The 57,027-nt window shown below is 55.8% G+C and carries 52 protein-coding genes, 1 riboswitch and 2 other annotated features (1 of these 55 cut by a window edge); of the genes, 15 read left to right on the forward strand and 37 right to left on the reverse strand.

The features are described 5' to 3' along the window. On the reverse strand, positions 1-42 hold the 5' end (the start) of the coding sequence (ezrA, locus tag ETC05_RS05460) for a septation ring formation regulator EzrA (protein ID WP_171660535.1). 1,662 nt of this gene lie to the left of the window's left edge; only the first 42 of its 1,704 coding nucleotides appear in the window; the start codon lies at positions 40-42; its stop codon lies beyond the left edge, outside the window. Positions 43-228: 186 nt separating this feature from the next. On the opposite strand from ezrA, the gene hisJ reads away from it, so the two are divergent. Both hisJ and ETC05_RS05470 read left to right on the forward strand, forming a co-directional pair. Further along, positions 229-1,053, forward strand: a complete 825-nt coding sequence (gene hisJ, locus ETC05_RS05465; protein ID WP_031407627.1) for a histidinol-phosphatase HisJ — start codon at positions 229-231, stop codon at positions 1,051-1,053. Positions 1,054-1,147: 94 nt separating this feature from the next. Further along, positions 1,148-1,624: a GAF domain-containing protein gene (locus ETC05_RS05470; protein WP_031407626.1), complete on the forward strand. Its 477-nt coding sequence runs from the start codon at positions 1,148-1,150 to the stop codon at positions 1,622-1,624. A 54-nt stretch (positions 1,625-1,678) separates the two neighbouring features. On the opposite strand, the gene ETC05_RS05475 is transcribed toward ETC05_RS05470, so the two are convergent. Then, a complete protein-coding gene (locus ETC05_RS05475) occupies positions 1,679-3,514 on the reverse strand; it encodes a sensor domain-containing diguanylate cyclase (protein WP_031407625.1) in 1,836 nt (611 codons plus the stop codon). Between the two features lie 335 nt (positions 3,515-3,849). Between ETC05_RS05475 and rpsD the strand changes: the two genes are divergently transcribed. Beyond that, a complete protein-coding gene (gene rpsD, locus ETC05_RS05480) occupies positions 3,850-4,452 on the forward strand; it encodes a 30S ribosomal protein S4 (RefSeq protein ID WP_031407624.1) in 603 nt (200 codons plus the stop codon). 46 nt (positions 4,453-4,498) lie between these two features. Here the strand turns inward: rpsD and tyrS are convergent, their stop codons facing one another. Beyond that, positions 4,499-5,758: a tyrosine--tRNA ligase gene (gene tyrS / locus ETC05_RS05485; RefSeq protein ID WP_171660536.1), complete on the reverse strand. Its 1,260-nt coding sequence runs from the start codon at positions 5,756-5,758 to the stop codon at positions 4,499-4,501. Positions 5,759-5,809: 51 nt separating this feature from the next. Continuing rightward, positions 5,810-6,037: a binding site (T-box leader), on the reverse strand. Between the two features lie 155 nt (positions 6,038-6,192). On the opposite strand from tyrS, the gene ETC05_RS05490 reads away from it, so the two are divergent. Next, positions 6,193-8,955: a transglycosylase domain-containing protein gene (locus ETC05_RS05490; protein WP_171660537.1), complete on the forward strand. Its 2,763-nt coding sequence runs from the start codon at positions 6,193-6,195 to the stop codon at positions 8,953-8,955. A 329-nt stretch (positions 8,956-9,284) separates the two neighbouring features. Here the strand turns inward: ETC05_RS05490 and acsA are convergent, their stop codons facing one another. Further along, a complete protein-coding gene (acsA, locus tag ETC05_RS05495; RefSeq protein WP_171660538.1) occupies positions 9,285-11,000 on the reverse strand; it encodes an acetate--CoA ligase in 1,716 nt (571 codons plus the stop codon). Between the two features lie 174 nt (positions 11,001-11,174). Here acsA and ETC05_RS05500 point away from each other — a divergent pair, with 174 nt between their 5' ends. The 3 genes from ETC05_RS05500 (at position 11,175) to ETC05_RS05510 (ending at position 13,847) form a co-directional block, all read left to right on the forward strand. Continuing rightward, on the forward strand, positions 11,175-11,807 hold the full coding sequence (locus tag ETC05_RS05500; protein WP_031407620.1) for a GNAT family N-acetyltransferase: 633 nt from the start codon (positions 11,175-11,177) through the stop codon (positions 11,805-11,807). Positions 11,808-12,036: 229 nt separating this feature from the next. Further along, positions 12,037-12,681 carry an acetoin utilization AcuB family protein gene (locus ETC05_RS05505; RefSeq protein ID WP_031407619.1) on the forward strand — a complete coding sequence of 215 codons (645 nt, stop codon included), beginning with the start codon at positions 12,037-12,039 and terminating at the stop codon, positions 12,679-12,681. Further along, a complete protein-coding gene (locus ETC05_RS05510; RefSeq protein WP_031407618.1) occupies positions 12,678-13,847 on the forward strand; it encodes an acetoin utilization protein AcuC in 1,170 nt (389 codons plus the stop codon). Before ETC05_RS05505 ends, ETC05_RS05510 begins: the two co-directional genes overlap by 4 nt. Before the next feature lie 463 nt (positions 13,848-14,310). Here ETC05_RS05510 and ccpA read toward each other — a convergent pair whose 3' ends face one another. From ccpA to ETC05_RS05565, 11 genes are all read right to left on the reverse strand, one after another. Next, positions 14,311-15,303, reverse strand: a complete 993-nt coding sequence (gene ccpA, locus ETC05_RS05515) for a catabolite control protein A (protein WP_031407617.1) — start codon at positions 15,301-15,303, stop codon at positions 14,311-14,313. A gap of 202 nt (positions 15,304-15,505) precedes the next feature. Beyond that, complete coding sequence (locus tag ETC05_RS05520; RefSeq protein WP_171660539.1) at positions 15,506-16,588, reverse strand: bifunctional 3-deoxy-7-phosphoheptulonate synthase/chorismate mutase; 1,083 nt, start codon at positions 16,586-16,588, stop codon at positions 15,506-15,508. A gap of 220 nt (positions 16,589-16,808) precedes the next feature. Further along, on the reverse strand, positions 16,809-17,138 hold the full coding sequence (gene ytxJ / locus ETC05_RS05525) for a bacillithiol system redox-active protein YtxJ (RefSeq protein WP_031407616.1): 330 nt from the start codon (positions 17,136-17,138) through the stop codon (positions 16,809-16,811). A gap of 5 nt (positions 17,139-17,143) precedes the next feature. Continuing rightward, the gene (locus tag ETC05_RS05530) at positions 17,144-17,539 is read right to left on the reverse strand and encodes a hypothetical protein (RefSeq protein ID WP_031407615.1); all 396 of its coding nucleotides are present in this window, start codon (positions 17,537-17,539) and stop codon (positions 17,144-17,146) included. Further along, on the reverse strand, positions 17,526-17,975 hold the full coding sequence (locus tag ETC05_RS05535; protein WP_031407614.1) for a DUF948 domain-containing protein: 450 nt from the start codon (positions 17,973-17,975) through the stop codon (positions 17,526-17,528). The genes ETC05_RS05530 and ETC05_RS05535 overlap by 14 nt, the downstream gene beginning before the upstream one ends. Before the next feature lie 147 nt (positions 17,976-18,122). After that, positions 18,123-19,427 (reverse strand): UDP-N-acetylmuramate--L-alanine ligase, encoded by a 1,305-nt coding sequence (gene murC / locus ETC05_RS05540; protein ID WP_031407613.1) that lies wholly within the window; start codon positions 19,425-19,427, stop codon positions 18,123-18,125. Positions 19,428-19,580: 153 nt separating this feature from the next. Further along, positions 19,581-21,929: a DNA translocase FtsK gene (locus ETC05_RS05545; protein ID WP_171660540.1), complete on the reverse strand. Its 2,349-nt coding sequence runs from the start codon at positions 21,927-21,929 to the stop codon at positions 19,581-19,583. 106 nt (positions 21,930-22,035) lie between these two features. Next, the gene (ytpR, locus tag ETC05_RS05550; protein ID WP_031407611.1) at positions 22,036-22,641 is read right to left on the reverse strand and encodes a YtpR family tRNA-binding protein; all 606 of its coding nucleotides are present in this window, start codon (positions 22,639-22,641) and stop codon (positions 22,036-22,038) included. Between the two features lie 20 nt (positions 22,642-22,661). Next, positions 22,662-23,459: a DUF1444 domain-containing protein gene (locus ETC05_RS05555; protein ID WP_171660541.1), complete on the reverse strand. Its 798-nt coding sequence runs from the start codon at positions 23,457-23,459 to the stop codon at positions 22,662-22,664. Between the two features lie 234 nt (positions 23,460-23,693). Further along, on the reverse strand, positions 23,694-24,224 hold the full coding sequence (locus tag ETC05_RS05560; protein WP_031407608.1) for a DUF84 family protein: 531 nt from the start codon (positions 24,222-24,224) through the stop codon (positions 23,694-23,696). 45 nt (positions 24,225-24,269) lie between these two features. Then, positions 24,270-25,346, reverse strand: a complete 1,077-nt coding sequence (locus ETC05_RS05565; protein ID WP_171660558.1) for a M42 family metallopeptidase — start codon at positions 25,344-25,346, stop codon at positions 24,270-24,272. Positions 25,347-25,463: 117 nt separating this feature from the next. Here ETC05_RS05565 and ETC05_RS05570 point away from each other — a divergent pair, with 117 nt between their 5' ends. Then, a complete protein-coding gene (locus ETC05_RS05570) occupies positions 25,464-25,763 on the forward strand; it encodes a PepSY domain-containing protein (RefSeq protein WP_031407606.1) in 300 nt (99 codons plus the stop codon). Here ETC05_RS05570 and ETC05_RS05575 read toward each other — a convergent pair. Both ETC05_RS05575 and trmB read right to left on the reverse strand, forming a co-directional pair. Further along, positions 25,758-26,606, reverse strand: coding sequence for a YtnP family quorum-quenching lactonase (locus ETC05_RS05575; protein WP_031407605.1), 849 nt, complete (start codon positions 26,604-26,606; stop codon positions 25,758-25,760). The two genes, ETC05_RS05570 and ETC05_RS05575, sit on opposite strands and share 6 nt — an antisense overlap. 80 nt (positions 26,607-26,686) lie before the next feature. Next, a complete protein-coding gene (gene trmB / locus ETC05_RS05580; RefSeq protein WP_031407604.1) occupies positions 26,687-27,340 on the reverse strand; it encodes a tRNA (guanosine(46)-N7)-methyltransferase TrmB in 654 nt (217 codons plus the stop codon). Positions 27,341-27,488: 148 nt separating this feature from the next. Here trmB and ETC05_RS05585 point away from each other — a divergent pair, with 148 nt between their 5' ends. Beyond that, the gene (locus ETC05_RS05585; RefSeq protein ID WP_031407603.1) at positions 27,489-27,758 is read left to right on the forward strand and encodes a YtzH-like family protein; all 270 of its coding nucleotides are present in this window, start codon (positions 27,489-27,491) and stop codon (positions 27,756-27,758) included. Between the two features lie 142 nt (positions 27,759-27,900). Here the strand turns inward: ETC05_RS05585 and ETC05_RS05590 are convergent, their stop codons facing one another. From ETC05_RS05590 to pepV, 6 genes are all read right to left on the reverse strand, one after another. Further along, entirely contained in the window at positions 27,901-28,683 is a 783-nt protein-coding gene (locus ETC05_RS05590) for a phosphotransferase family protein (protein ID WP_031407602.1), read from the reverse strand. A gap of 160 nt (positions 28,684-28,843) precedes the next feature. Continuing rightward, positions 28,844-31,030 (reverse strand): type I pullulanase, encoded by a 2,187-nt coding sequence (gene pulA, locus ETC05_RS05595; RefSeq protein ID WP_031407601.1) that lies wholly within the window; start codon positions 31,028-31,030, stop codon positions 28,844-28,846. Between the two features lie 105 nt (positions 31,031-31,135). Next, on the reverse strand, positions 31,136-32,074 hold the full coding sequence (locus ETC05_RS05600) for a hypothetical protein (RefSeq protein WP_031407600.1): 939 nt from the start codon (positions 32,072-32,074) through the stop codon (positions 31,136-31,138). A gap of 11 nt (positions 32,075-32,085) precedes the next feature. After that, positions 32,086-32,664, reverse strand: coding sequence for an RNA 2',3'-cyclic phosphodiesterase (gene thpR / locus ETC05_RS05605; RefSeq protein WP_171660542.1), 579 nt, complete (start codon positions 32,662-32,664; stop codon positions 32,086-32,088). Continuing rightward, the gene (malA, locus tag ETC05_RS05610; RefSeq protein WP_171660543.1) at positions 32,661-33,845 is read right to left on the reverse strand and encodes a maltose permease; all 1,185 of its coding nucleotides are present in this window, start codon (positions 33,843-33,845) and stop codon (positions 32,661-32,663) included. The genes thpR and malA overlap by 4 nt, the downstream gene beginning before the upstream one ends. 68 nt (positions 33,846-33,913) lie before the next feature. After that, positions 33,914-35,329, reverse strand: a complete 1,416-nt coding sequence (pepV, locus tag ETC05_RS05615) for a dipeptidase PepV (protein ID WP_171660544.1) — start codon at positions 35,327-35,329, stop codon at positions 33,914-33,916. 250 nt (positions 35,330-35,579) lie between these two features. On the opposite strand from pepV, the gene ETC05_RS05620 reads away from it, so the two are divergent. Further along, complete coding sequence (locus tag ETC05_RS05620; protein WP_008880936.1) at positions 35,580-35,801, forward strand: DeoR family transcriptional regulator; 222 nt, start codon at positions 35,580-35,582, stop codon at positions 35,799-35,801. A gap of 94 nt (positions 35,802-35,895) precedes the next feature. Here ETC05_RS05620 and ETC05_RS05625 read toward each other — a convergent pair whose 3' ends face one another. After that, entirely contained in the window at positions 35,896-36,642 is a 747-nt protein-coding gene (locus ETC05_RS05625) for a pseudouridine synthase (protein ID WP_171660545.1), read from the reverse strand. A 104-nt stretch (positions 36,643-36,746) separates the two neighbouring features. On the opposite strand from ETC05_RS05625, the gene ETC05_RS05630 reads away from it, so the two are divergent. Then, positions 36,747-36,959, forward strand: a complete 213-nt coding sequence (locus ETC05_RS05630) for a hypothetical protein (RefSeq protein ID WP_031407595.1) — start codon at positions 36,747-36,749, stop codon at positions 36,957-36,959. 218 nt (positions 36,960-37,177) lie between these two features. On the opposite strand, the gene ETC05_RS05635 is transcribed toward ETC05_RS05630, so the two are convergent. Continuing rightward, a complete protein-coding gene (locus ETC05_RS05635) occupies positions 37,178-38,803 on the reverse strand; it encodes a putative polysaccharide biosynthesis protein (protein WP_031407594.1) in 1,626 nt (541 codons plus the stop codon). Positions 38,804-38,915: 112 nt separating this feature from the next. Between ETC05_RS05635 and ETC05_RS05640 the strand changes: the two genes are divergently transcribed. Next, on the forward strand, positions 38,916-40,226 hold the full coding sequence (locus ETC05_RS05640) for a BaiN/RdsA family NAD(P)/FAD-dependent oxidoreductase (protein ID WP_031407593.1): 1,311 nt from the start codon (positions 38,916-38,918) through the stop codon (positions 40,224-40,226). A gap of 152 nt (positions 40,227-40,378) precedes the next feature. On the opposite strand, the gene ETC05_RS05645 is transcribed toward ETC05_RS05640, so the two are convergent. The 10 genes from ETC05_RS05645 to ETC05_RS05685 all read right to left on the reverse strand — a co-directional run bounded on the left by ETC05_RS05645 (position 40,379) and on the right by ETC05_RS05685 (position 50,648). After that, a complete protein-coding gene (locus ETC05_RS05645) occupies positions 40,379-40,558 on the reverse strand; it encodes a sporulation protein Cse60 (protein ID WP_031407592.1) in 180 nt (59 codons plus the stop codon). 449 nt (positions 40,559-41,007) lie between these two features. Further along, positions 41,008-42,648 carry a M4 family metallopeptidase gene (locus tag ETC05_RS05650; protein ID WP_171660546.1) on the reverse strand — a complete coding sequence of 547 codons (1,641 nt, stop codon included), beginning with the start codon at positions 42,646-42,648 and terminating at the stop codon, positions 41,008-41,010. 403 nt (positions 42,649-43,051) lie between these two features. Beyond that, positions 43,052-43,180 carry a hypothetical protein gene (locus ETC05_RS18055; RefSeq protein ID WP_256371102.1) on the reverse strand — a complete coding sequence of 43 codons (129 nt, stop codon included), beginning with the start codon at positions 43,178-43,180 and terminating at the stop codon, positions 43,052-43,054. Between the two features lie 15 nt (positions 43,181-43,195). Beyond that, entirely contained in the window at positions 43,196-44,470 is a 1,275-nt protein-coding gene (locus tag ETC05_RS05655; RefSeq protein WP_171660547.1) for a helix-turn-helix domain-containing protein, read from the reverse strand. Between the two features lie 528 nt (positions 44,471-44,998). Continuing rightward, entirely contained in the window at positions 44,999-45,313 is a 315-nt protein-coding gene (locus tag ETC05_RS05660) for a rhodanese-like domain-containing protein (RefSeq protein ID WP_031407587.1), read from the reverse strand. A 153-nt stretch (positions 45,314-45,466) separates the two neighbouring features. Continuing rightward, complete coding sequence (leuS, locus tag ETC05_RS05665; RefSeq protein WP_171660548.1) at positions 45,467-47,884, reverse strand: leucine--tRNA ligase; 2,418 nt, start codon at positions 47,882-47,884, stop codon at positions 45,467-45,469. Positions 47,885-47,965: 81 nt separating this feature from the next. After that, positions 47,966-48,186 (reverse strand) — a binding site (T-box leader). Between the two features lie 68 nt (positions 48,187-48,254). Then, positions 48,255-49,454, reverse strand: a complete 1,200-nt coding sequence (locus ETC05_RS05670; protein WP_171660549.1) for an MDR family MFS transporter — start codon at positions 49,452-49,454, stop codon at positions 48,255-48,257. A gap of 279 nt (positions 49,455-49,733) precedes the next feature. Next, positions 49,734-49,898 (reverse strand): hypothetical protein, encoded by a 165-nt coding sequence (locus tag ETC05_RS05675; protein ID WP_031407584.1) that lies wholly within the window; start codon positions 49,896-49,898, stop codon positions 49,734-49,736. An 89-nt stretch (positions 49,899-49,987) separates the two neighbouring features. Further along, positions 49,988-50,251, reverse strand: a complete 264-nt coding sequence (locus ETC05_RS05680) for a YtzC family protein (RefSeq protein ID WP_031407582.1) — start codon at positions 50,249-50,251, stop codon at positions 49,988-49,990. A 61-nt stretch (positions 50,252-50,312) separates the two neighbouring features. Further along, positions 50,313-50,648: a hypothetical protein gene (locus ETC05_RS05685; protein WP_171660550.1), complete on the reverse strand. Its 336-nt coding sequence runs from the start codon at positions 50,646-50,648 to the stop codon at positions 50,313-50,315. On the opposite strand from ETC05_RS05685, the gene mnmM reads away from it, so the two are divergent. Continuing rightward, positions 50,642-51,229, forward strand: a complete 588-nt coding sequence (gene mnmM / locus ETC05_RS05690) for a tRNA 5-(aminomethyl)-2-thiouridylate-methyltransferase MnmM (RefSeq protein WP_031407580.1) — start codon at positions 50,642-50,644, stop codon at positions 51,227-51,229. The two genes, ETC05_RS05685 and mnmM, sit on opposite strands and share 7 nt — an antisense overlap. A 57-nt stretch (positions 51,230-51,286) precedes the next feature. Here mnmM and ETC05_RS05695 read toward each other — a convergent pair whose 3' ends face one another. Beyond that, on the reverse strand, positions 51,287-52,396 hold the full coding sequence (locus ETC05_RS05695; protein WP_031407578.1) for a tetraprenyl-beta-curcumene synthase family protein: 1,110 nt from the start codon (positions 52,394-52,396) through the stop codon (positions 51,287-51,289). A gap of 340 nt (positions 52,397-52,736) precedes the next feature. On the opposite strand from ETC05_RS05695, the gene ETC05_RS05700 reads away from it, so the two are divergent. After that, complete coding sequence (locus ETC05_RS05700; protein ID WP_031407577.1) at positions 52,737-53,267, forward strand: gamma carbonic anhydrase; 531 nt, start codon at positions 52,737-52,739, stop codon at positions 53,265-53,267. Positions 53,268-53,475: 208 nt separating this feature from the next. Here ETC05_RS05700 and metK read toward each other — a convergent pair whose 3' ends face one another. Then, on the reverse strand, positions 53,476-54,690 hold the full coding sequence (gene metK, locus ETC05_RS05705) for a methionine adenosyltransferase (RefSeq protein ID WP_031407575.1): 1,215 nt from the start codon (positions 54,688-54,690) through the stop codon (positions 53,476-53,478). Between the two features lie 129 nt (positions 54,691-54,819). Continuing rightward, a riboswitch (SAM riboswitch) is annotated at positions 54,820-54,934 on the reverse strand. Positions 54,935-55,153: 219 nt separating this feature from the next. Here metK and pckA point away from each other — a divergent pair. Then, positions 55,154-56,740 (forward strand): phosphoenolpyruvate carboxykinase (ATP), encoded by a 1,587-nt coding sequence (gene pckA, locus ETC05_RS05710; protein ID WP_171660551.1) that lies wholly within the window; start codon positions 55,154-55,156, stop codon positions 56,738-56,740. The last annotated feature ends 287 nt before the right edge of the window (positions 56,741-57,027 follow it).

Below are 57,027 nucleotides of genomic sequence, written 5' to 3' on the forward strand. Positions count from 1 at the left end.
TGCCCCCGCGCCGAGGAGCAGAACGATCCATGCCATTCCCATCCGCATGATGCCCTCCTTGCACTCAAGCTACTTCTATCGAATAAATGAAAATAGCGGAGAAGGCAGAAATATATGTTTTTCAATGTTTTTATGATACCATGTTAACGACATTTTTTGACCAAAATTTTTATTTTTTTTACAGGGTTTTTGCTATGATACATTAGGGAGAAAGGGGGAAAATCCATCATGCGCGACGGCCATATTCATACGCCGTTTTGCCCGCACGGAAGCCGCGATCCGCTTGAAGCGTATGTAGAACGCGCCATCGCCCTCGGCTATACCGATATTTCATTCACGGAACACGCGCCGCTTCCAGAGCGGTTTGTCGATCCGACGCCAAACCAAGACTGCGCAATGAGCCCGAGCGATCTTGAACGCTATTTGCACGCGGTGGCTGAGGTGAAAGCCCGTTATCGAACCGACATCGCCATCCGCATCGGGCTCGAGGTCGATTTCATTCCTGGTTTTGAAGAGGAGACGTCCCGCCTGCTCGACGAGGTCGGCCCGCTGCTTGACGACAGCATTTTATCGGTTCACTTTTTGGCCCACGAAGGGCAATATGTATGCCTTGATTACAGCGAAGATATGTTTGCCGAGATCGTCCGCCTGTTCGGATCGGTCGAACGCGTCCACCGCGCCTACTACGAAACGGTGCGGCAATCGATCCGCGCGGATCTCGGCCGTTACAAACCGAAACGCATCGGCCATATGACCCTTGTGCGCAAGTTCCAACGCCGTTTCCCATGCTTGGAATCAATGGATGAGTGGATGGTTGCCATTCTCGATGACATCAAGCAGTTCGGCTATGAATTGGACTACAACGGCGCCGGCGCCGCCAAACCGCTCTGCTTGGAGCCGTATCCACCGAGCGGCGTGATCGCCGAGGCGCGACGGCGGGGCATCCCGATCGTCTACGGATCCGACGCCCACCGCGCCGCCGACTTGCACCAAGGACGGGAGAGGATGGACCGTGAGGCGCTTTCGATTGACAATCGCCCGCAGCCATCATAAAAAATAGGCGAATCAGCCTTATCCCCGCTTGCATCCGCTGGATGCTGAGGTGAGGGATCGTGCTTTCAATCATGATGAAAAGGAGGCCCGTTCTATGTTTCGTCCCATGGCTTACAATGGAACACGCGAAGAAAATTACGCGCTCGTCATCGAACAGCTGAAATCGCTCATTTCCGGGGAGCCCAACTTCATCGCCAACTTGGCGAACGCAGCTGCCTTGCTCAATCAATTTTTATCCGACATCAACTGGGTCGGTTTTTATCTCGCAGACGGCGATGAGCTTGTGCTTGGTCCGTTCCAAGGCTTGCCGGCATGCGTGCGCATCCCGTTCGGCAAGGGGGTGTGCGGCACGGCGGCCGCTGAACGGCGGACGTTGGTCGTTCCTGACGTTCACCAATTCCCAGGCCATATCGCCTGCGATGCGGCGTCTCAATCGGAAATCGTCGTGCCGCTCATCAAAGACGGCTGCATCATTGGCGTTCTTGACATCGACAGCCCGGTGAAAAACCGCTTCGATGACATCGATCGCCGCTACTTGGAACAATTTGCCAGCGTACTCATTTCCGCCTGACGAAAAATGCGCACCAAGTGCGAAGAAGGAATCCGCTTGTCCGGATTCCTCTTTTTACACCTTATACAAATGACAGTCATCGTGCACAAAAATGCAGTTTTTTCCCGTCTCTTTTGCCATATAAAGCGCGGCGTCGGCTCGTTTGAACAGCTGTTTGGCATCCTCGCAGCCATGGCGCTCCCACCATGACACGCCGCACGAAACGGTCACCGTTGGAACCGTTTGTTCCCTGACTTTTTCTGTGATGCGGCGGGCAATCGAAATGGCGTCAGACAGCAGCACTTTCGGCAAATACACCGCCAGCTCTTCCCCGCCCCAACGCGCCGCTACATCGCCATCGCGAATGTTGGCGCGCACCGTCTCAGCCACTTGGACAAGCACCCCATCGCCCGTTTGATGACCGTACACATCGTTGATTTGCTTAAAGTTGTCGATGTCAAACAAAATGAGCGCCCCGGATGCATCGGATCCCATGGATGTTTGGATCACCTCGTCCAAGTAGCGGCGCGTATGCAGCTTTGTCAAATAATCGGTGACCACCAGCTTCTCAAGCTCTTCGCGCAGCATCGCGTTCATAAACGCCAGCGTTGAATGTTGAACGAGCGATTCCAACAGCTTAAACATCTCAAACGTAAATTGATATGGCTCGCTGGCGAGCGCAATGCACAGCCCCTTCGTTTCCTTATTTTGTTGCATCGGCGCCGCCATAATGGAGCGAAACGGGCCGAATGCAGACATGCATACATCACCGGCAAATAAAATGTCATTGCCGCTTTGGCGCCGCTTTTCCACCCATTCGATATAGGGCCCGGACCGATGGTCGAAAAAAAACGGCGTGCTGCCTGGCAAAAGCTCCCGCTTGCCGTCGGCAAACAAGAAAAAACCGACTTCATCCGCACCAAACGATTGTTGGATTTGCGATACCATGTACTCAATGGCTTCATGAAGCCGCAGCCGGGCGTTCAATTGGCGCATCGTATCGTTGATCAGCTGCAAATCGGCGACAAGCCGGCGCGACTGTTCATACAACTTGGCGTTCTCAAGCGCGCTTCCAGCCGTGCTCGCCAGCAACGAAATAAAATGAATCTCCCGCTTCGGAAATGGTGCCGCGTATGGAGCGATAATTTCAATCACGCCATACACCGCCTGCACCCCTTTAATCGGGGCGTACAGCACTGAGCGCGGCGGCGCCTCCATCTCCTCGCATTGCACTTGCCCAGTCAAAAACGCCCGCAACGCCGCCGTCTGTCTTTCCCTTTCATCCAATACAAGCGTTTTAATCGGCAAATTTCCCCGCAGATGGTTGTCATGTGACAACAGAAGGTGGTAGGTGAACGATGGATAGACGTTTTGCAGCGTGCGGATAATTTCTTCAAGTACATCATCGATATGCATCGAGGAATGAATTTTTGCGGCGAAGCGATGCAGCTGTCCATACCGTTTCTCTTCGCCTGTTCCTTGCAGCACCGCGCTAAGTTTCCCAAACAATCGCGCCAAATCCGTCCGGATCTCCCTCAACAACCGCTCGTCAAAACCACTTTCTTTTCGATACATCAGCTCGACCATCGCCGGCGCTTCATCGGAAAGCAGGAAAAAGAGCCGGGCCGCCATATGCGGCCCACCGGCATCGACAACCACAACTTCACGCTCTCCTTCAGCCGCGATCAACCCAGCGTCCGGCGTTCCAACCGCGGCCGCTTCCGGATAAAAAGCGGCCCGCGTCGGGTCGTACGAATAAAAAACGGCTTGCTCGAGCGCCAGCTCTTCTTTTAGCAGCGCGAGCAACTCGCCCGCCGCCGCCGAAAACGGCCCGTCGTCCTGAAACGCCAAAAACCAGTGGAAAAATTTTTGTTTAAACGATTCATACCGCTTCATTTCATCCTTGTTCATCGCCTTTTCCACCCAAACCGGCATCATCATTCCATAACGAGAGAATGGGATGACAAATTTTTTCTAAAAATTGCATCTTTTATTATATCATAAGAATAGAGAAGAAGGGAAACAAAATGTTGACTTTATCCTTTAAAAATCATATAATAGCCCTTGTGTAAAATATAGCAGCCTTTGTGCCCACCTTTATGGTTCATTTTGTTCCTCGGCCCGCCGAGGTGCATCGTGTAACTCTTAGCTGCGAGAGCGAGGATGCATGAAAACAAAATGGCCATAATTGTTGGCGCACATCTGCTTTTATTTTACGGGAATAAAAGCGTAAGGAGGAGCAACGAATGGCTCGCTATACTGGACCCATGTGGAAAATTTCCCGCCGCCTCGGCATCTCGTTGAGCGGCACGGGCAAAGAATTGCAAAAACGTCCGTATCCGCCTGGCCAACACGGCCCAGGGCAACGGCGGAAATTGTCCGAATATGGCTTGCAGCTGCAAGAAAAACAAAAGCTGCGCCATATGTACGGCGTGAACGAGCGCCAATTCCGCAAAACATTTGAAGAAGCGGGCAAAATGCCGGGCAAACACGGCGAAAACTTCATGATTTTGTTGGAGTCGCGCTTGGACAACCTTGTCTACCGCTTAGGGTTGGCCCGCACGCGCCGCCAAGCCCGCCAGCTCGTGACGCACGGTCACATTTTGGTTGACGGCAACCGCGTCAACATCCCGTCGTACCGCGTCAAACCGGGGCAAACGATCGCCGTCCGCGAAAAATCGCGCAACTTGCAAGTGATTAAAGAAGCGCTCGAAGCGAACAATTACATTCCGGATTACTTGACGTTCAATCCAGAAAAAATGGAAGGAACGTACACCCGCTTGCCGGAGCGTTCCGAACTGCCGGCGGAAATCAACGAAGCGCTCATCGTCGAGTTCTACTCGCGTTAAGGCGCAAAAAAGATCCGAAATGCCCATGCATTTCGGATCTTTTTGTTTAGGCGTAGCGAATCAAATAATACTTTTTCTTTCCGCGGCGGATGACGGTAAACCGCCCTTCCAAGCGGTGCTCGGCGGTCAGGACGGCGCCCACGTCTTGGATGCGCTCTCCGTTCACATAAATGGCGCCGTTTTGGATATCTTCGCGCGCTTGCCGCTTCGATGGCGAAATGCCGGCGGAAACGAGCAGCTCGACAAGCGGAACGTCGCCTCCTTCATGAACAAATGACGGCACATCTTTGAAGCCTTGCTCAATTTCCGCCGCGGTCAACTTGGCGATGTCGCCGCTAAAGAGCGCTTCAGAAATGCGGACTGCTTGCCTGAGCGCCTCTTCGCCGTGCACGAGCTTTGTCACTTCCTCGGCAAGCGCCTTTTGCGCCGCCCGCTTCTCCGGCGCCTCACGCAGCTCTTGCTCAAGCGCCTCGATTTCCTCTTTTGACAGGAACGTAAAATATTTCAAGTAACGGATGACATCGCGGTCGTCAGTGTTGATCCAAAACTGGTAAAACTCGTACGGCGATGTTTTCTCGGGATCGAGCCAGATCGTGCCGCTTTCCGTTTTGCCGAATTTTGTGCCGTCCGCCTTCGTCACAAGCGGAATCGTCAAGCCGAACGCTTTCGCCTCGCTGTTTGTTTTGCGAATGAGTTCAAGCCCGGCCGTAATGTTGCCCCACTGGTCGCTCCCGCCGATTTGCAGACGGCAGCCTTCCATCTCGTACAACTTCAGGAAGTCATACGCCTGCAGCATCATGTAGCTGAACTCGGTAAAGGAAATGCCCGTCTCGATGCGCGACTGAACCGACTCTTTCGCCAGCATGTAGTTGACGCTGAAATGCTTGCCGACATCGCGCAAAAACGAGATCACATCCAGCGGCCCGATCCAGTCGTAATTGTTTTTGATTTTCGCCGGGTTGCCGTGCGCTTCAAAATCTAAAAAGCGGGCGAGCTGCTCTTGAATGCGTGCGCTCCATGCCTCGACGGTTTCTTTGGCATTGAGCGTACGCTCGCTTTTTTTCCCGCTCGGATCACCGATCAGCCCAGTGGCGCCGCCAACTAGCGCAATCGGTTGATGGCCCGCCTGTTGGAAACGGCGCAGCGTCAAAATGGCGGCCAAGTTGCCGATATGCAAACTGTCCGCCGTCGGGTCAAACCCGCAATAAAGCGTCACGCTCTCTTCCTTCAACAGCTCTCGGAGCCCGTCCTCATCTGTCGTTTGGTTGACGAGCCCGCGCCATTGCAATTCCGCAAGCAAATCCATGTCCTTCACCTCTCTATGAATGTCCTAAATAAAGAAAACACCCGCCCGTGATGAAGGGGCGAGTGTCAAACCGCGGTACCACCCTACTTGGAAAGCGTCCTGCTTTCCCGCTCATTTCGGTAACGGCGCATGCCGGCAAATGGCTACTAGGCAAAACAACGCTGTTCGCCATCGCTGCTCAGGGAGGTAATTCACGCCTGCCTGTGGACTGGCTCGCACCGTCCGCCAGCTCTCTGCACCAGGGAGACAGCCGCTACTTGTTCCCATCATCGCTTTCTCATATGAAATATATATAACTTATTACCATAGCGATGCACTCGCTGTCAACCCTAACCCTTTTCGCGCAAACGGCGAAAAATCGGCAAAATTCCACAATGTCTCCCCTTCCTATGGTATACTTAATATATAATGACGTGCCGCATAGGGGGGCTGGCATGAAGCGAAACCAACTTTCCGCTTCTCTTGAAAAAGCGTGGCATTATTTTTCACTTACATACGATGTCGTTTGGAACGTCATCTTGATTTTGCTCGTCGCCGCACTCTGCTTTGTCTGCTTTGCCATCGGCGCGGGCGCCGGCTATTTTGCCTTTTTGGTCAAGGATATGCCCATTCCCTCGCCCGACGAGATGAAAAAGGAGATTTACAGTTACGGCGAAACGAGCCATATGTACTTTGACGGCGGCGTGTATTTAGGGCGGTTCCGGTCCGACCTTGACCGCGAGGCAGTGCGCCTGTCCGACGTGTCTCCGTACGTCGTGCAAGCCATCATCGCGACAGAAGACGAACATTTTTATGAACATCACGGCGTCGTTCCGAAGGCCGTCATCCGCGCTGTGTTTCAAGAGCTGACCAACTCACCGGTCAAAAGCGGCGGGAGCACGCTCACGCAGCAGCTCGTCAAAAACCAGATGCTGACGAACGAGGTGTCGTTTGAACGGAAGGCGAAAGAAATGCTGCTTTCGCTTCGTCTGGAAAAATTTTTTTCCAAAACAGACATTTTACAGGCCTATTTAAACGTCGTTCCGTTCGGCCGCAGCTCGTCCGGGCGCAACGTCGCCGGCATCCAAGCCGCGGCCCAGGGCGTCTTTGGCGTCAACGCCAAACAGTTGAACCTCCCTCAGGCAGCGTTTTTGGCCGGCCTGCCGCAAAATCCGTTCGTCTACACCCCGTTTGCCGCTGACGGCAGCGTCAAGCCGGACATTTCCGCGGGCTTGAAACGGATGAAAACGGTGCTGTACCGGATGAAGCGGGCCGGCTATATTTCCGAAAAGCAGTATAAGGAAGCGCTTGCCTATGATGTGGCGAAGCATTTCGCCGCCCCGAAGCCGTCGCCGTTTGAACGGTATCCATTTTTGACGATGGAAATCGAGAAACGGGCAAAAGACGTGTTGGCGGAAACATTCGCCAAGCGCGACGGCTATAAGCCGGAAGAATGGAAGCGCGATCCCGCTCGTTCCCGCCGCTACCTCGGCGAGGCAGAAAAAGCGTTGCGCCAAGGTGGATATCGGATTTATACGACGATCAATAAAAAGATTTATGAACAAATGCAACGCATCGCCACCCGCTACCCGTATTACGGAAGCGACAATGTGTATTACAGCAAAGACAAGAAAACAGGAAAAATGATCTCCCATCGCCAACCAGTCGAAGTCGGGGCGATGCTGATCGAAAACAAAACAGGAAAAATCATCAGCTTCGTCGGCGGCCGCGACTACAAGCGCGAACAGCTGAACCACGCCACCCAGGCGCACCGATCCAACGGGTCAACGATGAAGCCGCTCTTGGTGTACGCACCGGCGATGGAGATGGGCGTTGTCCAGCCGGCGACGATCATTCCCGATCTCCCGTTGTCGATCGGTTCGTATACGCCGAAAAACGCGGACGGAAAAACGCACGGGCTCGTCACGGCGCGCTATGCCTTGCAGCAATCGTTCAACATTCCGGCCGTCCGGACGTATCGAAAAATCCAATCCCGGCATCCGATCCACTATTTGCATAAAATGGGGATCACGAGCGTTTCGAATCAAGAAGAAGCCAATCCGGCTTTGGCGATCGGCGGGACGCACATTGGCGTCACGGTCGAGGAAAACGTCAACGCCTATGCGACGTTCGCCAATTATGGATCGTTCGTTGACGCCTACATGATTGAGAAGATTGTCGACAGGAATGGAAAGGTCGTTTACAAACATCAAAGCAAACCCGTTCCGGTGTTTTCACCGCAAACGTCGTACTTGATGATCGATATGATGCGCGACGTGCTTCACGGCGGAACGGCCTCGTCAGTGCCGCGCTACTTGACCTTTTCCGCTGATTGGGCGGGAAAAACCGGAACATCGCAAGACAAGCGCGATTCGTGGTTTATCGCCGTCAATCCGAACGTCACGTTCGGCGTTTGGATCGGCTATGACCGGCCGGCGCCGCTTGAGTCCCGCTACAAAGGGCTTTCCTACAGCCAGCGCACCCAGCTGTTATGGGCGCGGCTGATCAATGCTGCCTATCAAGAAAACCCGAAGCTCATCGCGCCGTCCGACCGGTTTCTCATGCCGGGCGGCATCGTCCGCCGCGCTTACTGCGCCGCGAGCGGCTTCAGCCCGTCGGCCGCGTGTGAAAAAGCCGGGCTTGTCCGCTACGATCTATACAATGCGAAATTTGCGCCGCGGGAAGGAAGCGGCGAGGAAGTGATGGAAAGCCGGGTCGTCGTCATCGGCGGACGCCGCTATGCCGCGCTCGAGACGACGCCGGAAGAGTTTGTCGCTCGTGAAATGATCGTGAATCCGAAGCTTCTCGCCGATTGGGGGATCAACGGCGAGGGGCAGGCGGGCGATGCACTGCTCGTCTCCACATTAAAGGAAAACGGCCGTCCTCCGACTCGACCCGCCGCTCGGCTGGCAGGCGGCAAGCTCGTCTGGAATCGCCATAACGAGCCGGATGTCATCGGCTACCGCGTCTATCAAGTGAACGAAACGGGGGCGCGGCGCATCGTTGCCGTTGTTAAAGTGGACGAGGCAGCCTCGTTTTCGCCGTTGTGGCCGGGCGTTTCATACTGCGTCACCGCTGTGGACATCGCCGGACAGGAATCGGCGCCGTCGAACCCCGTTTCGCTGCCGTCCGCCTCATCGCCGGATTCCGGTCATCAAAAGAGCGGGAAGCCGTCTTCTCCTTCGCCGTCGGGCGATGGCGAAGCAACAAGGGGCTGACCGAAACGATGGTCTTTCTTCAGAAGATGCCGTTCGCTTTGCACAAGGCGTTGGCGCGTGCATATGGGGATGGGAAAGGGTGTCGCGATTCTTGTTGGGACACCCTTTCTTGTTTGGTGAAAATGGGGAAAGCATAACGATTTTCGGCAAATGGATGGTTCTTAAGCGAAGGAGAAACAAGCATTTATGAGGTTTTTCAAATGGAGAAATCAGGCTGTTGGCCGCGTTTTCCGTTCCATCACCGTCTTTGCAGCCGCCCCAGCTTCGGCTTTCGCCGGAAAAGAACAATAGCGTCTGGAACAGCGGGTGTTCCAGACGCTTTTCGCTCATCAGTCTTCCATCGTTGACAAATCGCCGGTCGGCAAGTTGAGCTCCCACGCTTTTAAGACGCGGCGCATGATTTTCCCGCTCCGCGTTTTCGGCAGTTTGTCGCGGAACTCGATCTCGCGCGGCGCCGCATGGGCAGCGAGCCCTTTTTTGACGAACTGGCGGATGTCTTCTTTCAGTTCCTCAGACGGCTCGTACCCTTCGCGGAGCGCGATGAACGCTTTGATGATTTCCCCGCGCACCGGATCCGGCTTGCCGATGACGCCAGCTTCCGCAACGGCCGGATGCTCGACGAGCTTGCTTTCGACTTCAAACGGCCCAACGCGCTCGCCGGATGTGTTGATGACATCGTCCACGCGCCCTTGGAACCAGAAGTAGCCGTCTTCGTCCATGTAGGCCGAGTCGCCCGAGACGTACCAGTCGCCGATAAAGTACGATTCATATTTTTGCGGGTTGTTCCAAATCGTTTTCATCATCGACGGCCAGCCTTTTTTGATGGCCAAGTTGCCCATCCGGTACGGCGGCAGGACGTTTCCTTGGTCGTCGATGATCGCCGCCTCGACGCCCGGAATCGGTTTCCCCATCGATCCCGGCTTGATTTCCATGCATGGGTAGTTGCAGATGAGATGACCGCCCGTTTCCGTCATCCACCACGTATCATGGATGCGGCGGCCGAACACTTTCATTCCCCAGCGGATGACTTCTGGGTTGAGCGGCTCGCCGACGCTCAAAATGTGGCGGAGCGAGCTTAAATCGTATTTTTTCACGATCTCATCGCCGGCGCCCATCAGCATGCGAAACGCCGTCGGCGCGCTGTACCAGACGGTGACGCCGAAATCTTGAATCGTTTGATACCAAGCGTCCGGGCTGAAGCGGCCGCCGACGATGACGCTTGACGCCCCGCACAGCCATGGGCCGAAAATGCCGTACGACGTCCCGGTCACCCACCCTGGGTCAGCCGTGCACCAGTAAATGTCGTCTTCTTTTAAGTCGAGCACCCATTTCGCGGTTTGATAGTGCTGAATCATCGCGTTATGGACGTGCAGGACGCCTTTCGGCTTGCCGGTTGAACCGGAGGTGTAATGCAAAATCAAGCCGTCTTGGCGGTCAACCCATTCGATGTCGAAGTGCTTGCTTGCCTCATTCATCCGCTTTTTCAAATCGATGTACGGCCCTTCCTCGACAATGCCGTCGCCAACCAAAAAGACGTATTTCAACTCCGGCAAATCGCCGACCGGCACGCGCGGCAGAAGCTCCGGCGTCGTCACGATCGCTTTCGCCCCGCTGTCTTCGAGACGGTCGCGCACCGCGCCTTCCATGAACGCCTCAAACAACGGTCCGACGATGGCGCCGGTTTTGATGATGCCCAAAACCGCAAAGTACAGTTCCGGAGAGCGCGGCATAAACACAAACACGCGGTCGCCTTTCTGAATGTCCGCCGCCTGTTTTAAGACGTTCGCCACCTTATTGGACATCTCTTTCATTTCTTTGAACGTATATTTTTCATTCCGCACCGCGTCGCGGTAGTAGAGCGCCACTTTATTTTTACGGAACGACTCAGCATGGCGGTCGATCGCCTCATACGCCATGTTGACTCGTCCCGTTTCGTGCCAAGAAAACTCTTTTTCCACTTCCGACCATTGAAACCGTTTGTATGTTTCCTCGTAGTCTTTCAAGTTGTAGTCCCCTTGTATGACGGGCAGCCGTTCTGTTTTCATTCTCCGATCCCCCTTATGTAAGTGATTACATTTCTATTATAGTCTATCAAAACCCATTTCTCAATTTTTAAAATATTTCTTGTCCCCCGCTTTTGGAAATTTTTTTGAACCGCGCCAGCCGACGATGGTTTCATGTATAATGATAAAAGAACGACCAATTCAGGTGGTGGCCGAATGGAACATAAAAAAACGTATAACGCCAAAGAGCTGAAAACCCCGAAAGGAACGCTGCTCATCGAAGGGCCGGTGACGCCGGAAGCATTGGCCAGCTATGAATTCCACCATGACCTCACTTCCTTCCGACCGCCTGCCAAACAGCACAAAGCGTTGATCGAAATCGCCAAGCTGCCGGAAGGGCGGATCATCATCGCCCGCCGCGGCGAGACGATCGTCGGTTATGTGACGTTTTTGTATCCCGACCCGCTCGAGCGCTGGTCAGAAGGGAACATGGAAAATTTGCTCGAGCTTGGCGCCATTGAAGTCATCCCCGAGTTTCGCGGGTTTGGCGTCGGAAAAAATTTGTTGATCGTCTCGATGATGGACGATGCCATGGAAGACTACATCATCATTACAACGGAGTATTATTGGCATTGGGATCTAAAAGGCACTGGGCTGAACGTATGGGAGTACCGAAAAGTGATGGAGAAAATGATGAACGCCGGTGGACTCGTCTGGTATGCGACCGATGACCCAGAAATTTGTTCGCATCCGGCGAACTGCTTGATGGTCCGCATCGGCAAACGGGTCGACGCCGAATCGATCCAACGATTCGACCGGCTTCGGTTTATGAACCGCTATATGTACTAGCTATTGAAGGCCGGTCAGGAAAGGGAAAATCGGCTGACCCAACTGTTTCTCTATAGGGGAAATCTTGCCATGCCGGTATCCTTGCCCACCCAATGTCGCTGAGGTGGGTGCAAAACTTGTTTTTCACCCACCTTATAGGGATGAAATTCTTGGCTGTCCGAATGTTTGCGCCTGCCGTCCGCTTCGAGGGCGCGCATAAAATGCCACGCACAAAGGGGAGAGGAGAACGATGCTTGTCGAACAAGTGATGAAAGCGCCGGTCGTGACGGTCCGCGCGGCGAATACGATCGCTGAAGCGCTGCAGTTGCTTCGCCATCACCGCATCCGCCATCTGCCGGTCGTCGATGAGGAAGGACGTCTAGTAGGGCTTGTGACAAGCCAAGATTTGCGCGAAGCGAGCCCATCCATTTTTCACCTTTCCGAACAGTGGGAAGAATTGAAAAAACCGGTCGGGGACGTGATGAAAACCGACGTTATCGTCGGCCATCCGCTCGATTTTGTCGAGGAGGTGGCGGCGCTCTTTTACGAACACCGGATCGGCTGCCTGCCGATCGTCAACCATGGGAAGCTCGTCGGCATCATCACGCAAACGGATTTGCTCCGCACCTTCATTGAGCTGACCGGCGTTCACCAGCCAGGGTCGCAAATCGAGATCAAAGTGCCGAACGAGGCCGGCATGCTCAGCAAAGCGGCGGCCATCATCAGCGAGCGCCATGTGAACATCGCCAGCGTCCTGTTGTATCCGGACCCAGACCCGAACTACAAAATTTTAGTCTTCCGCGTGCAGACGATGAACCCGCTTCCCTTGATCCGCGATTTGCAAAACGCCGGCTATCACGTGCTATGGCCGAACTTGCCGGGGGTTACGTCATGAGCCGAAACTGTGCATTCGTTTACAGCGAGCAATTTCTTCAATACAAATTTCATGACGACCATCCGTTCAACCAGCTGCGGGTCAAACTGACGTACGACTTGTTGCGCACGCTCGGCGCGCTGGAAGACCGCCATATCGTCGCCCCACGCATGGCGACGGATGACGAGCTGGCGCTCATTCACGACCGCTCGTACATCGAGGCGGTGAAAGCAGCCGGGCGCGGCGAACTGTCTGAAGCGGCGGCGCTGAACTACGGCCTCGGCACGGAAGACACGCCGGTGTTTCCGAATATGCATGAAGCGAGCGCCCTGCTTGTCGGCAGCACCCTCACCGCCGTCGACGCTGTTCTTTCCGGGGCGGCTGAGCATGCGCTCAACTTGGGCGGCGGTCTGCATCACGGCTTCCGCGGCAAAGCGTCCGGCTTTTGCGTCTACAACGACAGCGCCGTCGCCATCCAATATATCCGGGAAAAATACGGGCTGCGCGTGTTGTACGTCGACACGGACGCCCACCACGGCGACGGGGTGCAATGGGCGTTTTACGACGACCCGAACGTCTGCACGTTTTCGATTCATGAAACGGGGCGCTATTTGTTTCCCGGGACGGGAAATGTCAACGAGCGCGGCCTCGGGGCAGGCTACGGCTATTCGTTCAACATTCCGCTTGATGCATTCACGGAAGACGAATCATGGATTGCTGCCTATACGACCGCGCTTCGGGAGATCGCCGACTTTTTCCGCCCGGACGTCATCGTGACGCAAAACGGCGTCGACGCCCACTATTACGACCCGCTCACCCATTTGTCGGTGACGATGAAAACGTATCGGGTGATTCCAAGACTTGCGCATCAAATCGCTCATGAATATTGCGGCGGACGCTGGATCGCCGTCGGAGGCGGCGGATATGACATTTGGCGCGTCGTGCCGCGGGCGTGGGCGCTCCTTTGGCTGGAGATGACCGACCGAGCCGATGTGTCCGGTCCGCTGCCGGATGAGTGGCGCGAACGATGGCAACCGCTTTCATCCGTCACGCTCCCGCTTGAGTGGGACGATCCGGACGACTTGTATCCCCCGATTCCACGCAAGGCGGAGATCAGCGAAAAAAACGCCCAGACGGTGGAAAAGGCGCTGTATTTCATCCGCAGCCAGCGGTCGACACGATCATAACGATGTCGTTCCGAATTATTTTGAATGAAGAGATTCGTTTGCTGTCGTTGTAAGGCAGCTGAACCGTGGGATGCACGGGGATGGCTTGGTTCATTACCTGCCATGGAGCGGGGGGTCCCAAGCACTCCCACCTCGAAAAGGCTGGTGAAAAACAACGGATTCGCTCGATTGGTGAGAAATCAAAAGGAATCAAATGATGACGTTGCAAGGTTTTTCAGTTTGAGAAACACTGTTGGAGAGCAGTATTTCCCCTTAAATCCCCGGCCTCCTAAGCATTTTCGTAGGTGGCAGAGCGTTCAACCGTTTTTTGCCTGCATAAAGCAGCAGACAAAAAAAGAGGGTGTTCCAAAAAGGATCGGGACACCCTCTTTCATCACTATATAATACGTACCGAATGTGTACGTTATGCTAGATCTTTCATCGATCTGGAAAACAGACGACCTTTTGGGTCGGCCCCTGCTGTTCATTTCGTCGACTCGCGCACCTCAAGCCGATGCGGCAAGACGACGATATGGTGGTCCACTGGTTCTTTGTTCATATACTTGGTCAAGAGCCGCATCGCCACCGCCCCGATGTCATACATCGGCTGCACAACAGTCGTCAGCCGCGGCCGCACCATCGTCGCCAATCGCGTGTTATCAAAGCCGACGACTTCCAAGTCATCCGGCACGCGCACGCCGTGGTCTTGGGCGCTGTGAATGATGCCGAGCGCCATTTCGTCCGTGCCGGCAAACACAGCCGTCGGCCGTTCCGTAAGCTCCGTGATTTTCTCATACGCTTCCAAGCCCGAGTCGTACGAGTTGTCACCCTCAATGACGAGCTCTTCCTCATACGGCGCGCCGTGTTCCTCAAGCGCGCGACGATACCCCGCCAACTTCCGCTGGTTGATCGGGTCGTCGGTCGGACCGGTCACATACGCCACACGGCGGTTTCCTTTTTCCAACAAATACGTCACAGCTTCAAACGCCGCCTGCTCATAGTCGATGTTGACCGACGGAATCTCCTCCGGCCCCATCGTCGCTGCCAGCACGATCGGCACCGACGACTTTTGAAATTCGGCGACGTGCTCCTCGGTGATCGTTCCGCCCATAAACAAAAGGCCGTCCACTTGCTTAGCGAGCATCGTATTGAGCAAATGCAGCTCTTTTTCTTTGTTTTGGTCGGAGTTGCTCAAAATGATGTTATACTTGTACATCGTGGCAATGTCCTCAATGCCGCGCGCCAGTTCGGCGAAGAAAATGCTCGAAATATCGGGGATGATCACCCCGACCGTCGTCGTTTTTTTGCTGGCGAGCCCCCGCGCCACGGCGTTCGGGCGGTATCCGAGCCGCTCGATGGCCTCCAGCACTTTTTTTCTCGTCGACGGCTTGACGTTCGGGTTGCCGTTCACGACGCGCGAGACGGTCGCCATCGAGACGTTCGCCTCCCGCGCCACATCATAAATCGTTACCGTCATTCCGTTTCACTCCTTTTCGCTCGATCCAATAACCGGTCAAATTCCGAATGTATGTACAACTATCATACGATACATTATCGCCAACTCGCAACGAAATCGCAACCATTTTGCCTGTTTGTTCACAAACCGTTCACGAGTAGTTTGCCCCAAAACTCGCCATCTCATCAAAAAATCCCCTCGGGCAACAACCGAGGGGATCCTCTTACGCCTGGACAAACTGCCGTTGGAAGGCGCGCACTTCTTCCATAAACTCATTGAATTGGGCGATGTCCATTTGCTGGGCGGAATCGGACAAGGCGACGGCCGGGTCCGGATGCACTTCGGCCATGACGCCGTCGGCGCCAATCGCCAAGGCCGCTTTGGCGCACGGGATGAGCAGATCGCGCCGCCCCGTGGAGTGGGTGACATCGACGAACACCGGCAAGTGCGTTTCTTTCTTCAAGATCGGCACGGCCGAGATGTCGAGCGTGTTGCGCGTCGCTCGCTCATACGTGCGGATGCCGCGCTCGCACAAAATGATCTGCCCGTTTCCTTGCGACATGATGTACTCAGCGGCGTTGATGAATTCTTCAATCGTCGCCGCCAAGCCGCGCTTTAACAAAATCGGCTTGTTCACCTGGCCTGCTGCCTTGAGCAGCTCAAAGTTTTGCATGTTGCGCGCGCCGATCTGGATGACATCAATGTAGTCCAAGGCGATTTCGATATCGGCCGGGGTGACGATTTCGCTGATGACCGCCAAATCAAACTCATCGGCGATCCGTTTTAAAATTTTCAGCCCTTCCACGCCGAGCCCTTGGAAATCGTATGGCAACGTGCGCGGTTTGTAGGCGCCGCCGCGCAGCAGCTTGATCCCTTGTTTTTTCACCGCCTCCGCCACCGCCGCGACTTGCTCATAGCTTTCGACCGCGCACGGCCCCATGACGAAATATTGGTTGCCGTCGCCAATTCGCTCGCCTTTCACTTCGACGATCGTGTTTTCCGGATGCTTTTTCCGCGAGACGAGAAGCGCCTTCCGGTGGTCATCTTCCTGCAGCTCGAGCGCTGCTTTAAAAATTTCTTTGAAAATGTGCTGCAGCGTCGATGTTTCGAACGGCCCGTCGTTATGCTCGGAAATGAGATCCAACATTTTCCGTTCGCGCACCGGGTCGTAGCGGTGCGTCCCTTGCGCTTCTTTAATTTTTCCGATCTCCTGAACGAGCCGTCCCCGCTCATTGATCAGTTTCAATAGCTGCAAGTTGATCTCATCGACTCGCGCCCGCAGTTCGTCTAATCTCTCATTGCTCATGCTTTTCTCATCCTTTCGCCAAGTGTAGTGCATTGTTTTCGCCTCTTGCCGGCCGCCGGCAAGCTGCGCCCCCGTCTTGGAGAGCGAAGTCATTTAATTAGTGTTTATTATAATCGATGGAGCTATCGTTGTCACGAAAAAAATGCTTTTTTGATTAAACGCTTTTAAGCACTAAAGCAAAAAGCGCACAAAAAACCGCCCGCGGCTGCGAGCGGATGGATCAGGCGCCGATATGCTCCGAAAGCGCGTCGTACGTAATGGCCCAGTGGGACGCGTGCCAGACGACTCGGCCGTTTTCAAACAGCAGCACTTGCGGCGACTCGTGTTTCACTCCGGTCGTCTCGGCAATATAGGTTGAGAGCGGCCGCGCCTCTTGAACGTACAGGCAATACACCGCGAGCTCTGGATGATCAGCGGCAAACTTCTCGCATTCGCGGAACGCCGCTTGGCTGATCGGGCAGGTGAGGCTATGCTTGACGAACAAAAAACGTTCCGTTTCCTTCATGGCACGATCAAATTGTTCGATCGTCTCCAGCTTCTCCATTCCCATCTCCTTCACTCCGTTTCTTTTCGTGATGTGATGTTTTGCTCGGCGTCATCAAGCGCTGCCTCCGCTTCCTCAAGCAGTTTTTGCAGCGTTTCCCGGTCGGCTGGCCCGGCGGATGGCGGAATCGGAATCGTTGCCTCCCTGGCTTCCTCTCCGCCGTTTTCCCCGCCAACCGGCACCGTCGTGGATTTCAACGGAATGAAGTTGGCGATTTCCTTCGTTTTCTCTTTCGCTGTTTCCAACCATTCGACAGCTGTTGTTTTCATCGGCTCCCATGTCTCATCGTTGCTCCATTCGGCCAGCCATTTCCGCCCTTTTTCGCTCGTCAAAAACAACGCAGCAGCCGCGCCGGCGATGCCGCCGACAAGCGCTCCAAGCAAAAATCCGCCGTTATTTTTCGCCATGTTCGATTCCCTCCTTTGGATGCAGTGGTTTTCTTTTTCTCCATTTTTCCCATACATCGAGCAAAACATTTGCCCAACGCAGCGCCTTTACCCACTTTTCACGCCCCGGATCCGCTTTCGCCGACAAGGCGGCCGCTGCCTGCCGAAGCGCGCGGTTGAGCGTGCGAACCGCGCCGCCGATTTCCCCGACCGCCTCGATGGCGCCGTTTAGCTTTTCTGCTTTTTTTTGCACATCACCGGCAATGGCGTTGGCTGTTTGAAGAAGCGTCTGAATTTCTTTCGCCACCGCTTCGACTTGTTGATCGGCATGGCTGACCGCCGTCGCCAGACGGCGCAGCGTTTCCTGCAAAACAACCAGCGTTTTCGCTATGTAAACGACAAGCAGCAAAAAAGCGAGCGCGATAAGAGCGGCGCTGCCATACAACAGCCATTCCACGAGAGTTCCTCCTTGCCCACACGTTTCATTTCCTTTGTACCCATCTTTTTCTTTATTCAAACTTCGACATGACACGCACTCTTTCCTGCTTGGTTGGAAAACAGGAAAAACGGGCCGCCTTCACCGCGGCCCGCTTCCTGCCGGCCGTCAGGCGGAAAGAACGGCCCGTTCGTACGCGTGCTGAAACTTTTGAATGTCGCCGGCGCCCATAAACACCAACACCGCATCTTGATGCCGCTTCAACACGGATACGTTTTGTTCCTCAAGCAGCTGGGAACGCGGAATTTGCGCCTGCAAGTCACGGATCGACAATTTTCCTTCATGCTCGCGCGCCGAACCGAAAATGTCGCACAAATACACGTGGTCCGCCTGTTGCAAACTTTCGGCAAACTCGCGCAAAAATGTCTGCGTCCGTGTATACGTATGCGGCTGAAAAATCGCCACCACTTCACGGCCCGGATATTTTTGCCTTGCCGCCTCCAACGTCGCCGTAATTTCACGTGGATGATGCGCATAATCATCGATCAGCACTTGGCGCCCGACCGTTTTTTCACTGAAGCGGCGCTTCACTCCTTGGAACGTTTGCAGCCGTTTGGCGATCGTGCCGGCATCCACCCCTTCGTAGTGGCAGAGGGCGATCACAGCGAGAGCATTCAATACGTTATGGGTGCCAAAGCGCGGGATGGCAAACGAGGCGAAAAATGTGTTGCGCACGAACACATCAAACGCCATCCCTTCCGTCGTCTTGACGATATTGCGCGCCTGAAAATCGTTTTCTTCGCCAAACCCGTAAAACAAAATCGGCACTTTCGCCTGAATGTTCGGCAAATACGGATCATCCCCACAGGCGACGATCGCCTGCTTCACTTGATGCGCCATTTGCTGGAAGGCGGAAAACACATCATCGATATTGGCAAAATAATCTGGGTGATCAAAGTCAATATTTGTCATAATCGCATAGTCTGGAAAATAGGAAAGGAAGTGCCGACGGTATTCGCACGCTTCAAACACGAAATATTTGCTTCCCGGCTCCCCTTTTCCTGTGCCGTCTCCGATCAAATAGGACGTTGGATGGGCTCCTTGCATCACATGGGCAAGCAACCCCGTCGTCGTCGTCTTTCCATGCGAACCGGTCACCGCGATGCTCGTAAATCGGCCAGCCAACTCTCCTAAAAAGCGATGGTAACGAATGACGGGAACGCCGAGTTGACGGGCCGCCTCGATTTCCTCATGCGTATCTGGAAACGCGTTGCCGGCAATGACCGTATAACCAGGGCGAATATTGTCTTTCGAAAAAGGCAGCACCGGGATTCCCCGCTCTTCAAGCGCCTTTTGCGTGAAAAACCATTTCTCTACATCCGACCCTTGCACCGTATAGCCAAGGTCATGAAGCACTTGCGCGAGCGCGCTCATCCCCGTGCCTTTAATGCCTACAAAATGGTAAGCTGTCATCGCTAAGCCCTCCAACCATCGTCTCTCTGTAAGACAGTATATGATATCCATCTCGTTTTGCCATTTCTCTCATTGCAGTGCACCATTCATTTCCCCATTATAGCACGCGAGGAGTCAAAACACTACCGCCCGCCAAAAGAAGGCCGACTGCTCTCAGTTGTTCTGCTCGCGCCAGCGCTCCCACTCGTCTTCGCTCATCAACACATCGCGCGGTTTGCTGCCGCGCGCTTCCGAAATCAGCCCCTGCTGCTCCATCATCTCGATCAGCCGGGCGGCGCGGTTGTAGCCGATGCGGAAATGGCGCTGCAGGCTCGAGGTGGACGCCCCCCCTTGGGCGATGACAAACCGGCATGCTTCCTCGAACAATTCGTCATCCTCACCGCCAAACGCCCCCGTTTGTCGGAAATCGTCCGGGTCAAACAGATAGGATGGACTTTGCTCTGCTTTCCCATGCGCCGTCACCCGTTCGATTTCTTCATCGGAAATGAAGCACCCTTGCAGCCGCACCGGCTTGGCCGAACCATTTTCCAAAAACAGCATATCGCCGCGCCCAAGCAGTCGTTCAGCGCCGTTGACATCCAAAATGGTGCGCGAATCGACTTGGGATGAGACAGAAAAGGCAATGCGCGTCGGAATGTTCGCCTTGATCAATCCCGTGAGGACGTCGACCGACGGCCGCTGCGTCGCGATCAGCAGATGGATGCCGCACGCCCGCGCCTTTTGCGCCAGCCGGCAAATCGATTCTTCGACATCGGCTGGAGCGGCCATCATGAGGTCCGCTAGCTCATCAATGACGATGACGATGTACGGCAGCGGTGGCTCACTGCTGCCGCGTTCGCGAAGATGATCGTTATATTTTTCGATATCGCGCACGCCGGCGTGGACAAACTGTTCATACCGCCGTTCCATTTCGCCGACCGCCCACTTGAGCGCCCCCGCAGCCGCCTTCGCCTCGGTGATCACCGGGCTGAGCAAATGCGGCAATCCGTTGTACAGCGCCAGTTCGACCATTTTCGGGTCAATGAGCAGCCATTTCACTTCGTGCGGCGCTGCTTTATACAACATGCTGATGAGCATAGCGTTCATGCAGACGCTTTTTCCCGACCCGGTCGCTCCAGCGATGAGCCCGTGCGGCATTTTTCGAATGTCGGTCACGACCGGCGCTCCGCTGATGTCAAGCCCAAGCGCCACGGTAAGTGGCGATGGACTTTTGCGGAACGCTTCGCTTTCCAAAATTTCCCGCAGGCGCACCGGACGGCTCGTCCGGTTTGGCACCTCAATGCCGATCGTCCGTTTTCCCGGGATGGGCGCTTCAATGCGAATGTCCTTCGCCGCCAGACTGAGCTTGATATCATCGATTAAACTCGTAATCTTGCTCACTTTCACTCCTAAATCCGGCTGCACTTCAAACCGCGTCACCGTCGGCCCTTGCGTCACACCAACGACGTGCGCGCCGATTTGAAAGCTCGCAAACGTCTCGTCCAACCGCCGGCATTGCTCATGAAGCCACTGCTCGTCGCGCTCGGCTGCTTTCTCCGGCGGCTCAAGAAGCGCCAATGGCGGCAGCACGCAGCCGTTCGATCGATTCGCTGCCTTTTCTTTCAACTTGCGCCAATCTTGCTTTAACATGATCACATTATACGGAATGCGCGTTCGCCCAGATCGGGAAGCCTCCTCCCGGCCCACGGGCGCCGCCGAGTGGCGGATTTCGCGATCTGACGTCTTCTCTCGCAATTCTGTCGAAGCAGTGTTTTCTCCGTCTCCATTCCCCATCTGTGATGGCGCCTCTTGTCCTTCGCTCTCCAAGCCGCAGGCTGTCTCGTGCGGCGCGCGTTCTTTGCCTCGTCCGTCCAGCTCATGCCTTTTCTTTTTATCCGCCTCGGCATCCTGTTCTTCCTGTGCCGCCGGCGCAAGCCCATCTTTTCCTTCCGTTTCCATAACAGCCGCAGGCATCGCTCCTCTCGCGTCTTCGCTCCATGCCTCTGCCCGCTTGGCCAAAGACGCCTCTTCTTTTGGCGATTCAGCCGCCCGGCTTTCCGTGCCCTCCCACTCGTCTTGCCGTGTCGCTTCGCCATGGATGGCCCCTTCCCGAACCGCCCCGCCGCTCCGGCTCTCTGCATCCACTGCACCGGCCAGCTCGATTTCATCCGGTCGTTGCCGCTGTTTTCCCCGATTCCGATCGTATCCAAAAACCGGGGATGGCACATCAGACGGGCGGAACGGCCGTTTTTCCACCGCCTTTGCCGCGCCGGCCGACGGGCGCCGATTCAGCAGCGGCCGGGATGCCTCGCTTTTCGCCCGCCCCGGCCTCTCCCCCTCTTCCGCCAGCTCGTCATCGGGAATGAGTGGAAAGCGAAAGCGGCCTTGCGGATATCGGTAGATGACGTCCATCTCGCCGCGTCCGGGCATGCCGGCCGACAGCGGGGAATTCGCTCGCTGCTCGTTCCCTTCCTCTTCCTCGTCGCTCGCAAGAAAACGAAGCCATCGTTTCAAAAATTTCATCCATCACATCACTCTTTCTCTGCCTTCATTGTTGGAAAAAACGCCACTGGCGTCGTTCCAGTGGCGAAAAAACAGGCGGAATCCGTCTGCACCGCCCGTTGGAACGTCAAAAAACGAATGGTTGGCCGACCTCATATTCATCAGACAGCACCAAAATGCCTTTCTCCTGCGGAGCATTGGGCAGCCCAAGCTCGCGGGCCGAACAAATCATGCCGGATGACCGGACGCCGCGCAGCTCACTTTCTTGAATGACGAGGCCATTTGGCATGACCGCGCCGATTTTGGCGACGACGACTTTTTGCCCTTCGGCGACGTTCGGTGCTCCGCAGACGATTTGCAGCACCTCATCGCCGACATCGACTTGGCAGACGCTCAACTTGTCGGCGTTCGGATGCTTCGTTTTCTCTTTCACATATCCGACGACAAACTTGGGAGACAAGTCAGCTTCGATCGGCTCGTCAAAACCGTTTTTCGCCAAGATGTCGTTGATGATGCCGACGAGCTCCTCATTTACTTCCAGCGGACCATTTCCACAAAATGGATAGTACGAAGACGCGGAAAAAATGTTATAGCCAACCGTCTCGCCCGTCCGTTCGGACATGATGCGGACGACATCGCCTTGTTTGACAAACGTCCGTTCCTCATCCGCCACCGGTTTCAGCGACACAAGCAGCACGTCGCCAACCCCTTCTCGGTTGTAAAACACGTTCATCGCTTCATTCCTCCTTGCCGCTACGTTCTCCGTTTTTTTCCCAGAATGAAAATCGGTTCAAGTTTCCCGTTTTCGTATAAAAACGACAGCGCCGTAATCGGCACGCGGCCGCCGGCAAAAAAGCTCATCGTCATTTGCGCGAGCACGTCATAGCCGATGTCGTTGCGCACATCAGCGATGATGAGCACATCTTGATGCGGAATGGCAACGGCCATCGTTCCTTCCACGCGCGCCCGCATGTCGGCCAAAAACGATTCGTTTAAGACGCGGCTCGCATCATAGCCGTCATTGGTGTTGACAAAATAAAACACGTTGTCCGCCACCCGGTCCTCTTTCACCGGCGTCGGCAGCGACCGGACGTTGAAGCGGGCGATTTCCTTCACCCGCTCGCGGCTCCATTTGTCTTTTTCAAGCATGCGCTCATCAATCAAGCGATACGTTTTGCCTAGGTCGAGCGCATAGTAAATGCGCGTTTCGGCTGTATGATCATCGAACAGGAGCGGAACGCCTTCTTTCGTCTCCGCCGGAAACGACGCCGAGCGAATGACGGGATAAATGTTTCGCTCATTGCCGGAAAGCGCCGCGTCTTCCTCCATCGTTTTCAACGTTTGCTCCACATAATAAACGACTTCGTGCACCGCCTCATCTTTTTGTTCGTGCCATTTGGCGATGACACCAGGAAGCGAGATCGTCACGCCTTTTTTCGTGCGGCGGTCTTCCACGCGCATCGCATCTTGCTTGGGGTCAAAGCGAAACGTCCAGTGCGGGTGAGCGACGAGACGCTCTTTAATCTTCTCATACATTTGCCGGCTGTTCATTCGTGTTCCTCCTTGTTTTGCCGGCGCCCGTGCCTTCCGTTTCCTTTTCCTTCTTTTGGCCGGGGCTTGGCCAAGGGCGCATCCGGCGTTGACAATGCCTGGCCATGACCGCGCGGCGTTTTCACCGTTTGACGCCGCCCCTCGCTTTGTCGGCCGCTCGATCTAGGAGCGTTGGTGGAACGCGGCCCGCTCATTCAGCCGGTCGCCCTCATCGGCATGACCATTCGTTATTTATCATACATGGAACGGCCCGTTTTGACAAAGCCATTCATATTGACCGACCAAAAGCTCGACGATGTGGGAAAACATCGCCGATCGGTCAACGCGCCCGTTCGTTAGTACGCCGACCGCGCCTTCTTTCCGACGAACGTTCCTTCGCCCGGTGTACGCTTCCATCACATCGCCGAGCTCGCGCCCCGCCTCGATGCCGGCCCCGACGTCCGGCGGGAGGGCGAGGCGGGCGCCGGCGGCAGCCACCACCACTCCGTTTCGGTCGGCGAGCGCTCCCCAGTTGCACAGCCACCATTGCCCATCGATTTTCATCACGCCGCCTTCCAATCCGATGCCAATGTCCGCCTCGGCCGCTTCGAGCACCCGTTTAGCGCGCCCGATGGCGCCAAGCCGCGTCTCCTCATCGGACAGCGGCTGCGCGGAAACGCCCGACGGCACCTCAAACGATACAATGCGGTATTCCTTTTCCCCCAACACCGCCCGAACAGCGGCGATTTTCGCTTCGTTGTTCGTTCCGACCGCAACCGTTTTCATCCAGTGCCCTCCTTGTCATGGAAAAGGAGAAGCGTTCGCTTCTCCTCAGCTGTTTTGGCGAATCGTCTCGACCGTCGTCCGGTCGCACCGTTTGACGAGCTCAACGATGAGCTGTTTGGCCGCCGCGTAATCATCGACATGAATGATCGACGCATGCGTATGAATATAGCGGGCGCAAACGCCGATCACGGCCGACGGCACGCCGCGGTTGGCGATATGCACCCGCCCGGCGTCGGTTCCGCCGCCTGGGGAAATGAAAAACTGATACGGAACGCCAATCGTTTCCGCCGTGTCGAGCACAAACTCGCGCATGCCGCGGTGCGTAACCATCGTCCGATCGTACAAGCGGATGAGCGCCCCTTGGCCGATATGGCCGAACGCCTGCTTGTCGCCGGACATGTCGTTGGCCGGGCTGGCTTCCAAGGCGAAAAAGATATCCGGGTTGATCATCGCTGCCGCCGTCTGCGCCCCGCGCAGCCCGACCTCTTCCTGCACGGTCGCTCCGGCGTACAGGACGTTCGGCACCGTTTCACCGTTCAGCTCTTTTAACAGCTCGATCGCCAGCCCGCAGCCAAACCGGTTGTCCCACGCTTTTGCCATGACCGTTTTTCCGTTGGCCAACAACGTGAACGGGCTGACCGGCACGATCGGTTGGCCGGGGCGAACGCCGACCTGTTCTGCCTCTTCACGGCTTTGGGCCCCGATGTCGATCAACATGTTTTTGATCTCCATCGTTTTTTTGCGCTGCTCCTCATCGAGCAAATGCGGCGGGATCGATCCAACGACGCCGATGATCGGTCCTTCGTTCGTGATAATTTGCACGCGCTGGGCGAGGAGCACTTGATCCCACCAGCCGCCGAGCGGCTGAAACCGAATCATGCCATTGTCGGTGATCGCCGTCACCATAAACCCGACTTCATCCATATGGCCGGCGACCATCACCGTCGGGCCCGCCTCATCGCCGCGCTTGACGCCGAAAAGGCTGCCGAGGCGGTCTTGTACAATGTCATCGGCGTATTTTGCGAGCTCTTGGCGCATGAACTGCCGCACTGGGTGCTCATAGCCCGGCGCTCCCGGAAGCTCGGTCAACGTTTGGAACAATCGCAGCGTTTCTTCCTTCATCATCGGGGTCTTCCTTTCTGTTCTCGACTCGATTCGGATTCGCTTTGTTTTCCTTACATGTTCCGCCAAAATCGGCTATACTAAACGATAGCGACAGAAGCAAGGAGGGAATACGTGATGGCTTGGAAAAAATGGCTCGTTAGCGCCGCTGTCGGCGCGGTCGCCATCTATGCAGTCCGCTCCGTTTCCAAACCGGCGCTTCTTCCCCCGGAACAAGCGCTGGCCATGGCCAAACGCGCCCTTGGCGGCCGGCGGGCCATCCGCGGTTCCTGGATTCAATCGGCGCCGGAGCGGTATGAGAAAGACGGCCTGGCGTACACCGTATACCGCGGCGGCGTCTGCCGCGACGACGGGGATGACGAGTTTTTCATCAACGCCTACACGGGAGCCATCGTGGACGCCAAGCCGCTGTCATAGCGGACGCTCCCGCTTCACGGCGGCGGCCATCGTCCCGTCTTCCTGCCATTTCACAGCCCGATAGTAGGCATCATGGTAGAAGGTAAACCACGCATTTTGTTTTACGCCGTACGGGAGCCATCGCTGTTTGGCAAAAATCGAATCCATCGGGTAATCGTCGTACGCCATCACCCAAAGGACGTTTTGATGGGCGTGCGTGCCAAGCAAATCGCCAAGGTGAATGGCCATCTCCCCGTCTGATTCGATGAGCACGATCGCATGCCCGGCGCTATGCCCGCCGGTATGGATGAGGCGGATGCCAGGAACGACTTCGGTTTCCTTTGTAAATGGAACGACTTGATCCGCGATCGGCTCCCAATTTTCTTTCCAATACGTATTTCGGGATCGAATGTTCGGGTTTCGCATTTCCTCCCACTCGACATCCGAGGTGATGATCGCCGCGCGCGGAAACGCCGGCACGAGCCGTCCGTCTTCCCAAACCGTCAATCCGCACGCATGGTCAAAATGCAAATGGGTCATGATGACGATGTCGATGTCGCGCCGCGTCAGCCCGAGCTTGGCGAGCGATTCATCGAGCGCCGATTCTTCCGTGACGCCGAAGTTGCGCTTTTGCTTGTCGGTCAGCTTGCCGTTGCCGATGCCGGATTCAATGAGCAGCCGTTTTCCATAGGCTTCCACCAAAATTGGATCGGTGCGCAGCTCGATTTGATTGTTGTCGTTCGGCGGATATTTTTTGGACCAAAGCGGCTTCGGCACAACGCCGAACATCGCTCCGCCGTCAAGATGGGTGACGCCGCCTTGCAGCCATGTCAATGTGACTTGTCCAATTCGCAACTGTTCCATTTCCTCTCTCCCCCCTCCACTAGTGTACCATTTTCTCCATCAACCGGAAATAGAAAAAGACCCGACCAATCGGTTCGGGCCTATGACGAACGCCGCGGCGGGCGCACCGCCTCGCAGCGGTAAATGCGGTTTCCTTTGGCGGAAAATTTTTCTTCATACTCCGTCATGACATTGTCCGTAATGCCGCTTTGATGCAAGTCGAGCTGGACCGATGCGAGCACAAACCCATATTGCGACAAACTGACAAGCGAGTATTCGAAAAACGATTGATTGTCCGTTTTCAAATGGATGTCTCCGTCTTCCGCCAAAATGCGGTCATAGAGCGCCAAAAAGTCCCGATACGTCAGCCGCCGCTTTTCGTGCCTCTTTTTCGGCCATGGGTCGGAAAAGTTCAAATAAATGCGCGACACTTCCCCGTCGGCAAAAAACGCGGTCAGATCTTTCGCATTGGCGTTCAGCAGCTTGACGTTCGAGAGCCCGCTTTCGATCAGTTTGTCAAGCGCGGACACGAGCACGCTCGGGTACAGCTCGATGCCGATGAAATTGACATCCGGATGAAGTTTGGCCATTTCCGTGATAAATTTGCCTTTCCCCGTCCCGATCTCGACATGAAGCGGCCGGTCGTGGCCGAACAGCTCGCGCCATCGCCCGCGCTTTGTTTCAGGATCGGGAATGACGTATTGGGGATACGCGGCGATTTTGTCTTTCGCCCACGGTTTGTTGCGCAAACGCATATTGACACCTCAGCCTTGTTTCCGTTTGTTGGTTTGACGATACCATACTTGCGCCAAAGACGCAAACGCGAAAAAACGCCCGGGCATACACTCGGCTCGATCCGGGCATCATAAAACCGTACAGCCTGGCGAAAGGATGGTGACCAGCATGCCGCTCGACTATAACCATCAATTGACCGTGCTCCGCGACATTTTATCCGAACATCAGCTCGATTGCTGCGGAACGGTTTCTGAATGCGAACAAATTGAACGGCTCGCCAAATCGCTGCTCGCCAACGATGAGGTGGACGGCCAAGTCAAGCAAGTTCTCCCCCATATTTACGCTTATGGCCAAGGAGGGAAATACAGCGCTGATTTAAGCGCCCACATTTCCGCCCACCAAGGCCAGCTGGCTGATTGGTTAAACGAGCTGTCTTGATCTTCCCCTGCTTTCACGCTGCCACAACGTCTTCCTCGGCCAAAGACTGACATGATCAAGGACAACGGCGGCCGCCGGTCGAGCGCCGGAAAGTGCCGCCTGTGTTTCACCCATTTCGACAGAAGCGGTGCACAGGGCGTTATCAGTGCTCCGTGATGACCCGTTCCAATAACCGAAGCGACTGCTTCTTTTCTTTTTCGCCGTCCTTCCCTTTCGGCCAAAACAGTGAGTGCAGCGTATGGGCGATCGTATACCACTTCAGGCGGAGACCAAGCTCTTCGCTCCATGCCCATCCGTACTGGTCGAGCCACGTCTTCCATTCGGCGCGCGGAATGTACAGATGAAGGAGCATGCCGATATCGATCGCCGGATCGGCGATCACCGCCCCGTCCCAATCGATCAAGTACAGCGTGCCATCGTCGGCAAGCAGCCAATTGTTATGATTGATGTCACAGTGGCAGACCACATATTCGTGATCCGGCAACGACGAAACATGCTGTTCCAGCCAGTCAAGCGCCTGACAGACGACAGAAACGCCGACCGGATGGCGCCGCTGTTGCTCAGCGAGCGCGGCGAGCATCTTCTTCGCGCGCAGCGGAGATTTGCCAAGGCGCTTCAGCATCGTCACAAGCTCCTTGGAACGATGGATTTTCCGCAAAAGCGCCGCAACTTGCTCGCTTCCCATCTCCCATGGCTTCAGCTCCCGGCCGTTCAGCCATTGCTGGGCCGTAAATACATCGCCGTTTTCGAGCCGTTTCGTCCATACAAGCTTCGGGACGATGCCCTCGGCCGACAATACCGCAAGAAAGGGAGAAGAATTCCGCTTTAAAAACAATTTCTTCCCTTCATATTCCGCAAAATACGCATCCCCTGTAGCGCCGCCAGCGGGAGTGATCTCCCACTCCTTACCTAGTAACTGTTCCAAAGCGTGTTCACCTGCGACTTAAAAATAGAAACGTCTCCGTTTGCTTCTCGCGCCCAAATAAAAAGGACGGCCATGCCGCGTCCTTCCTCCGTCCGTTTTACTTGTATTATACTGAAATACCGCTCCGGCATGCAAACATTTTTCTCGGCAAACGCCCTGCTTAAAACTGCCAAAGACGCTGTCCGAGCGATTCCTCTGCAGGATGGACGAGCACCCATGTGCCGATGCCGTCAAGCCGAAGTGTGCCGCGCACTTGGCAAAGCGGCGTCGTTCCGCACTGCTGCCCGTGGCATACAACCGTCCACTCACGCTCGTCCGGAAGAGCGATAGCCTTCTCTTTCTCCTCGTTATGATGCACGACGATGATGTCCTCCCAAGGCCCATAGACGGCGACATCATGCAATCGGTAGGCGATGACCGACGGCGGCAGCGGCTCAAGAAACGTTAAATGACGCAGCACTTCCGCCTCCGTCGCGAGGCGAAATGCGCCATGCGCACGGCGAAGGGCGATCAATCCTTGAACGTAGCGGACATCGTCTTCATAGCGGCTTTTCCGCTCCCAATCCAGCCAGTTGACCGCATCCGGCGATCGGTAGCTGTTCCCATCTCCGCCTTTCGTTCGATAAAACTCTTGGCCGCTGTGCAAAAATGGAATGCCTTGCGCCAACAGAACGATCGCCGTCGCCAGTTTTTGCCGCTTCCGCCGGAGCCATTCCGGCTCGCAGCCATTGGCGGCCTCCATTTTATCCCAAAACGTATGGTTGTCATGGCATTCGACATAATTGATCGACTGACGCGGGTGGCAAAACAGCCCGCCAAGCGCTCGCAAGCTCCCGGCAATGGCGAGCTTCACCTGTTCTCGACCGCCTGGGTTGCCGAGGGCGAACCCCCGATCCGGCAAATGAAAGGTGCTTCCTTTCACTGCATCGCGAAACCGGTCATTGAAATAAGCGAAGCGCGGCAGCTGCTTGGCGTTGGCCATCGTCGCTTTTTGTTCCGGTGGAAGCGGCGTCGGCAAATCCCAGCCTTCCCCATACACAAGGATCGACGGATCGATGGCGTCGAGGGCGTCGCGCACCACCTTCATCGTCTCGATATCGTGCACGCCCATCAAATCAAAGCGGAACCCGTCAATGCCATATTCTTTCGCCCAAAACACCACCGAATCGACGATCCAGCGGCGCGCCATCCGCCGCTCCGAAGCGATGTCGTTGCCGACGCCGGTGCCGTTGGCCGGTTGACCATAGGCATCGTAGCGGAAGTAATAGCCGGGAACGAGCTTCTCAAGCGGCGATTGCTCCCGGTCATAGACATGGTTGTAGACCGCATCCATCACGACGCGCAATCCGCTTTCATGCAGCGTGCGGATCGCCTGCTTCAATTCCACAATGCGTGCGTATGGATCCGCTGGATCGGTCGCATAACTCCCTTCCGGCGCATATAGATGAAGGGGATTGTATCCCCAATTGTACGCTGCCATCGGATCGCGCTCATCCACTCCAGCAAAATCGGTAAACGGCATGAGCTGCACATGGGTGATGCCCAGCTCTTTGACATACGAAAGCCCGGTGACCGTCCCGTTCGGCCCGCTTGTGTTCGTTTCGACCAACCCGAGATACTTCCCTTTATGGACGGCGCCGCTGTCCGGGTGGCTTGTAAAGTCGCGGATGCTCAGTTCATAAATGATGGCATCCGTCGGCGACGCCAGCGGCGGAAGCGGCAAAGAGGGCGGCGCCAGCTTCGTTTTCTCCCAGTCGATCACGACGCCGAACTCGCCATTGACCGAAACCGCGGTCGCATACGGGTCAACTGCCTCGCGCCATACGCGGTTGATGCAGGCGATATATGTGTAACGCGCTCGCTCCCAATCGCCAGGGACGGCAGCTGACCATACGCCGCGTTCGCCGCGCACAAGCGGCACGCAGCGGATCTCGTCGAGATGCGGATGAACAAGCTTGACGTTAACCGCGGTGGCGGTCGGCGCCCAGACGCGAAATACCGTCTGTTCTTTGAAATACTCCGCTCCTAACGGCCCATCATAGAAAAACCGATCATCAAATGCAGGAGTGCGCACAACGGCGCCGATTTGCACATCGGTCTCCTCCCCGCGGCAAGAACGCACCCAGTATGTCGCCCCAAACTCGAACGCAGATGCAAACCGGCACACATATTTCACTGTCTCCCCGCAATCCTCGACTTGCTGCACAGACAGCGGAATCTCCTCCCCGCTCGGCGTCACGAGCGTAAACGGCGACATCTCCTCGGGGCGAAGGGATTTCGGTGCAAGCACGGCGATTTCATCCATTTCATCCAAATAAGCGGCAAACGCTCGGCTGATGTGAAGCATGTTCGTTCACCCCCCTTTTTTGCCTCCCGTTAGTACTATCATACGTAAAAGAAAAAGGGCGGTGCCAAATCATCGGCCGGTCGCCCTATCGATGCACAGATGTTTCTATTGTTGCCCTTCCTCGTCATGCATATTCCCGTCATGGCGGCGGTCGTAAAAACTGGCGCAATGGCGAAGCAGCGCCTCCGCCGCTTTCAGCTGCCCGTGCCGAAGCGGGAGAGCGGAGCGGCGCAGACGGGAAAACCATTCGTCATAATTTCGCTTATCAATATAGCGAACAAACGGAAAAAGGCCGCCGCTGTCAATGTAGCCGTAGCGATTTAACAGCACAAGATGGATCGGCCAATCGACCCCATGCTTGCGAAAAATCTCCGAAACGATCTGCTCCGTCCTCCGCAGCGACACGACCGGGTTAACCAGCCTCGTTTCGTTCGTTCCGGCCTGTTCCACCCAAAACCGGCCGGTTGACGCCATGACGATGTTGTCCGGCCTTCCTTCGACAAAGGCAATGCACCAGAGCGCGGATGGCGTCAACACCATCGTCTCCAGCTCCACTGGCGCCTTGCCGACCATCGCCACCGGCCGGTAAAAGCATAAATGCGTATCCGGAAACCGCTGCAAAAAATATTTCAACGTCTCATCGCCATACACCGCCTCAGCGAGGGAGGAAACGTACATCATCGTGGAACTCGCCCATTTCAGCTGCAACTCGAACAACTCATCCAAAAACTGCTGTTTCAATTCCTCCAGAGTAGCCGCCGGACGGGCCATCGGCGCAAGAGAAAACGTCTCTTCTTCCGCAAGCGCGACACGGCGGCGCCATCGTTTCGTCAACCGTTCCCACCATGACGGTTTGTCAAGCCAAACATCCCACGTCTCGCCCGTTTCAAGCCATCCACTGGCCTCAGCCGTCCGTTCAGCTTGCCACCGCGCTTTTGCCTGCTCCCATTGCCGTTGCTTCAGCCGGATGAACTCCGGCACATAATAGTACACATCGGTTTCGTAGCGAGAAATGCAATCCATGAGTTTAACGAGCTGCCCCATTGTTTCACCTGCTATTTCCGGTCATTCATCGGCGCGCCAAGCAACGGGAACACGGCGATCGCTTCGTACTTCGGCGTCCGTTCTATATTCGTCCGATACAGCACGATCTCCGGCACCGAAAACACCGCCCTAGCAGCCGAAAGCGAACGAAGCATATCCGGGCGAAACGGTTCGGCTCCCTGCCATTTGCGAGCGATCGTAATATGTGGGGCAAACGGACGACGGTCCAAGGCAAACCCGAGCTTTGTGCACGCTTCATACACGTCGCCCCGCAATCCATTCAACGCTTCTTCCGTTTCGACTCCTTGCCAAAAAACGCGAGGCGCCGTCCGCTCCCCGAACGTCCCAAGCCCGGCAAGCACAAGGGAAAACGGGGCGCTTTTGGCGGCGACGGCGGCCATCGCTTCGCACAGCGGCGCCATTTTCCCCGGCGGCACATCGCCTAAAAACGCGAGGGTGATATGATAGTCCTCTTCATGCACCCATGTGCGAAACGGCAGCGACAACGCCGCATCCCCCGAAAATCGGGCAATGGCTTGTTTCGCTTCAGACGTCAGCGGAACAGCGATAAAATAATGGCTTCGTTTCACTTCTCTTCACCTGCCGTTCGTTCTCGTTTTGCGAGCAAAAGGAGCACGAGCACACCCACGATCGTGCAGATGCCAAAAAACAAGTAGACAGCGCCGATCTGCCAACGCTCAAGCAAATATCCGCCCGCCAGCGTGCAAAACCACGCGCCAAGGCCGTTGCCGACCGCTGAGTATAACGCCACGGCCGTCGCCTGCACCCGCTCCGGAGCCAAGCGGCGCGCATATTGAAGCGCCGTCGGAATCGCTAGACCGACGGAGCAGCCTTGGACGACCGCCGTTACATACACAAACCAAAGCGGCGGGTCGACCGCATACGACAACCAGCGGACCGCCGAGATGAGCGCCGCCAATAGAAGAAGCCGCACCATGCCGAAGCGGCCGATGAGCCAATCCGCCGCTTTCATAAACGGCGCCTCGCTGCCGGCGGCAAACAAAAAGGCGAGGCCGATGCCGGTAAGCGTCCCGCCCAGCTCATGAATGAGCAGTCCGAAATACGAGTTGTTGGCCAAAATCGGGCCAAACAGCAAAAATGTTGCGACAAGCAGGAGCTGAAACGGACGGTCGGACAGCAGCCCGCGCACATCCCGCCGGGTCAACGCCCCCGACGCCGCCATCGGATAGCGCGGCAGGCGGGCGGCCAAAACCGACGCGGCCAGCAGCGCCACCGAAAAGGCGTAAAAAATGACCGCAAACGCGACATGATCGGACAGCCATCCGACAACCAGCACCGCCGCGGCAAACCCGATCGATCCCCAAAGCCGAATCGCCCCGTAGGTTCCGCCCTGTTCGTGCACATGGCGAAGAGCGAGGCTGTCAGAAAGCGGAACGATGGCGCTTTGCATCGCCGACAGCAGCACAGTGAGCGCAGCAAACAACCGGTAGCTGCCGGCGAGCGAATACATGAATCCAAACAGCGCCGCCAACACCAACGCCCCCATCAAAAGGCCGAGCGGTTTGCGCGTGTAATCGGTCGCCATCCCCCAAAGCGGCTGGGCCGCCATCGTCACGATCGGAGGAAGCGACATGATCCAGCCGATCGCCGCCCCCGGGAGGCGCGCCTCTTCCTGCAAATAGACGGACAAAAGCGGAAACAAGGCGCCAAAAGCAAAAAAGATGAGAAAATAAAAGAGCTGAAACACCGGTTTTCGTGCCGCCGCCCCCCGTTTGAACACCGCTTCCATCCCGTCCCCCCTTTCATTAAAACAACGCCCGCCCCCCTCTCTTTTTCGCCGGGGCGGCGGACCGCCGTTTATTTTGCCAGCTCATAGATCGCCTGCGCGTAAATGGCGGTCGCTTTCACCAAATCGTCGATCTCGATATATTCATCTTTTTGGTGGGCGACATCCGGGCGGCCCGGAAACAACGCGCCAAACGCCACTCCGGCCGTCAAGGCGCGGGCGTATGTGCCGCCGCCGATGGCCAAAAGCCGAGCCGGCTCGCCTGTCTGCTCTTCGTAGACGCGCTGAAGCGTGCGAACAAGCTCGTGGTTGGGGTCGATGTAATGCGGCTTCGTATCGTTGAACCGGCTGAGCGTGAATCCATGTTCAGCCGAGGCGCCAGCGAGCGTCCGGCGAATCGCGTCGCCGTCGGCCGTCACCGGATAGCGGATGTTCAATCCAATCGTGCCGCCATGCCGCCGGTCATACGACAGCACCCCGACGTTGACGGTCAATTCGCCGCTTTGTTCATCGCGATGCGCAAGACCGAGCCGCCGGCCTCGAGCATCGCCGAAAAAGGTGGAGGCAACAAACTGAATGAACGGTCGGCTTCGCCCATCGAGCGGAAGCGACGCCAAAAACTGCGCCAAATAGACGCCGGCGTTTTTGCCGCGCTCCGGCTCGGCGCCGTGGGCCGACACCCCTTCCAATTGAAAGGCGACGGCCCCTTCGCTTTGCCGGATGCTCCCCTTGACACCGCACTCCCGGCAAAACGACTCGTAGCGCTCCTGCCAATCTTCCGCCCCCCGAACGCCTTCCACCACCGCTTCGGCCGCATCGGGCACCATATTGTAGCGGCGCCCGGCTTGGAATGAGGCAAGCGCCAGCCCTTCCGCCTCCACCGATTCAGGCGGGCGGTACGCCAAATCGGCGTCAATGATTCCTTTTTCGGCATGAATGATTGGGAAATCGGCGTCCGGCGCAAATCCGACCTCCGGCATTTCCTCATGGCGAAAATAGTGCTCGACACACCGCCAGTCGCTTTCCTCGTCGCCCCCGATGATAAGCCGCACCCGCTTGCTGAGCGGCAGCCCGAGATCACGGACGATTTTCATCGCGTAAAACGCCGCGACGGTCGGTCCTTTGTCATCGATCGCGCCGCGCCCGTAGAGGCGGCCGTCGCGCACCTCAGCGGCAAACGGATCCATCGTCCAGCCGTCCCCGGGCGGCACGACGTCGATATGGCCGAGCACGCCGACCAGTTTCTCCCCTTGCCCCATTTCGACATGCCCGGCAAATCCGTCCACATTTTTGACGCGAAAGCCTTCCTCCCGGCCGCGGTGAAGCATATGCTCAAGCGCCTCGGCCACCTTGGGCCCAAACGGCGCGCCCGGCTGCGCCCGTTCCTCATCGCGGACGCTCGGAATGCGGACAAGCGCTTGCACGTCGCGGACAAGATCGTCTTTCCGTTTCTTTGCTTCGTTCATCCAGTCGATGTTCAACGCCATTCTCCCTTTCTCTATTCAACACTCTTTGTTGCCAACGTATCATATCAACAACAGGAAGTCAAAATGTTTCATTCGTTGCAAATCGATTTCCGTTTCATGACAAAATGTTGAAATTTTTTGTGAATAGAGGCAACCGGGTAGCATTTTCCCTCTCATTTCGTGTACAATGGTAGTAAACAGACAAAGACATCTCTCATCTGCTAGCGGTCGGTTGTGCCATGCGAATGATGCTAAGATAGGGAGTGGTCTTTTGAAACCTTCAACACATCGGATGCTGACCCGCATCAAATCCGTGTATATGTACATTAGCGAAAAAGGGACGGTTACGACCCAAGAACTTGTTGATGAGTTCGGCACCACCCCACGAACGATCCAGCGCGACTTGAACGTGCTTATGTACAACGATCTCGTTCGCAGCCCAAGCAAGGGTAAATGGACGACCACAAACAAAAAAGTGCGCATCTCTTCGTAACACGGTGCCAATAGGGTAAGCAAGATGAGAGATGGACGCGACACGATGTTTTCCAATCGACGATTCTCTCCTTTTCCATAAAAAAGGAACCTGATCAGGTTCCTTTTTTTTCGTCCGTCTCCGGCCGGTATTGCTTCAACATCTCCACCTCTTCATCCGTCAGCTCCCGATACTCGCCGACGGCCAAATCCGGGTCAAGCGGCAGCGGCCCCATTTGAATTCGTTTTAAATAAACGACCCGCTTGCCGACCGCTTGAAACATCCGCTTCACTTGATGGAACTTCCCTTCGGTGATCGTCACCTCGACATCGGAACGAAGGCCGGATTTTAACACCACGAGCTCGGCCGGCTTCGTTTCGTAGCCGTCATCAAGAACGACGCCGCGCCGGAACGCCGCCACATCCGCCTCCGTCACTTCCCCGTCCACGACGGCAAAATACGTTTTCGGCACGTGTTTTTTCGGCGACAGCAGTTGGTGGGCAAGCTGGCCGTCATTCGTCAAGAGCAACAGCCCTTCCGTATCTTTGTCAAGCCGCCCGACCGGAAACGGGGAAAATGCCCGGTCTTCCTCTTCAAGCAAATCGACGACCGTCTCTTCCACGGCATCTTCCGTCGCCGAAATGACCCCTGAAGGCTTATTCATCATCAAGTAAATGAACGGCTTGTACTCGACCGTTTCTCCCCAAACGGTCACGATTTGCTCATCCGGCCGCACTTTCGTTTTCGCATCACGGACCGGTGCGCCGTCCACTTTCACCGCCCCGGACTTGAGCAGCTTTTTCACTTCCTTCCTCGTCCCATATCCCATATGAGCGAGCAGCTTGTCAATGCGCAGCTCCACCAATCTCCCTCCTAAAAATATGGCCTTCATTAGGCGTTCATCTAGTCCGCTTCCGCCTTTCCCCCATACAATGTGAAGGAAACATCAAGAAGGGGGATTTACCAATGAACGAATATTACTATTATGTCCCGACGTTGGATGATTACCGTCAACAGCCGCCGTCCGGCCAGTTTTGGCCCGGATACCCAGGGGGGCAATTCGCCAACTGGGCGAGGCGCATCGAACGGCTGGAGCGGGCTGTCGAACGGCTCGACCGCCGACTCGACCGGGTGGAAAGCCGTCTCGACCGGATCGAACGTCGGCTCGGCCTGTCCTAAGCGAAATGGAGAAAGAAGGCGGTGGGACGACCGCCTTCTTCTTTTTTTGCCGCAAACCGAACGGCATGGGGGATGGCGAAAAACAGCCGTCGTCGAACCCTTTCGCTCGGACGCCGCGACGTTCAGGAGAAGCGCCGTCCGCCGAGTTCCCCGCCTAAACGAGCCGCGTCTAGGAGACGACCGTCCGGTCAACGGCTGGTCCTCCATGCCATCCCCGTCTACGATACCGCCTTTTTCTCTTTCCGGCGCCAAAACGTGAACCGGTCGCCAAACAGCGCGGAAAACAACCCGGAGCGGATGCTGAGAAACAAGTAGACGGCTGCCCCGACCGTTGCGCCGATGGCAACAGCACCCACCGATTCAACGGTGCCGGCGCGGTAATCGATCCATCGGGCCGTCAACGCCTGGACACCCATAACCGCCGCTGACATCACGGCCGTCAAGATGGCCATAAACGCCGTTCGACGGGCGACAAACCGATAGCGGTAGCGCGTCCGGCGCTGAATGACCCATAAGTTGAACGCCACGGAGACGAAATAGCCCGCCATCGTGGCAACAATGGCCCCGACGGCCGACCCTTTCATAATGAGCGGCGTGTTGAGCAAAAGCTTCACAAGCAAGCCGGCTGTCAAACTGACGACCGTAAATCGCTGCTCGTTGATGCCCTGCATGATCGCCGCCGTCACAGAAAACAACGCATACAAAATCGCCGCCGGCGCATACCAGCGCAGCACCTGTTCACCAAGCGGATCATAGCTGTAAAACGAGCTGTACACCGGCCCTGCCAGCACCGCCATGCCGATGACGGCCGGGAGCGTTAAAAACATGAGCACTTGAAACGTCTGGTTCAAATATTGCCGCAACGCTTTCCGGTCTTGCGCGACATACGCTTTCGTAATCGTCGGGATGAGCGCCAAGCTGAACGATGTCGCGAGCGTCACAGGAATGATGACGAGCTTTTGCGCCCACATGTTGAACACGGAATACGCGTGCTCCGAGATGTTCCCGCGGCCCGCCGCCGCCATCGCGTGATTGAACGTAAACTGATCGACAAGCTGGTACAGCGACATCGACAAGCCGACAAAGACGAACGGAATTGAAGAAAGAAGCAGTTCTTTATACATCGCCAAAAGCGGCACGTCCGCTTCGCCGCGGTCGCGCGCAAGCAGCGACTGCAAATACGGACGCCGCTTCCACCAGTAGACAAGGAGCACCAAAAGCCCGGCCGCCGCGCCGACAAACGCGGCAAACGTCGCCGCGCTCACGGCGGAGACGATCGAGCCATCCATCAGGCGCAAAATGACGTAGCACGCTCCAAGCAAAAAAGCGATGCGCGCGATTTGTTCGACGACTTGCGACAGCGCCGTCGGGCCCATCGACTCATGGCCTTGGAAAAATCCGCGGATCAAACTCATCACCGGCACGATCAGGAGCGCAAAGCTGACCGCGCGGATGACGGCCGTGACGTCGTCGACCGAGTTGACGTTCGTTTTCGCGTCGATGACGTGCGGCGCCAAGACGGGGGCCAAGGCATACAAAATGAGCCATGAGGCGATGCCGCTTGCCACCATCAAGAGGAGGCCGGAGCGAAAGAGCCGATAGCCGACGCCGTATTCTCCAAGCGCGTTGTATTTCGACACAAACTTTGACACGGCCACCGGCAGCCCGCCGGTTGCCAAGCTCAAAAAAATTTGGTACGGCACATAGCCGTATCCGTACAGCGCCCCGCCGCGTTCGCCGACAAGATGGTAAAACGGGATGACGTAAAACAAACCAAGGAGGCGAGAAATCATCACGCCGGCCGTTAAAATAAACGTGCCGCGCAACAGTTTCGATGTTGACATACGACCCCTTCCCTAGCCATGGACGTTGAAAATCACAACGTATCTATTTTACCATAGTTGTCAATGGAACGAAAAATCTCATCCACGCGCAAAAAGAAAGGATGGAATGGATATGGGATACGACGTCGTCATCATCGGCGGCGGCCCGTCCGGGCTCATGGCGGCCATCGGCGCCGGCGAAGAAGGGGCGAAGGTGCTCTTGTTGGAAAAAGGAACGAAACTCGGGCGCAAGCTCGCCATCTCTGGCGGCGGCCGCTGCAACGTGACAAATCGGCTGCCGGTCGAGGAAATCGTCCGCCATATTCCCGGCAACGGCCGCTTTTTGTACAGCGCCTTCTCGGTGTTCAACAATGAAGACATCATCCGCTTTTTTGAGCGGCTCGGCGTGCCGCTCAAAGAGGAAGACCACGGCCGCATGTTCCCGAAAAGCGACAGCGCCCAGTCGGTCGTCGACGCGCTTGTTCGCGAACTATCGCGGCTTGGGGTCGACGTCCGGCTTGAATCGCCAGTGGCGGACGTGTTGTATGAACAAGGAAAAACAGTGGGCGTCACGCTGAAAAGCGGAGAGACGATCCACGCCCGTGCGGTTGTCATCGCCGTCGGCGGCAAATCGGTGCCGCAAACCGGCTCAACGGGCGACGGCTATCCGTGGGCGGAAAAAGCGGGTCACACCGTGACCGAATTGTTTCCAACCGAAGTGCCGATCGTCTCGCATGAGCCGTTCATCAAAGAGCGGACGCTGCAAGGCTTGTCGCTGCGCGATGTCGCGTTAAGCGTCTTAAAGCCGAACGGCAAGCCGATCATCACCCACCGGATGGACATGCTGTTTACGCACTTCGGTATTTCCGGCCCGGCCGCCCTCCGCTGCAGCCAGTTTGTCGTCAAAGCGCTGAAAAAAGCCCCCGACGGCGCGGTCAAAATGAGCATCGATGCGCTGCCGGACATGACGCAGGAAGAGCTGTTTCAACATCTCGCCAAACTGTGCAAAGAAGAGCCGAAAAAGGCGGTCAAAACGATCGCCAAAACGGTGCTTCCCGAGCGGTACGCCGTCTTTTTGCTCGAGCGGGCCGGCATCGACCCACACGCCTCTGCCGGAACGGTCGGCCATGAGGCGCTTCGGGCGTTTATCCAGCAATGCAAACAATTTACCTTTTGCGTCCACGGCACGCTGCCGCTCGAGAAAGCATTCGTCACCGGCGGCGGCGTGTCGGTCAAAGAAATTGAACCGAAAACGATGGCCTCCAAATGCATGGCCGGCCTTTACTTTTGCGGCGAAATTTTGGACATTCACGGCTACACAGGCGGCTACAACATCACCGCTGCCCTTGTCACCGGGCGGCTCGCCGGCGTGAACGCCGCCCGTTATGCATTGGCGGAAAAAAGCGAGACCAACAGCCCTGCGGAGGAGAACGCAGCGGATTGACTGCTGTCCTCATGCCGCTCGGGCGCTCCGGGCCGTCCGCCGACATTTCGGCAGCGCCCGTCTTCAAGGCAAGCGGTGGCCGCATTTTGCCGCGTGAAACGGATGTGGGCGCCAACGCCTCAACGATCCGGCGTCTTAGTCCATGTAAACGATCACGCCCGGTAAATGACCATGGCAGAGAAACAGTAAATTTGCTCGCCTTCCGATTCCATCGCCGCGACGCTGTATTTGACATCGATCAATTGCCCGTCTTTCAGGCGCGCTAAAAAGTCGTTGACCGCTGCTTCCAAATCTTTTTCATGTTCCTTGTCAAACACTTTGACTTTGTACATGGCGCTCCCCCCGTTTTCTTTTTCCTTTTCCACAAGGAGAGGGAAAGTCCTGCCCGACGCAACAAAAAACGCGCCCCAAAGGCCAGGGCGCATTCCATGCAGCCGGCAGCTTTCATCGGCGGTGGCTGCAGCGAGTCTAATCGACTCCTGCCGCACTGAAGGGAGGTTTTCTATAGATGCCATTTGAAGAAGCTGTCCCATTTGCCGCTTTTACCGAGATTGGATCGACTGTCGGGCGACCGAACCACGCCGCTTCCAGACCCATATATGGGTCTGTGAAGCAGGCGGTTGTTCGGTCTTCCGTCACGCCTTGGCGTGACGAAGGCAAGCCACAGGCTTGCCTTCGACAGTCGAAAATGGACAAACCGCTTTTCCGTCAAGGAGATGTTAAACTTCTTCGTTGCATCTATATAGAGGCTGCGTTATCTCCTGTTCCAGCTGCAGCGAGTTTAATAGACTCCTACGGCATTGAACGCCTGTTTCACCGAGTTCACTTCTTGGCTTGTCGAGCCGTACAAGTCAGCGGCAGCCTGAGTGCAGGCGGCGCGCAGCTGGCTGAAGGTTGACGTCGGCGTCAAATAGTAGACGAGCGCCCGATAGAAAATTTTCCCCATTTTGTCGCGGCCGATGCCGGTGACGCTCACGCCGTAGTGGGTGCCGCCTTGGCTGAGCAAATACGCCGCCTTATTGATGATGCCGCTGTTCGTATGGACGCCGCCGTTATCTTGCGTGCCGGTGTACCGCTTGGAATAATGATCCGGATCGCCGTATTTCGCCGGATCGGACATCGAGCGGAGTGCATCGCCGGTGATCCCAGGCGTGTAAATGTCTTCGCCGATCTCCCAGTCCGGGCTACGGTTGGAATAAAACTCCACGAGCGTGCCGAAAATGTCAGACATCGCCTCGTTGATGGCGCCGGATTCATTTTGGTAAACAAGCCCGGCCGTATAATCCGTCACCGCATGGGTCAGCTCATGCCCGACGACGTCAATGCCGCCGGAAAACGGCAAAAACGTCTGTCCGTCTCCATCGCCGTACACCATTTGCGAGCCGTTCCAAAACGCGTTGTTGTAGCCGCGTCCGTAATGGACGGTCGAACGGATGGCGGCGTTGCTGCCGTCATAGCTCAGACGGCCGTGCACATTTTTGTAGTAGTCGTACACGACGCCGGCGTAATAATGAGCATCCACAGCCGCCGCATCATAGCTGGCGAAAAATTGGTTGTCGCTATCGGCCCACAAGCTGCCGGGCAGCACGGTGCGGTTTCGTCCGTCATACGTAAAAATGCCGCTGCCGCGCGTATTGTCTTGCAAATAGTAGTAGCCGTAATACGAGGAATACGTCGTATTGATATATTTCTGATCTCCCAACACACCGCGGCCCACGCCGACCGTCGACGTGCCGGCGACCGGCTGCCCGCCGCCCGGCTTCGCCTCGTCTATTTGATTCCATTTATTCAATACTTTTCCATCTATGGCATCGATCATGTAGATCCAGTTGCCTGGGACAGGGGTTAAAAAGCGGACATTGACCTCATAGGCGAGACGCGGGGTTTCCCCATCCGGATAGATGACAAGCCGCGTTGGTTTTTCCTTCTCGCCCGCCGGCCGTTCTTTCGTCACCGTATCGGCCACATCTTGTTCCGCGATCATTTCCGCTTGTTGAACAGAAAGGGCGGCTGTTGTCTTCAATGCTCGTTGATCCAAATCCGGAATGAGCGCGCCCGACAAAGAGGACAATTCACCATCATGGACGTGGGCAACAAGCACGGCGCCATACACTGGGATGCCGTGATGACGCTGTTCAAACCGCATGACCGTATGGCCGAGTTCGTCCGTTTGGTTGCCGATCAGCGCCAGCCGTTCCCGGGCTTGTCCGCCAAGGCGGAATGTATTCTTCTCTTGATCGAGATAACGGTAAACCAATTCTTCTGGAGCCTCTTGGCCTTTCAACAGCGGGCCCGAAACGAACGACGGCGTCTTCCACTGTTCGTCCCATACCACGGATTTTTCCTTCGCCGAAGCGCCGAGCGGCCAAGCCATCAATCCAAACGCCAACCCGATCGCGCCAAGCATCGCCCGTTTGTTCATTCCCTTTACCCCTTTCTTTTTTAATAGTTTGATTATTCCTTTCAATCAAAATTTTATCTTAACATTGGTTGATTCGGTATTGGGAAAATGATTGGGCGACATACGGCCTGATCCGGCAGCCTATTTTCCGTTTTTCTCTCTTTGCGGCTTTCTGCCTGCGACAAAACAGCCAGAGTGAAACACGGCCGGCAGCGGGGGCTGCTAAACCAAAAGACTCATCCTTTTCGCTTGAGTCAACGGATTTCTGAAAGACGTCTTTCAGCGGCTGAAACAAAAAAACCGACTCATCCCCGCTTTCGCACCATGACGAAAACAGGGGACGGATCGGTTCGAAGAAGATCAAAAGAGCCATAAGGCCGCCTCATCCGACGCAGACAGGCAAAGCGTTCATCCGGCGTTCTTTTTATTGGGCGATCACCGTCGGCGGCGGATGCTCATCTTTAGCCGCTTCTTTCACCCCGATGCCCGGACCAAAAGCCGAAGCGAGGCCAAGGACGGCGAGAGCGACGATCACGATGACCCGCTTTTTCACAAGCTTCACCTCCTTTCAAACACCGGCTTGCGTTCGCAAGAGGGTGCAGCTTAGCTGATAATATTGGGCCGCCTGCTTGTATTGGCGCCTCCGCATATAACAATCCGCCAAATATTCGGCATACAACGATGCGTCGTCATACTCCTTCTTTTTTTGGAAATAGGGAATCGCCTCTTGTTTGAGCAGCCGCTCCAACGGTTCGTCTTCTCCGCTCAAAAGCAGCCGGTAAATGGAAAAATGCAAATAATACTCATAATGCTCGGACGCGCCGTTAGGGGCTTGTTCGAGCTGTTTCCACCCCTCCTCGACGGCCATCCACGCTTTGCGGTAATGCTTGGCCTCACAATGCACGCGCATGAGCGACAACAGCGTGATGAGCCGTGCATCCAGCGGGGCGTCCGCTTTATATATCAAGCTGTTCTCGTAATGTTGCACCGCCTCGCCATATTGGCGTTTCATTCCTTTCAAATGGCCGAGATTGTGTTCCACAATCCCGAGAAGCCGTCGATCGTCCACCATCCTCGCCGCCTTTTGGGCCAACAGGCAATGGTCAACCGCTTTGTCGATCTCCCCGCAGCGCCGGTAGCAAATCGCCAACAACACATGGCATTCGGCGCTCCGCCGCAAGTCGTATTCCACCTGGCTGAGCGCCAGCGCTCGCTCGGCGTAATGAAGGCATCGGAACCATTTCCACAGACGGCTGCATGCAAGCGCCAACAAGTAAGCCAAATCGGCCTCTTCTCCGCTCGTTTTCCATTCTCCCTTCAACCACTGTTCTGCCCTTTGATAACAATGCAAAGCGTCGTCATATTTTTCTTGACAATAATATAAAAGCCCAAAAAACTTCCAATAATAATAGCGCATGTCATCACTGAACGACCCATACCAGTCCCGCACGCTTTGCGCCGCCGTTTCCGCCCCCTTTTTGTCACCAAGAAGCAGAAAATACCGGATCCGCATCAGCTGAAAATAAATCATGGCTTCGGCATCCCTAGACTGCTCGCATCGCTCTTTGACCGTTTCATACAGTTCCTGCGCGGCAGGTTTATCACGGCTTGTCATCGCCTTGTACCACGACATCACCCATTCGAACCATGAAGGCGCTGTGTCGTTTCCGCCAAGGCGGATGTCGAGCCGTCGAAACAGCCATTCGAGCACCTCTTGGCTCGGGATGACTTGGTTGTTCTCAATTTTTGATAAATAAGAAACCGAAATAATGCCTTCAGCCGTTTCTTCTTGGGTCAGGCCTTTCATCAAACGGGCGAATTTCAAGCGGTCGCCGAGTTTCAACAGGGAGATCCTCCTTTGAACAATTGTCTGATTTTACCGAAAATTATATCCCTTCCTTTTTTTTCTTGCATCACACTTTGGTACTAAAACAAAATGGAAAAAGCGCCCCAAAAAACTGGGACGCTTTTTCGCTCGTGCAAGGCCGGCGACAACCCACCATTTCTTGAGCGGCGAGAAGAGCAACATTCAGAAAGTTTCCCTATTTGATTTCTCCATTTGAGAAGCGGCATGGGAGCCGCCTTCTTGTTGAATCACTAGCCTTCTCCCCCGCAGGCGGACCAGAGAAGCGCAAGCCGCCGACGCTTGAAAAGGCCGGCGGCAGCGAACCATTCCTTTGCCTCTTGACTGAACGGGGCTGTTCGGATGAATCCGTTTCCCATCCGCTGACGCTTCCCGGCATTTTAGTCTTGACGGAAAAGGTCCATGGGCAACGTTTTGCCAAATCCCGACTCACCGATGTGGGATTTTCGCAGAACAGAATCACTGAGATGACGGCCCGCCATGCTCTGTCCTTCGAGCCGGAAACGCTTATCGCTTCGGCACCGTTTCTCCTTCCCATTCCAGCATGCCGCCGGTCATGTTGCGGACGCGGTAGCCGAGCTCTTGCAAGTAGCGGCAGACGTTTTCGCTCCGCCGTCCGGAGCGGCAGACGAAAATGTATTCTTCGTTGCGGTCGAATTCCGCAAGCCGGGCAGGGATGTCGCCCATTTTGATATGCTTCGCGCCGGGGATCATGCCGAGAGCGACTTCCTCGTCTTCACGCACATCGACAATGTTCAGCTTTTCACCGCGTTCGAGTTTTTCCTTCACTTCCGCCGGCGTGATTTCCTTGATCTCTTCCATGGCAGATCGACCCCTTTCTCTCGCTTTTTCGACAAAAGGCAGCGGGGAAGGCGTCGATTCCTCCCCGCTTGCGCTGGCTATGCGGAAGCTGGTTCAAGATGATCGTTCCTTGACGCCGCGTGCGCCGTCTCAAGGCGGGCGGCCGCTTTTCCATCAATTAGCGACGATATTGACGAGCTTGCCGGGGACGGCGATCACTTTGCGCACCGTTTTGCCCGCAAGCTGCTCTTTGATTTTTTCATCGGCGAGCGCCCGCTCCTCGAGCGCTTCTTTCGACAAGTCGGCCGGCACGTGCAAACGCGAACGCACCTTGCCGTTGATTTGCACGACGATTTCCACGACGTCCTCGACCAACTTCGTTTCATCATACGTCGGCCATGGTTCATAGGCGATCGTGTCCGTGTGGCCGAGCTTTTGCCACAGTTCTTCGCCGATGTGCGGGCAAACCGGCGACAAGAGCTTGACGAACCCTTCCATGTATGCTTTTTTCATTTGCTCCGCTTTATACGCTTCGTTGATGAACACCATCAGCTGCGAAATGGCGGTGTTAAAGCGGAGCGCTTCGTAGTCTTCCGTCACTTTTTTCACCGTTTGGTGATAGACGCGCTCGAGCGTATCGTTCGCTGGTTCGTCGACGATGTTCGGGTTCAGTTCGCCATTCTCGGTGACAAAGAGTCTCCAGACGCGATCGAGGAAGCGGCGCGCCCCGTCCAGCCCTTTCGTCGACCAAGCGATCGACGCCTCAAGCGGCCCCATGAACATTTCGTACAGCCGCAAGGTGTCGGCCCCATGGCTTTCAATGATGTCGTCCGGGTTGACGACGTTGCCTTTCGATTTGCTCATTTTTTCGTTGTTTTCGCCTAAAATCATCCCTTGGTTGAACAACTTTTGGAACGGCTCTTTTGTCGGCACGATGCCAAGGTCGTAGAGAAACTTATGCCAGAAGCGGGCGTAAAGCAAATGCAAGACGGCGTGCTCCGCCCCGCCAATGTAGACATCGACCGGCAGCCACTTTTTCAGCTTTTCCGGATCGGCGAGCTGCTTGTCGTTGTGCGGGTCGATGTAGCGCAAATAATACCAGCAGCTTCCGGCCCATTGCGGCATCGTGTTCGTTTCGCGCCGCCCTTTTTTCCCGGTTTTCGGGTCGACGACGTTGACCCATTCGTCGATGTTGGCGAGCGGCGACTCACCCGTTCCCGACGGACGGATTTCATCCGTTTTCGGCAAGACGAGCGGCAATTCCTCTTCCGGCACCGGCGTCATCGTCCCGTCTTCCCAATGGATGATCGGAATCGGCTCGCCCCAGTAGCGCTGGCGGCTGAACAGCCAGTCGCGCAACCGGTACGACACTTTTTTCCGCCCCTTGCCGTGTTCCTCAAGCCAGGCGATCATTTTATCGATCGCTTCCTGCTTGTTCAAGCCGTTCAAAAACTCGGAGTGGATATGCTCGCCGTCGCCGGTGTACGGCCCGTTTTCGATATCGCCGCCAGCGACGACTTCTTTGATCGGCAAGTCGAACGTTTTCGCAAACTCGTAGTCGCGCTCATCGTGCGCCGGCACGGCCATGATCGCCCCGGTGCCGTAGCTCATCAACACGTAGTCGGCGATCCAAATCGGAAGCCGCTCGCCGGTGACCGGATGAATGGCGTACGCGCCGGTGAACACGCCCGTTTTTTCTTTCGCCAAATCGGTGCGCTCGAGATCGCTTTTGCTTTGAATTTCTTTCAAATAGGCGTCAACGGCCGGCTTTTGCTCCGGCGTGGTGATTTTCTCCACAAGCGGATGCTCGGGCGCCAAGACGGTGTACGTCGCGCCAAAGAGCGTATCCGGACGGGTCGTGAAGACGGTGAACGTCTCGTCATGGCCGTCGACGGCGAACTCGATTTCCGCTCCTTCCGAGCGGCCGATCCAGTTGCGCTGCATCTCCTTGATGCTTTCCGGCCAGTCGAGCTCCTCTAAATCTTCAAGCAGGCGGTCGGCGTACGCGGTGATTTTCAGCATCCATTGCCGCATCGGCTTGCGGATGACCGGATGCCCGCCGCGCTCGCTCCGGCCGTTGATCACTTCCTCGTTCGCCAGCACCGTGCCGAGCGCCGGACACCAGTTGACCGGCACCTCATCCATATACGCAAGCCCTTTTTCGTACAGTTTCAAGAAAATCCACTGCGTCCATTTGTAATAGTTCGGATCGGTCGTGTTAATTTCGCGATCCCAATCGTACGAAAAGCCAAGCGATTTAATTTGCCGGCGGAAGTTGTCGATGTTTTTTTGCGTAAACTCGGCCGGGTCGTTTCCAGTATCGAGCGCATACTGCTCGGCCGGCAACCCGAACGCGTCCCAGCCCATCGGATGAAGGACATTGTACCCTTGCATCCGCTTCATGCGCGCCAAAATGTCGGTCGCCGTATACCCTTCCGGATGGCCGACGTGCAAGCCGGCGCCGGACGGATACGGGAACATGTCGAGCACGTAAAACTTCGGTTTGTCGTCATCATCGGGCGTGCGGAACGTTTTGTTTTTCTCCCAATAGTCCTGCCATTTTTTTTCGATTTCGCGGTGGTTGAAGCTCATCGCAGCACTCCTCCTATCAAGATTCTGCTTCTACTTGCATCATGGACGAAAGTATGTACAAAAAAACCTCCCATCCCCACGCAAAGGGACGAGAGGCGCGCTTCCCGCGGTACCACCCTTTTTGGCGCGCACATGGCGCACCCGCTTTCTTCCTTAACGCGGATGGACGGCCGGCGCTGTCGATGACCGTTCACGCCGGCAACTCCGAGGCGAGTTCACGGGCCGACTTCGGTTGACTCGCACCATCCGTCAACTCTCTGCCGTCCGTCAAGCCCGCTACTGCTCCTCTTCACCGTTGTTCGCTTTGTTGTTTCGAATGGCAAACTTATTATTATTTTAAAAAATTTGTCGATCAATTGCAAGTTGAAACCTATATGGTCGCAGCCGTTTTTTCTCCCGCCTTTTCCGTCGGCCTCGGCAGCCAGCGGTCGTACAAAAGTGATGCGGCCACCGCCAACAGGGCAAACGCGACGAGCATCCCAATGAGCAGCTTCATTCCGAAGGCGTCAGCAATCCAACCACCGATGACCGGTCCAATCATCCGTCCGGCCGTGGCCGTACCGTTGACGATGCCTTGGTACAACCCAGCCTTCCCTTGCGGCGCCAATTCGTTCACCACTGCCGGAATCGCTGGCCAGACGATCATTTCGGCGATGGTGAGGACCACCATGGAGGCGGCAAACTCAACAAGGGAATCGGCGCCAAACAGCATCGCAAACGAGACGGCGAAAATGGCAAACCCGATCACCGTTTGTCGTTTCATCCCCGGCATGAAGCGGTGGATCACCCACGACAGCACGGGCTGGGCCAAGACGATCAACGCGCCGTTGATCGTCCAAAGCAAGCTGTACTGCCCGACCGGTATCTCGAGCTCGCGCGTATAGGCGGCGATCGTCGTCGACCATTGGACATAGCTTAACCAACATAGTCCATAGCCGGCGCAAAGGAGGGCGAGCGCCCAGCCCACGGCACGGGATGGCGCTTTTTCCGCTTCTGCCGGCCGTTTCGTTCGCGCCGGGGGCAAAAGCGGGATGCACCGCAATCCGACCGTGACGATCGCCAAAAACGCCGCATAAAGCAATAGATTGGCCAAAAACACGAACGAGAACGAATACGAAGCGACAAACCCGCCAAGCGCCGAACCGACGGCAACGCCGATATTTTGCGCGACATACAAGGCGTTGAACGCCCGCCGCCCCCCTTCGGGCCAAATCGCCCCGGCGTACGCCGACGCCGCCGGAAAGACGACGCCGCTGCCGATGCCGACAAGCGCCAAAAACACCGCATAATGCGGCCAGCCGTGCCAAACGTTCAACCCCGCAAGCGCGGCCATCGTCAACACCGCTCCGGCCAACAAAACGCGAAACCCGCCGATCCGGTCAAACAAAACACCGCCAACCAGGCTGCCGATGACGCTGCCGCCGGAGTTGAGCATCAGCACCGCTCCCGCCACCGCGAGCGGCTGATCGAGTTGTTCATGCAAATAAATGGTATTTAATGGCCATAAAAATGACGCCCCTGTTACATTGAGCGCCATACCGACGAGCAGCCACCAAAGAGCGCGGGGCATCGGTCATCATCCTTTTCATCGCTTTTCTTTTGATTCCCGAAATAATTGTAGGGGAAAACAGGAAAAAAAGCAATCAAAAAAGCGCCTAAAAACATCCATGAGCAAACGGTACTGCCCACCTTGGCATGAACATCACGACTCACCAACGGGTGATGTTCATGGAAACCACTCATGAGCAGGCCTTGTTCTCCACCTTGGCATGAACATCACGGCTCACCGACGCGTGATGTTTACAGAAAAAAGAGGCGGCTTGATGGCCGCCCCATCGTTCGGCATGACTCACCCATTGCGCTGCTTGGAGCGGATCGGCTGGCCGCCCGTTTGTTCGTACTGCTTTTTCGCCAGCTTGACCGGGTCGAAATCTTGACCGAGCTCGAGATCGTTATTGTTTTGGCCGTTGCGCGTTTTTTGTTCCGGGTTGGTTTGCTTGAGGCGTCGCTTCATGTCGTGTCCCTCCTCCCTTCGGTTTCCTCGTCGTTCTTGGCTTTCCCTTTGGCGGGTGTGAATGGCGGGGCTTTCAATTGCCGCTCGTCTCAGCGGTCAAGCAAGATCATTTCGTTTTGTAGCTGCTCAAGCTGGAGCCGCATCCGGTGCAGCTGTTCGCGCTGCTGGGCGTTGCAGCTGCGGGCGAGGTGCGCTAAATCAAGGACCGTTTGCTCTAGCATTTGCTGGGCGTTCGTATATTCAGTGATGTTGTAATGCTCCTGCTTTTGCGCTTCGGTATATTGTTCTTTCGCAAAGCGGATCACATCTTCACACCGCTGCAAAAACTCTTCAACCGATTGTCTTGTCGCCATGTGTTCACCCCTTTTCATCATGTTCCCTCATGTTTACTATGCGCCGCCCGCGGCAGTCGTATCACGCCAATGATTGGCAGGCGGTCGATCGCCGCTGTTGTATGGACGGCAATCGGCCGACCCGGTCTCGATGAAATGCCCTTCGGTCGTCGATGTTCGCCGTTGTCTCTGCGGCAACGGTTGGAGACTGCCAACGCCATTTCGACGGTCTGCAGTCGATTTTCCCTGTTGTTTTTGCTACAATGCCAACATCGGCGCCTTCGTTCCGTCCGATCCACTCAAAGCTTTTCGTCGCTCCGGCGCAGCGGATGGCCAAGCCGAAAGAACAACGATGCCGCCTGCCATCCGTGCCAGCGCCAACGATAAAACGATCGCAAGGAGGACCAACCGATGGCATTGATGAACATTTTGCCGTTTGCTCGTTTTTTGCTCGACCAAGCGGTCCATGAAGGCGACATCGCCGTTGACGCGACGGTCGGCAACGGTCATGACACCGTCTATCTCGCGGAACGCGTCGGCGGCAGCGGCCATGTTTTCGGTTTTGACATCCAACGCGAAGCCATCGCCGCGGCGTCCGCCCGCCTCGCCGAACACGGACTGCGCGAGCGGGCGACGCTGTTGGAACGAAGCCACAGTGAACTGCTTGACGCACTTCCCGCTGACGTGCACGGGCGGATCGCCGGCGCCGTGTTCAACCTCGGCTATTTGCCAGGCGGCAACAAACAGATCGTCACCAAGCCGGAATCGACGATCGAAGCGGTCCGCCAGCTGCTTTCCGTCATGAAGCCGGGCGGCGTCATCGTCCTTGTCGTCTACCACGGTCATCCCGAAGGAAAGCGCGAACGCGACGCGCTCCTTGATTACGTCCGCTCTCTTGATCAACGGCGCGTCCACGCTTTGAAATATGAATTCATCAATCGGCAAAACGATCCGCCGTTTTTGCTTGCGCTTGAGAATCGGGCAGATGGAGGCGCCTGATTCCGTCCGGTTCACCAACAAACCGCTGTCCTCGCCAATACAAGCAAACGGCCGCCCTTATGAAAAGGACAGCCGTTTTTGTGTTCCTTGCCAGAGGCGGTATGCCTTGCCGTTCCAGTAAAAAAACTGCGACGCCGCCCCGCCGGCGCGGACGAGCCGGCGCGCCAGCCGGCGCAGTCCGCGTTGCTTCTTCACCTTGGCATCCGACAAATACAACCCGAGCAAGCCGCGGTGGATGAGGCGATGAAACTCGCCGTGCGGGAGCGCGCCGACATGGCGGTCGGCCTCTTCGATGAAATGGCAAAGCCGCTCAAGCATCACCGTTTCATTCGGATAGTAAAAACAAAAGTTCAGGTCGCCGCCTTCCCGGTCTTCCTCTTGATCGATCAAATAGTCAAGCAAAATGTGCAGCCCTTGAATGTACGGAAAATAGCCGTCGCGCACTTGTCTCGCCATCTCCGGCGGCAGCGATTCGCCAAACGCATAGGCGACAAGGCAGAAAATGCCGAGCGTCGAACCGGAGCAGGCGGAAAACTCATACCATTCCATCGGCGGCAAGGCGGCTTTGTATTGCTCGAACCATTTCTCCAGCCGCGGCACCCGCTCGCTCGCTTCGACATGTTTATGCACTTGCAAGTCGCAATAATATCCGGCCAATTCATGCAAAAACGGGGCGACCGTCTCATAATGGCGCACCGTCTCGAGCACCTCTTGGCACGTGCGCACAAGCGCCGGCAAATAGCCACCGTCTTCCTGTTCTCGGCGATGGCGGTAATAGTTCGACGGCTCCGCGCCGATCGTCAAAGCGTCCGGCATCGAATCGTGCAAGGCGCGAAAGTCGAGCGGATCAAGCGAGGTGCTGCGGTCGCACAAATTATCCAAATAATCGCTGATCGTCTGGTAAGCAACGATAAAGCGGATGCAATCCTCCATGTTTTCTCCGGCCAAGAGCGCCAAAATGGAGCCGCCTTCGCAATGGAACGTTTTTGAGGCGATGCTCGCGAGCGCCTGGCGCCGCAATTCCGGGTCAGGAATGCGCTCAGCTTGGCGCTGCCAATAGGCAAGCTCACGGTGGACAAGCGGAAGCACGTCACGATACACCGTTTTCATCAAGGCGATGGGGTTTTTCGGAATGTTCAATCGGCTCACCTCAGGTGCAAACACCATGGTCTCGTCTCCTAGCATTTCCATCTTATCGGCAACCAAAATCGTTTCGCGTCTGAACAGCCTGCAATCTCGTTTTCCAGTATTGCCATCCCTGCAGCTGGGGCAAACCATAAAAGGGGTTGGCAATGAAATGAAAAAGCCGCTCAAAAACGGTTTTTCTCACGTTGAGAAGTTTTGTGAAATTCGGATCTTCTTTCCCTATCCCAATCACTCATCGGGCGAAAAGAAACATTTTTCACCAATCCCGATTAGGCGTGCTCGCTTTCGTTGGCGATTTGGACGCAGCGTTGTACAATACATGGTGAACGATCGATTTTGAAACGGAAAGGAACGAACGCCCATGATTTACCCATACAAAGGCAAAACACCGCAAATTGCCGCATCCGCCTTTATCGCCGACTATGTGACGATCACCGGCGATGTCACCATCGGCGAAGAGACGAGCATTTGGTTCAATACCGTCATTCGCGGCGACGTAGCACCGACGGTGATTGGCAATCGGGTCAATATTCAAGATAACTCAATTTTGCATCAAAGTCCAAACAATCCGCTTATTATTGAGGACGGGGTGACGGTCGGCCATCAAGTCATTTTGCACAGCGCCATCGTTCGCAAAAACGCCTTGATCGGCATGGGCTCGATCATTCTGGACCGTGCAGAAATTGGGGAAGGCGCGTTTATCGGCGCCGGCAGTTTGGTGCCGCCAGGCAAAAAAATTCCGCCCAACACGCTCGCCCTCGGCCGGCCGGCGAAAGTCGTCCGCGAACTGACGGAAGACGACATCCGCGAAATGGAGCGCATCCGCCGCGAATATGTCGAGAAAGGACAGTATTACAAAGTACTGCAACAACAGCGGGCCAATCAGACCTAACCGGCGCCAGCGGCGGGAAGGTTGCCCCCATCGCCAAGCCCCTGCAGGCGCGTCCCCTGGCACAAACAGGCCAACGACAGAGGCAAACGGCCGTTGGCGACCGCTCACCGATCGCAGGGCCATCCATTCCCAGCACACGCCTATGCCAAAACAAAAAATAAAAAAGAGGGCGGCCGGCTATCGCCTGTAGGCCACCCTCTTTTTTTCTTTATTGTTTGTTCGCCAACGCCAACGCTTGTTCTTTCAACAAGGCGGCTTTGTCGGTGCGCTCCCACGGCAGGTCGATGTCCGTGCGCCCGAAATGGCCGTAAGCGGCCGTCTGTTTGTAAATCGGACGGCGAAGGTCGAGCATTTTGATGATGCCCGCCGGACGGAGATCAAAGTTGTTGCGGACGACTTCAATTAAAATGTCTTCGGACACTTTGCCGGTGCCGAATGTATCGATCGAAATCGAAACCGGGCGGGCGACGCCGATCGCGTAGGCGAGCTGCACTTCGCACTTGTCGGCAAGGCCAGCTGCGACGATGTTTTTCGCGACATAGCGGGCCGCATACGCTGCCGAACGGTCGACTTTCGTCGGGTCTTTGCCCGAGAACGCGCCGCCGCCGTGACGGGCGTAGCCGCCGTACGTATCGACGATGATTTTCCGCCCCGTCAACCCGGCATCCCCTTGCGGACCGCCGATGACGAACCGTCCGGTCGGGTTGATGAAATAGTTCGTGTTCTCATCCAGCAGCTCCGCCGGCACGACCGGTTTGATCACATGTTCTTTAATGTCGCGCTGGATTTGCTCTTGCGTAATTTCCGGATGGTGCTGTGCGGAAACGACGATCGTATCGACGCGCACCGGTTTACCGTTTTCATCATATTCGATCGTCACTTGCGTTTTCCCGTCTGGGCGCAAGTACGGCAAGACGTCCGTTTTGCGCACTTCCGCCAAGCGGCGCGCCAAGCGGTGCGCAAGCGAAATCGGCAGCGGCATCAATTCTTCCGTCTCATTGCAGGCGAACCCAAACATGAGCCCTTGGTCGCCGGCGCCGATCGCTTCAATTTCCTCGTCAGTCATCTGACCTTCGCGCGCCTCGAGCGCTCGGTCCACCCCCATCGCGATATCCGGCGACTGCTCGTCAATCGACGTGAGCACTGCGCACGTATCGGCGTCAAATCCGTACTTGGCGCGCGTATAGCCGATTTCGCGAACCGTATCGCGGACGATGCGCGGAATGTCCACATACGTCGACGTCGTAATTTCCCCGCTCACGAGCACCAGTCCGGTCGTGACGCTCGTTTCGCAAGCAACGCGGGCGTTCGGATCTTTTTCCAAGATGGCATCCAAAATCGCATCGGAAATTTGGTCGCAAATTTTATCCGGATGTCCTTCGGTTACAGATTCTGAAGTAAACAAGCGGCGTTTGGCTGACATTCGGTTTGTTTCCTCCTCTTGGCATAATGTGGCGACACGGAACTCATTTCCCTTTTTCGCTTCGCAATATAAAAAACCTTTCCTGTAACGGCTGAGGAAAGGTCATGGCAATCGTATTGCTTCCTTTCACTCTTATCGTTCAAGGACTGCGCCTTGCCACAGGTTAGCACCATTTCACACATGTACAGTTGTGACGGTTGCTGGGCTTCATCGGGCCTGTCCCTCCGCCGGCTCGGGATAAGAGTATCCGTTCAATGACTTATCTTATCGCAATGGAATCGGCAAAGTCAACTATCGAAATTCATTTTTTATTATTTCCAGTCATGAACATTCTTTCCTCAAAGAAATCGACACATTGGGAAAAATAAAGTTTGAAAAACCCACACAATTAGTATGGACTATTAATAAAAATGTGTTATACTATTTTCAAGAGTGATTCTAATAAAGAAGGCAGGTTTTGAACATGGGGATTGCCAATATGACCAATAAACTCGATCTCTTGCTGCAAAAACCGTACGTCCACCACCAACTGTCCGTCGCTGAACTCGTCGAAAAAGTGCTGCAACGGAAGGAAGGTCGGCTGACGCACACCGGCGCCGTCGCCGTCACGACCGGCAAGTACACGGGGCGGTCGCCCAAAGACAAATACATCGTCGAAGAACCGTCAACGAAGCAAACGATCGACTGGGGGACAATCAACCAGCCGATGTCTCCGGAGACGTTTGATAAACTGTACGACAAAGTGCTCGATTATTTAATGAAAAAAGATGAACTGTTCGTCTTTAAAGGCTTTGCCGGCGCCGATCCGAAATCCCGGCTGCCGATTCAAGTCGTGAACGAATTCGCCTGGCACAACTTGTTCGTCCATCAGCTGTTCATCCGGCCAAGCGCCGAAGAGCTCGCCGCGCATGAACCGCAATTCACCGTCATTTGCGCGCCGAACTTTAAGGCGAATCCAGCTGTGGACGGCACGCGCTCGGAAGCGTTCATCATCATCTCGTTTGAACGCCGCGTCGTCCTAATCGGCGGGACGGAGTACGCCGGCGAAATGAAAAAATCGATCTTTTCGGTGATGAACTATTTGCTGCCGGAACAAGGCATCCTGCCGATGCACTGCTCGGCCAACGTCGGCCAGGAAGGCGACGTCGCCCTCTTCTTCGGCTTGTCGGGAACCGGGAAAACGACGCTCTCGACCGATCCGAACCGCCGCTTGATCGGCGATGACGAACACGGCTGGTCGAGCCGCGGCATTTTCAATATCGAAGGCGGCTGCTATGCGAAATGCATCAACCTATCGCGCGAGAAAGAGCCGCAAATTTTTGACGCCATCGGCTTTGGCGCCGTGCTCGAAAACGTCGTTCTCGACGACGCGACGCGGGTGCCGGATTACGATGACGGCACATTGACGGAAAACACGCGCGCCGCCTACCCGCTTCAAGCGATCAAAAACATCGTCGACCCAAGCGTCGCCGGCCATCCATCCACGATCGTGTTCCTGACGGCCGATGCGTTCGGCGTCCTGCCGCCGATCAGCAAGCTGACGCGCGAACAGGCGATGTATCATTTCTTAAGCGGCTACACAAGCAAACTCGCCGGCACGGAACGCGGCGTCACCGAACCGGAAGCGACGTTCTCGACGTGCTTTGGCGCGCCGTTTTTGCCGCGCCCGGCCGTTGAATACGCGAAAATGCTCGGGCAAAAAATCGCTGAGCACAACGTCCGCGTCTTTTTGGTCAACACCGGTTGGACAGGAGGGCCGTACGGTGTCGGCAGCCGCATGAAGCTCGCCTACACCCGCGCGATGGTGCAAGCCGCCGTCGAAGGAGAGCTTGACAACGTCGAAACCGTGCAAGACCCGATCTTCGGCCTCGCCATCCCGGCGCACGTCCCCGGCGTGCCGGACGACGTCTTGCGCCCGCAAAACACATGGGCTGACAAACAAGCGTACGAACAAAAAGCGAAAGAACTGGCGGAAAAATTCCGCGCCAACTTCCGAAAGTTCGCTCATATCGACCCAACGATCGAAAAGCTCGGCGGACCGCTCGTATAACGAACCCCCAGCCGGACAGGAAGCCGTTCCCTGTCCGGCTGTTTTTTTCTTTTCTTTCCTTTGCTTTGGACCTCCGATTTTGCCGCCTTCTCGCGAAAATCGGGAGGATTTTTTCATTCCGATGCCGAACGAATCCTTGACAAACAAGGAACATTTAGGAGTGAACTACCCCCACTTAATTTTCTAGCGAAAATTTGAAGTGGAGGCTTCCAAAGAAGTTTGACTGCTTCAAGCAATCCTTATTCTTTGAGGCGTGTCCACTTCGCCGCTAGAGCATAAGACACTCA

Origin of the sequence: Geobacillus sp. BMUD (assembly GCF_013096845.1) — a bacterium.
GTDB classification, from domain to species: domain Bacteria; phylum Bacillota; class Bacilli; order Bacillales; family Anoxybacillaceae; genus Geobacillus; species Geobacillus vulcani.

Bases quoted from the DNA above. Each gene is read 5' to 3' on its own strand.
- hisJ (WP_031407627.1), top strand. From the start codon at position 229: ATGCGCGACGGCCATATTCATACGCCGTTTTGCCCGCACGGAAGCCGC.
- ETC05_RS05470 (WP_031407626.1), top strand. From the start codon at position 1,148: ATGTTTCGTCCCATGGCTTACAATGGAACACGCGAAGAAAATTACGCG.
- ETC05_RS05475 (WP_031407625.1), bottom strand. From the start codon at position 3,514: ATGAACAAGGATGAAATGAAGCGGTATGAATCGTTTAAACAAAAATTT.
- rpsD (WP_031407624.1), top strand. From the start codon at position 3,850: ATGGCTCGCTATACTGGACCCATGTGGAAAATTTCCCGCCGCCTCGGC.
- tyrS (WP_171660536.1), bottom strand. From the start codon at position 5,758: ATGGATTTGCTTGCGGAATTGCAATGGCGCGGGCTCGTCAACCAAACG.
- ETC05_RS05490 (WP_171660537.1), top strand. From the start codon at position 6,193: ATGAAGCGAAACCAACTTTCCGCTTCTCTTGAAAAAGCGTGGCATTAT.
- acsA (WP_171660538.1), bottom strand. From the start codon at position 11,000: ATGAAAACAGAACGGCTGCCCGTCATACAAGGGGACTACAACTTGAAA.
- ETC05_RS05500 (WP_031407620.1), top strand. From the start codon at position 11,175: ATGGAACATAAAAAAACGTATAACGCCAAAGAGCTGAAAACCCCGAAA.
- ETC05_RS05505 (WP_031407619.1), top strand. From the start codon at position 12,037: ATGCTTGTCGAACAAGTGATGAAAGCGCCGGTCGTGACGGTCCGCGCG.
- ETC05_RS05510 (WP_031407618.1), top strand. From the start codon at position 12,678: ATGAGCCGAAACTGTGCATTCGTTTACAGCGAGCAATTTCTTCAATAC.
- ccpA (WP_031407617.1), bottom strand. From the start codon at position 15,303: ATGACGGTAACGATTTATGATGTGGCGCGGGAGGCGAACGTCTCGATG.
- ETC05_RS05520 (WP_171660539.1), bottom strand. From the start codon at position 16,588: ATGAGCAATGAGAGATTAGACGAACTGCGGGCGCGAGTCGATGAGATC.
- ytxJ (WP_031407616.1), bottom strand. From the start codon at position 17,138: ATGGGAATGGAGAAGCTGGAGACGATCGAACAATTTGATCGTGCCATG.
- ETC05_RS05530 (WP_031407615.1), bottom strand. From the start codon at position 17,539: ATGGCGAAAAATAACGGCGGATTTTTGCTTGGAGCGCTTGTCGGCGGC.
- murC (WP_031407613.1), bottom strand. From the start codon at position 19,427: ATGACAGCTTACCATTTTGTAGGCATTAAAGGCACGGGGATGAGCGCG.
- ETC05_RS05545 (WP_171660540.1), bottom strand. From the start codon at position 21,929: ATGAAATTTTTGAAACGATGGCTTCGTTTTCTTGCGAGCGACGAGGAA.
- ytpR (WP_031407611.1), bottom strand. From the start codon at position 22,641: ATGAACGTGTTTTACAACCGAGAAGGGGTTGGCGACGTGCTGCTTGTG.
- ETC05_RS05555 (WP_171660541.1), bottom strand. From the start codon at position 23,459: ATGAACAGCCGGCAAATGTATGAGAAGATTAAAGAGCGTCTCGTCGCT.
- ETC05_RS05560 (WP_031407608.1), bottom strand. From the start codon at position 24,224: ATGAAAACGGTTGCGGTCGGAACGAACAACGAAGCGAAAATCGCCGCT.
- ETC05_RS05565 (WP_171660558.1), bottom strand. From the start codon at position 25,346: ATGAAGGAAGAAACGCTGCGATTGTTCCAAACGTTGACCGAGCTTCCG.
- ETC05_RS05570 (WP_031407606.1), top strand. From the start codon at position 25,464: ATGGCTTGGAAAAAATGGCTCGTTAGCGCCGCTGTCGGCGCGGTCGCC.
- ETC05_RS05575 (WP_031407605.1), bottom strand. From the start codon at position 26,606: ATGGAACAGTTGCGAATTGGACAAGTCACATTGACATGGCTGCAAGGC.
- trmB (WP_031407604.1), bottom strand. From the start codon at position 27,340: ATGCGTTTGCGCAACAAACCGTGGGCGAAAGACAAAATCGCCGCGTAT.
- ETC05_RS05585 (WP_031407603.1), top strand. From the start codon at position 27,489: ATGCCGCTCGACTATAACCATCAATTGACCGTGCTCCGCGACATTTTA.
- pulA (WP_031407601.1), bottom strand. From the start codon at position 31,030: ATGCTTCACATCAGCCGAGCGTTTGCCGCTTATTTGGATGAAATGGAT.
- ETC05_RS05600 (WP_031407600.1), bottom strand. From the start codon at position 32,074: ATGGGGCAGCTCGTTAAACTCATGGATTGCATTTCTCGCTACGAAACC.
- malA (WP_171660543.1), bottom strand. From the start codon at position 33,845: ATGGAAGCGGTGTTCAAACGGGGGGCGGCGGCACGAAAACCGGTGTTT.
- pepV (WP_171660544.1), bottom strand. From the start codon at position 35,329: ATGGCGTTGAACATCGACTGGATGAACGAAGCAAAGAAACGGAAAGAC.
- ETC05_RS05630 (WP_031407595.1), top strand. From the start codon at position 36,747: ATGAACGAATATTACTATTATGTCCCGACGTTGGATGATTACCGTCAA.
- ETC05_RS05635 (WP_031407594.1), bottom strand. From the start codon at position 38,803: ATGTCAACATCGAAACTGTTGCGCGGCACGTTTATTTTAACGGCCGGC.
- ETC05_RS05640 (WP_031407593.1), top strand. From the start codon at position 38,916: ATGGGATACGACGTCGTCATCATCGGCGGCGGCCCGTCCGGGCTCATG.
- ETC05_RS05645 (WP_031407592.1), bottom strand. From the start codon at position 40,558: ATGTACAAAGTCAAAGTGTTTGACAAGGAACATGAAAAAGATTTGGAA.
- ETC05_RS05650 (WP_171660546.1), bottom strand. From the start codon at position 42,648: ATGAACAAACGGGCGATGCTTGGCGCGATCGGGTTGGCGTTTGGATTG.
- ETC05_RS05660 (WP_031407587.1), bottom strand. From the start codon at position 45,313: ATGGAAGAGATCAAGGAAATCACGCCGGCGGAAGTGAAGGAAAAACTC.
- leuS (WP_171660548.1), bottom strand. From the start codon at position 47,884: ATGAGCTTCAACCACCGCGAAATCGAAAAAAAATGGCAGGACTATTGG.
- ETC05_RS05670 (WP_171660549.1), bottom strand. From the start codon at position 49,454: ATGCCCCGCGCTCTTTGGTGGCTGCTCGTCGGTATGGCGCTCAATGTA.
- ETC05_RS05675 (WP_031407584.1), bottom strand. From the start codon at position 49,898: ATGAAGCGACGCCTCAAGCAAACCAACCCGGAACAAAAAACGCGCAAC.
- ETC05_RS05680 (WP_031407582.1), bottom strand. From the start codon at position 50,251: ATGGCGACAAGACAATCGGTTGAAGAGTTTTTGCAGCGGTGTGAAGAT.
- mnmM (WP_031407580.1), top strand. From the start codon at position 50,642: ATGGCATTGATGAACATTTTGCCGTTTGCTCGTTTTTTGCTCGACCAA.
- ETC05_RS05685 (WP_171660550.1), bottom strand. From the start codon at position 50,648: ATGCCATCGGTTGGTCCTCCTTGCGATCGTTTTATCGTTGGCGCTGGC.
- ETC05_RS05695 (WP_031407578.1), bottom strand. From the start codon at position 52,396: ATGGTGTTTGCACCTGAGGTGAGCCGATTGAACATTCCGAAAAACCCC.
- ETC05_RS05700 (WP_031407577.1), top strand. From the start codon at position 52,737: ATGATTTACCCATACAAAGGCAAAACACCGCAAATTGCCGCATCCGCC.
- metK (WP_031407575.1), bottom strand. From the start codon at position 54,690: ATGTCAGCCAAACGCCGCTTGTTTACTTCAGAATCTGTAACCGAAGGA.
- pckA (WP_171660551.1), top strand. From the start codon at position 55,154: ATGGGGATTGCCAATATGACCAATAAACTCGATCTCTTGCTGCAAAAA.